At 69.6% G+C, this 56,134-nt stretch carries 51 protein-coding genes and 1 pseudogene (1 of these 52 cut by a window edge); 29 read left to right on the top strand and 23 right to left on the bottom strand.

Annotated elements, in window-relative coordinates; all coding sequences use genetic code 11:
• Positions 1-45, top strand: partial view of a sulfite oxidase gene (locus OZ671_RS23415; RefSeq protein WP_268862965.1) — the final stretch only. Its footprint begins 1,368 nt before the window's first position; 45 of the gene's 1,413 nt are visible here — the last part of the coding sequence; the start codon falls outside the window, past its left edge; it ends in the stop codon at positions 43-45.
• A 4-nt stretch (positions 46-49) separates the two neighbouring features.
• A complete protein-coding gene (locus tag OZ671_RS23410) occupies positions 50-421 on the top strand; it encodes a hypothetical protein (protein ID WP_268862964.1) in 372 nt (123 codons plus the stop codon).
• Between the two features lie 16 nt (positions 422-437).
• Here the strand turns inward: OZ671_RS23410 and OZ671_RS23405 are convergent, their stop codons facing one another.
• The 4 genes from OZ671_RS23405 to OZ671_RS23390 form a co-directional block, all read right to left on the bottom strand.
• The gene (locus OZ671_RS23405) at positions 438-1,007 is read right to left on the bottom strand and encodes a DsbE family thiol:disulfide interchange protein (protein ID WP_268862963.1); all 570 of its coding nucleotides are present in this window, start codon (positions 1,005-1,007) and stop codon (positions 438-440) included.
• Positions 1,004-1,213 carry a heme exporter protein CcmD gene (gene ccmD / locus OZ671_RS23400; RefSeq protein ID WP_038303505.1) on the bottom strand — a complete coding sequence of 70 codons (210 nt, stop codon included), beginning with the start codon at positions 1,211-1,213 and terminating at the stop codon, positions 1,004-1,006. Before ccmD ends, OZ671_RS23405 begins: the two co-directional genes overlap by 4 nt.
• Before the next feature lie 4 nt (positions 1,214-1,217).
• Entirely contained in the window at positions 1,218-1,982 is a 765-nt protein-coding gene (locus tag OZ671_RS23395; RefSeq protein WP_268862962.1) for a heme ABC transporter permease, read from the bottom strand.
• A 139-nt stretch (positions 1,983-2,121) separates the two neighbouring features.
• Positions 2,122-2,790 (bottom strand): outer membrane protein, encoded by a 669-nt coding sequence (locus OZ671_RS23390; protein WP_268862961.1) that lies wholly within the window; start codon positions 2,788-2,790, stop codon positions 2,122-2,124.
• 516 nt (positions 2,791-3,306) lie between these two features.
• Between OZ671_RS23390 and OZ671_RS23385 the strand changes: the two genes are divergently transcribed.
• Both OZ671_RS23385 and uvrC read left to right on the top strand, forming a co-directional pair.
• Positions 3,307-4,062, top strand: coding sequence for an SDR family oxidoreductase (locus OZ671_RS23385; protein ID WP_268862960.1), 756 nt, complete (start codon positions 3,307-3,309; stop codon positions 4,060-4,062).
• An 89-nt stretch (positions 4,063-4,151) separates the two neighbouring features.
• Entirely contained in the window at positions 4,152-6,155 is a 2,004-nt protein-coding gene (gene uvrC, locus OZ671_RS23380) for an excinuclease ABC subunit UvrC (RefSeq protein ID WP_268862959.1), read from the top strand.
• A 185-nt stretch (positions 6,156-6,340) separates the two neighbouring features.
• Here the strand turns inward: uvrC and OZ671_RS23375 are convergent, their stop codons facing one another.
• Positions 6,341-7,072 (bottom strand): lysophospholipid acyltransferase family protein, encoded by a 732-nt coding sequence (locus OZ671_RS23375; RefSeq protein WP_268862958.1) that lies wholly within the window; start codon positions 7,070-7,072, stop codon positions 6,341-6,343.
• 28 nt (positions 7,073-7,100) lie between these two features.
• On the bottom strand, positions 7,101-7,724 hold the full coding sequence (locus OZ671_RS23370) for a YdcF family protein (protein WP_268862957.1): 624 nt from the start codon (positions 7,722-7,724) through the stop codon (positions 7,101-7,103).
• A gap of 265 nt (positions 7,725-7,989) precedes the next feature.
• Here OZ671_RS23370 and OZ671_RS23365 point away from each other — a divergent pair, with 265 nt between their 5' ends.
• Positions 7,990-8,964, top strand: a complete 975-nt coding sequence (locus tag OZ671_RS23365) for an NADPH:quinone oxidoreductase family protein (RefSeq protein ID WP_268862956.1) — start codon at positions 7,990-7,992, stop codon at positions 8,962-8,964.
• Positions 8,965-9,000: 36 nt separating this feature from the next.
• Here the strand turns inward: OZ671_RS23365 and OZ671_RS23360 are convergent, their stop codons facing one another.
• The 3 genes from OZ671_RS23360 to ggt are packed head-to-tail and all read right to left on the bottom strand — an operon-like array spanning position 9,001 to position 11,640.
• Positions 9,001-9,501 (bottom strand): hypothetical protein, encoded by a 501-nt coding sequence (locus OZ671_RS23360; RefSeq protein ID WP_268862955.1) that lies wholly within the window; start codon positions 9,499-9,501, stop codon positions 9,001-9,003.
• The gene (locus OZ671_RS23355) at positions 9,477-9,866 is read right to left on the bottom strand and encodes a VOC family protein (protein WP_268862954.1); all 390 of its coding nucleotides are present in this window, start codon (positions 9,864-9,866) and stop codon (positions 9,477-9,479) included. The genes OZ671_RS23360 and OZ671_RS23355 overlap by 25 nt, the downstream gene beginning before the upstream one ends.
• Before the next feature lie 19 nt (positions 9,867-9,885).
• Entirely contained in the window at positions 9,886-11,640 is a 1,755-nt protein-coding gene (ggt, locus tag OZ671_RS23350) for a gamma-glutamyltransferase (protein ID WP_268862953.1), read from the bottom strand.
• A 141-nt stretch (positions 11,641-11,781) separates the two neighbouring features.
• Between ggt and OZ671_RS23345 the strand changes: the two genes are divergently transcribed.
• On the top strand, positions 11,782-12,345 hold the full coding sequence (locus OZ671_RS23345; RefSeq protein WP_268862952.1) for a carboxymuconolactone decarboxylase family protein: 564 nt from the start codon (positions 11,782-11,784) through the stop codon (positions 12,343-12,345).
• A 108-nt stretch (positions 12,346-12,453) separates the two neighbouring features.
• Complete coding sequence (locus OZ671_RS23340; RefSeq protein ID WP_268862951.1) at positions 12,454-13,842, top strand: MFS transporter; 1,389 nt, start codon at positions 12,454-12,456, stop codon at positions 13,840-13,842.
• Between the two features lie 21 nt (positions 13,843-13,863).
• Here the strand turns inward: OZ671_RS23340 and OZ671_RS23335 are convergent, their stop codons facing one another.
• From OZ671_RS23335 to OZ671_RS23320, 4 genes are all read right to left on the bottom strand, one after another.
• A complete protein-coding gene (locus OZ671_RS23335; RefSeq protein ID WP_268862950.1) occupies positions 13,864-14,886 on the bottom strand; it encodes an esterase in 1,023 nt (340 codons plus the stop codon).
• 132 nt (positions 14,887-15,018) lie between these two features.
• The gene (locus tag OZ671_RS23330; RefSeq protein ID WP_442957121.1) at positions 15,019-15,408 is read right to left on the bottom strand and encodes a heavy metal-binding domain-containing protein; all 390 of its coding nucleotides are present in this window, start codon (positions 15,406-15,408) and stop codon (positions 15,019-15,021) included.
• A 103-nt stretch (positions 15,409-15,511) separates the two neighbouring features.
• Entirely contained in the window at positions 15,512-17,116 is a 1,605-nt protein-coding gene (purH, locus tag OZ671_RS23325; protein WP_268862949.1) for a bifunctional phosphoribosylaminoimidazolecarboxamide formyltransferase/IMP cyclohydrolase, read from the bottom strand.
• Between the two features lie 105 nt (positions 17,117-17,221).
• Positions 17,222-18,922: a heparinase II/III family protein gene (locus OZ671_RS23320; protein ID WP_268862948.1), complete on the bottom strand. Its 1,701-nt coding sequence runs from the start codon at positions 18,920-18,922 to the stop codon at positions 17,222-17,224.
• A 201-nt stretch (positions 18,923-19,123) separates the two neighbouring features.
• Here OZ671_RS23320 and OZ671_RS23315 point away from each other — a divergent pair, with 201 nt between their 5' ends.
• The 6 genes and pseudogenes from OZ671_RS23315 to OZ671_RS23290 all read left to right on the top strand — a co-directional run.
• On the top strand, positions 19,124-19,936 hold the full coding sequence (locus tag OZ671_RS23315) for a DUF3108 domain-containing protein (protein ID WP_268862947.1): 813 nt from the start codon (positions 19,124-19,126) through the stop codon (positions 19,934-19,936).
• A 262-nt stretch (positions 19,937-20,198) separates the two neighbouring features.
• Positions 20,199-21,251 carry an ABC transporter substrate-binding protein gene (locus OZ671_RS23310; RefSeq protein WP_268862946.1) on the top strand — a complete coding sequence of 351 codons (1,053 nt, stop codon included), beginning with the start codon at positions 20,199-20,201 and terminating at the stop codon, positions 21,249-21,251.
• Between the two features lie 69 nt (positions 21,252-21,320).
• Positions 21,321-22,106 carry an ABC transporter ATP-binding protein gene (locus OZ671_RS23305; RefSeq protein WP_268862945.1) on the top strand — a complete coding sequence of 262 codons (786 nt, stop codon included), beginning with the start codon at positions 21,321-21,323 and terminating at the stop codon, positions 22,104-22,106.
• A 9-nt stretch (positions 22,107-22,115) separates the two neighbouring features.
• On the top strand, positions 22,116-22,997 hold the full coding sequence (locus OZ671_RS23300) for an ABC transporter permease (RefSeq protein ID WP_268862944.1): 882 nt from the start codon (positions 22,116-22,118) through the stop codon (positions 22,995-22,997).
• Positions 22,998-23,101: 104 nt separating this feature from the next.
• A complete protein-coding gene (locus tag OZ671_RS23295; RefSeq protein WP_038303551.1) occupies positions 23,102-23,392 on the top strand; it encodes a YggT family protein in 291 nt (96 codons plus the stop codon).
• Positions 23,393-23,397: 5 nt separating this feature from the next.
• Positions 23,398-23,694: pseudogene (locus tag OZ671_RS23290) on the top strand (DUF167 family protein); the annotation flags it as partial.
• Between the two features lie 354 nt (positions 23,695-24,048).
• Here the strand turns inward: OZ671_RS23290 and hisE are convergent.
• Complete coding sequence (gene hisE, locus OZ671_RS23285) at positions 24,049-24,408, bottom strand: phosphoribosyl-ATP diphosphatase (protein WP_268862943.1); 360 nt, start codon at positions 24,406-24,408, stop codon at positions 24,049-24,051.
• A 210-nt stretch (positions 24,409-24,618) separates the two neighbouring features.
• On the opposite strand from hisE, the gene OZ671_RS23280 reads away from it, so the two are divergent.
• On the top strand, positions 24,619-25,521 hold the full coding sequence (locus OZ671_RS23280; protein WP_268862942.1) for a DMT family transporter: 903 nt from the start codon (positions 24,619-24,621) through the stop codon (positions 25,519-25,521).
• A 37-nt stretch (positions 25,522-25,558) separates the two neighbouring features.
• On the opposite strand, the gene OZ671_RS23275 is transcribed toward OZ671_RS23280, so the two are convergent.
• Positions 25,559-25,777, bottom strand: a complete 219-nt coding sequence (locus OZ671_RS23275) for a hypothetical protein (protein ID WP_038303555.1) — start codon at positions 25,775-25,777, stop codon at positions 25,559-25,561.
• 218 nt (positions 25,778-25,995) lie between these two features.
• The gene (locus OZ671_RS23270) at positions 25,996-28,341 is read right to left on the bottom strand and encodes a penicillin acylase family protein (protein WP_268862941.1); all 2,346 of its coding nucleotides are present in this window, start codon (positions 28,339-28,341) and stop codon (positions 25,996-25,998) included.
• A gap of 192 nt (positions 28,342-28,533) precedes the next feature.
• Between OZ671_RS23270 and OZ671_RS23265 the strand changes: the two genes are divergently transcribed.
• The 12 genes from OZ671_RS23265 (at position 28,534) to OZ671_RS23210 (ending at position 41,749) form a co-directional block, all read left to right on the top strand.
• Positions 28,534-29,589 carry a BMP family lipoprotein gene (locus OZ671_RS23265; RefSeq protein ID WP_268862940.1) on the top strand — a complete coding sequence of 352 codons (1,056 nt, stop codon included), beginning with the start codon at positions 28,534-28,536 and terminating at the stop codon, positions 29,587-29,589.
• On the top strand, positions 29,586-30,326 hold the full coding sequence (locus tag OZ671_RS23260; RefSeq protein WP_268862939.1) for an MBL fold metallo-hydrolase: 741 nt from the start codon (positions 29,586-29,588) through the stop codon (positions 30,324-30,326). The genes OZ671_RS23265 and OZ671_RS23260 overlap by 4 nt, the downstream gene beginning before the upstream one ends.
• Positions 30,323-31,861, top strand: a complete 1,539-nt coding sequence (locus OZ671_RS23255; protein ID WP_268862938.1) for an ABC transporter ATP-binding protein — start codon at positions 30,323-30,325, stop codon at positions 31,859-31,861. The genes OZ671_RS23260 and OZ671_RS23255 overlap by 4 nt, the downstream gene beginning before the upstream one ends.
• Entirely contained in the window at positions 31,858-32,958 is a 1,101-nt protein-coding gene (locus OZ671_RS23250) for an ABC transporter permease (protein WP_268862937.1), read from the top strand. Before OZ671_RS23255 ends, OZ671_RS23250 begins: the two co-directional genes overlap by 4 nt.
• A 16-nt stretch (positions 32,959-32,974) precedes the next feature.
• Complete coding sequence (locus OZ671_RS23245) at positions 32,975-33,949, top strand: ABC transporter permease (RefSeq protein ID WP_268862936.1); 975 nt, start codon at positions 32,975-32,977, stop codon at positions 33,947-33,949.
• Entirely contained in the window at positions 33,946-34,347 is a 402-nt protein-coding gene (locus tag OZ671_RS23240) for a cytidine deaminase (RefSeq protein ID WP_268862935.1), read from the top strand. Before OZ671_RS23245 ends, OZ671_RS23240 begins: the two co-directional genes overlap by 4 nt.
• Complete coding sequence (locus OZ671_RS23235; RefSeq protein WP_268862934.1) at positions 34,344-35,141, top strand: purine-nucleoside phosphorylase; 798 nt, start codon at positions 34,344-34,346, stop codon at positions 35,139-35,141. The genes OZ671_RS23240 and OZ671_RS23235 overlap by 4 nt, the downstream gene beginning before the upstream one ends.
• On the top strand, positions 35,138-35,881 hold the full coding sequence (gene deoC / locus OZ671_RS23230; RefSeq protein WP_268862933.1) for a deoxyribose-phosphate aldolase: 744 nt from the start codon (positions 35,138-35,140) through the stop codon (positions 35,879-35,881). The genes OZ671_RS23235 and deoC overlap by 4 nt, the downstream gene beginning before the upstream one ends.
• A 25-nt stretch (positions 35,882-35,906) precedes the next feature.
• Positions 35,907-37,259, top strand: coding sequence for a thymidine phosphorylase (deoA, locus tag OZ671_RS23225; protein WP_268862932.1), 1,353 nt, complete (start codon positions 35,907-35,909; stop codon positions 37,257-37,259).
• 11 nt (positions 37,260-37,270) lie between these two features.
• Positions 37,271-38,464 carry a phosphopentomutase gene (locus OZ671_RS23220; protein WP_268862931.1) on the top strand — a complete coding sequence of 398 codons (1,194 nt, stop codon included), beginning with the start codon at positions 37,271-37,273 and terminating at the stop codon, positions 38,462-38,464.
• A 212-nt stretch (positions 38,465-38,676) separates the two neighbouring features.
• A complete protein-coding gene (locus OZ671_RS23215) occupies positions 38,677-39,765 on the top strand; it encodes a TRAP transporter substrate-binding protein (protein ID WP_038303577.1) in 1,089 nt (362 codons plus the stop codon).
• 202 nt (positions 39,766-39,967) lie between these two features.
• Positions 39,968-41,749 carry a glucan ABC transporter ATP-binding protein/ permease gene (locus tag OZ671_RS23210; RefSeq protein ID WP_268862930.1) on the top strand — a complete coding sequence of 594 codons (1,782 nt, stop codon included), beginning with the start codon at positions 39,968-39,970 and terminating at the stop codon, positions 41,747-41,749.
• Positions 41,750-41,756: 7 nt separating this feature from the next.
• Here OZ671_RS23210 and OZ671_RS23205 read toward each other — a convergent pair whose 3' ends face one another.
• From OZ671_RS23205 to OZ671_RS23190, 4 genes are all read right to left on the bottom strand, one after another.
• Positions 41,757-42,575 carry a 2-keto-4-pentenoate hydratase gene (locus OZ671_RS23205; protein ID WP_268862929.1) on the bottom strand — a complete coding sequence of 273 codons (819 nt, stop codon included), beginning with the start codon at positions 42,573-42,575 and terminating at the stop codon, positions 41,757-41,759.
• Positions 42,576-42,677: 102 nt separating this feature from the next.
• Positions 42,678-44,141: a S41 family peptidase gene (locus OZ671_RS23200; protein WP_268862928.1), complete on the bottom strand. Its 1,464-nt coding sequence runs from the start codon at positions 44,139-44,141 to the stop codon at positions 42,678-42,680.
• Complete coding sequence (locus tag OZ671_RS23195) at positions 44,138-45,454, bottom strand: murein hydrolase activator EnvC family protein (RefSeq protein ID WP_268862927.1); 1,317 nt, start codon at positions 45,452-45,454, stop codon at positions 44,138-44,140. The genes OZ671_RS23200 and OZ671_RS23195 overlap by 4 nt, the downstream gene beginning before the upstream one ends.
• 112 nt (positions 45,455-45,566) lie before the next feature.
• Positions 45,567-46,292 carry a protein phosphatase CheZ gene (locus OZ671_RS23190; protein ID WP_268862926.1) on the bottom strand — a complete coding sequence of 242 codons (726 nt, stop codon included), beginning with the start codon at positions 46,290-46,292 and terminating at the stop codon, positions 45,567-45,569.
• 368 nt (positions 46,293-46,660) lie between these two features.
• On the opposite strand from OZ671_RS23190, the gene OZ671_RS23185 reads away from it, so the two are divergent.
• Both OZ671_RS23185 and OZ671_RS23180 read left to right on the top strand, forming a co-directional pair.
• On the top strand, positions 46,661-47,506 hold the full coding sequence (locus tag OZ671_RS23185; RefSeq protein WP_268862925.1) for a L,D-transpeptidase: 846 nt from the start codon (positions 46,661-46,663) through the stop codon (positions 47,504-47,506).
• 154 nt (positions 47,507-47,660) lie between these two features.
• Positions 47,661-49,028: an aspartate aminotransferase family protein gene (locus OZ671_RS23180; RefSeq protein WP_103167995.1), complete on the top strand. Its 1,368-nt coding sequence runs from the start codon at positions 47,661-47,663 to the stop codon at positions 49,026-49,028.
• Positions 49,029-49,200: 172 nt separating this feature from the next.
• Here the strand turns inward: OZ671_RS23180 and OZ671_RS23175 are convergent, their stop codons facing one another.
• The 3 genes from OZ671_RS23175 to OZ671_RS23165 form a co-directional block, all read right to left on the bottom strand.
• Complete coding sequence (locus OZ671_RS23175; protein ID WP_268862924.1) at positions 49,201-52,692, bottom strand: AAA family ATPase; 3,492 nt, start codon at positions 52,690-52,692, stop codon at positions 49,201-49,203.
• A gap of 3 nt (positions 52,693-52,695) precedes the next feature.
• Positions 52,696-53,961 carry a metallophosphoesterase family protein gene (locus OZ671_RS23170; RefSeq protein WP_268862923.1) on the bottom strand — a complete coding sequence of 422 codons (1,266 nt, stop codon included), beginning with the start codon at positions 53,959-53,961 and terminating at the stop codon, positions 52,696-52,698.
• 138 nt (positions 53,962-54,099) lie between these two features.
• Complete coding sequence (locus OZ671_RS23165; RefSeq protein ID WP_268862922.1) at positions 54,100-55,134, bottom strand: L-idonate 5-dehydrogenase; 1,035 nt, start codon at positions 55,132-55,134, stop codon at positions 54,100-54,102.
• 99 nt (positions 55,135-55,233) lie between these two features.
• Between OZ671_RS23165 and OZ671_RS23160 the strand changes: the two genes are divergently transcribed.
• The gene (locus OZ671_RS23160; protein WP_268862921.1) at positions 55,234-55,998 is read left to right on the top strand and encodes a glucose 1-dehydrogenase; all 765 of its coding nucleotides are present in this window, start codon (positions 55,234-55,236) and stop codon (positions 55,996-55,998) included.
• Positions 55,999-56,134 lie beyond the last annotated feature (136 nt).

Raw genomic sequence — 56,134 nt, 5'->3', positions numbered from 1 at the left:
TATGGCGCCAATTCCTTCCACCGCATCGCCATGCTGATCGGGTGACGGGATGCGCCTGACGACAGTCCTGACCCTCGCGCTGGCGCTCGGCGCCGGCGCGGCGGCCATGCCGGCCCTCGGCCAGCAGCCGCCCGCCTTCCAGCCGCAGGCGGAGACGCCGGAGGCCTGGCCCGCCGGCGAGGGTCGCGAGGAGACCTTCTACACCTGCACCGCCTGCCACGCGACCGGGCTGATCACCCGGATCGGCCAGACCCGCGAGCAGTGGAACGGGGTCGTCGATCTCATGGTCGCCAAGCACGGCATGGCCGCGCCCGAACCCGCCGACCGCGCGATGATCGTGAACTATCTGGCGCGCGCCTTCCCGCCGCGGGCGCCGGCGCAGGGCGGCGGCTGGCGCAATCCGTTCCAGCCCCAGCAGTGACTCGTGCCGCCGCGCCTCAGCGCGCGGCGAGCGCCGCTTCGATCTGCGGCTTGATGCGGGCGGTCAGGATCTGCGGCGTGATCGGGCCGACATGCTTGTAAAGGATGCGCCCGTCGCGGCCGACGATGAAGGTCTCCGGCACGCCGTAGACGCCCCACTCGATCGCCGCCCGGCCGTTCGGATCGACACCGATCCGCTGATAGGGATTGCCGTTGCGCTCCAGGAACCGCCGGGCATTCTCCGGCTGATCCTTCTGATTGATGCCGGCCATGCGGATCCGGCTGTCCCGGGCGAGCTCGACCAGCTGGGGATGCTCCTCGTGGCAGGGAATGCACCAGGAGGCGAAGACGTTGACCACGGTGACCGCGCCGGAAAGGTCCGCCGTGGCGAGGCCGGGCCGGTCGATGCCCTCGAGGGCGCTGAGCGAAAAGTCCGGCACGGGCTTGCCGATCAGCGCCGAGGGCAGCTTCTGCGGATCGCCCTGCAGGCCGATGAGGAACAGCGCGGCCAGAGCGATGAACACGGCGAGCGGCACGAAGGCGAGCCAGCGCCGCCGGGGCGCGGCCGGAACCGCCAGGTTGCTCATGGTGCCCCCTCCTTCCGCGCCGGCTCGCGCGGGCCGGATGCCGACCGGCGGGACACGCCGCGCGCCGCAAGGTCGGCGAGCAGCGCCGTCTGACGCCGGTGATCGACGACGATCCAGGCGATGAGCCCGCCGACCGTCAGGAAACCGAGGCCATAGGCGGCGAGGATGAAGGCGGCGTGCGGTCCGAGCGCGCTGAACGCGGCCATGCTCTCAGCCCCCCGTCGCCAGCCCGGCGCCGGCCGGCAGGCCGTCGCGCTGCGCTTCGATCAGCCGCATGGCCCTGACGCGCCGGCGCAGCACCTCGTTGCGCATGGCGGCGAGATGCAGCGTCACGAACAGGACGGTGAAGGCGAGCGCCGAGACCATGAGCGGCACCAGGATGGAGCTGTGGATGGTCGGTCCGCCGGTCCGGAACACCGAGGCCGGCTGGTGCAGCGTGTTCCACCAGTCGACCGAAAACTTGATGATCGGGATGTTGACCGTGCCGACCAGGGTCAGGACCGCCACCGCCCGGCCGGCCCGGCCGGGATCGTCGACCGTCCGCCATAGCGCGATCAGGCCGAGATACATGAGCAGGAGCACGAGCTCGGAGGTGAGCCGGGCATCCCAGATCCACCAGGTGCCCCACATCGGCTTGCCCCAGAGCGAGCCGGTGACGAGGCACAGAAAGGTGAAGGCGGCGCCGATCGGCGCGGCCGCCTTGGCCGCGACGTCGGCCAGCGGATGGCGCCAGACCAGCGTGCCGAGCGCGGAGACCGCCATCATCGAATAGCAGGCCATCGACAGCCAGGCCGCCGGCACGTGAAGGAACATGATCTTCACCGTGCCGCCCTGCTGGTAGTCGTCGGGCGCGACGAACAGGACGAGGTAGGCAGCCACGGCGAACAGCAGCACCGTCGCGGCGCCAAGCCACGGCAGTGCCCGCGCCACGAGCACGAGAAAGCGGGTCGGATTGGCGAGATCGAGGAGCGCCATGATGGGGCTGGTTTAATCGCGCCCGCGTCCGGGCGCAATGCGACGGATCAACCGGGGCCTGCGGTTGTCCGCGGCGGATCGGCGCAAAACCAACGGCCCGGGCAGGGCCCGGGTCGCCAATGCCGGCCTGGAAGGCGCGTCAGAAGCGGAAATTCACGCCGGTGCGGATCTGGTGGCCGGTGAAGCCGACGCGTGGCTGCTCCAGCAGGTCGCCGTAATTGCCGTGGCCGAGGCTGATGTAGCGGTATTCCAGCATGGCGGTCCAGTTGCGGCTGAAGGCATATTCGCCGCCGACGCCCGCAGTCCAGCCCGACAGCATGCGCGTCTGCGTCATCGGGCGCAGGCTCGCATCGGTCATGCGGACATTGCCGAAGGCGTAGCCGCCCGTGGCGTAGACCATGAAATTGCTCTGCACGACGTAGCCGAAGCGCGCGCGCAGCGATCCGTTCCAGTTCATGCTGGCGCGAATGTCGGTCGGCAGCGTATCGTTGTAGGTGCGCTTCAGGCTGCTGTAGTTGATGTCGCCGGCCACGCCCAGCACGAACCGGTCCATCTGGAAATCGTAGCCGCCCTGCAGGCCGCCGGTGAAGCCGGACGCCCCGCCGAGCTCATACTTGGCGGTATTGCTGAAACGCGACGCGAAGTTCAGGCCGATATTGCCGCCGAGATAGAAGCCGGACCAGACGCCGGCCGGCACAGCCGGCATGAAGCCCGGCTCGGCATAGGGCCCGCGGCCCGAAAAGTCCGCGGCCAGCGCGGGACCGGCGAAAAGCGCCGAGGCCGCCGCAGCCCAGATGATCTTCTTCATGTCCCAACTCCTCTCCGACGGTCCCGCGGAACAAGCTCCGTCGCGGGTCGCGCCCGGATGCGAATGCGATGAACAAGCCATAACCGCATTCGCTCAAATTTTCTCGTTCTCAGTAGTATCATCGTGAATAGATTATTACCGTTCCTGTCTATGATAGCGCATCTCAGCAAATCGCGGCCTGCGATGCGAGGATATGCCCGCAGCGGAACACGCAATGTTCATGCAATAATCGGAAATATGAAATTACTATTCTGATATTTCCTGTGAAAATACGCAAAAAATTCAGTAAAGCGACAGCAAAAACGACAATGATCGTGTCAGAATGGTGACGAAGCAAGCGCTGCCGGATGTTCAAGCAAGACGAGCGCGGATCCATGCGCCCTTCCGTGCCGGCAGCGCCGGCGATATGCCGCGCGGCTGCGCGTGACGGTCCGCGAAACGACTGGAACCGGTGGCGGAAATGCACGCCGGCGCCTATGTCGACAGACTGATCTTCACGCAATGTGCCGGGACGTCATGGCCGAAGTCGAAACTGCATTGGTCACCGGCGGCGCGCGCCGGATCGGCGCGGCGATCACCGAGGCGCTGGCGCGCGCCGGCTTCGCCGTGGTCATTCACGCCCATCGCTCGGCCGAGGCGGCTCAGGCGCTGGCCGCGCGCATCGCCGATGCCGGCGGCCGGGCCGCCGTGGTATCGGCCGATCTCGCCGAGCCCGGCGATGTCGACGGCCTCATCGCGGCGGCCGCTCGGCCCTTCGGCCGCCTGAGCCTGCTCGTCAACAATGCCAGCGAATTCGAGGAGGACCATCTCGGCAACCTGACACGCGAGCGCTGGAACCGGCAGTTCCGCGTCAACCTGCAGACCCCGTCCTTCCTCGCCCAGGATTTTGCCGACCAGGCGCCGGACGGCGCGGCGATCGTCAACATCGTCGACCAGCGCGTCTTCAAACCGACGCCGCAATTCTACTCCTATACGCTGACCAAGATCGCGCTGGAGGCGGCGACCCGCACCATGGCGCAGGCGCTGGCGCCGAGGATCCGCGTCAATGCGGTGGCGCCGGGGCCGACCGCAGCCAATGTCCGGCAGGATCCCGCCGATTTCGGCCGTCAGGCCGAGGCGACGCTGCTCGGCGCGCCCGTCGCCCCGGAGGCGATCGCCGAGGCGGTCGTCCACCTCGCCCGTGCCCGCGCCACGACCGGGATCACCATGGCGGTCGACAGCGGCCAGCATCTGGCCTGGAAGACGGCTGATGTCTGGGGCATCAAGGAATAGAGAATAGACTTGCCGACGCGCCTGATTCCCGCGCCGGCGCCAACGGTCGCTCCGCCGGCCGACAGGACCGAACCGAACAGACATCCGCCATGACCGCCCGTCCCGGCCCCGCCAATCTCGAACCCGATCTGACCGACCTCGATCTGCCCGAAGCGGACGAGGCGGAGGACGTCGTTCTGGATCTCGCGACGGAAGAGGATGCGGCGCCGGCCGCCGGGCCGCTCGCAGCCGGCATCGACGTGATCAAGGCCGCCGTGCGCCACGCGCCGAAGGGGCCCGGCGTCTATCGCATGATCGATGCGGGCGGCGAGGTGCTTTATGTCGGCAAGGCGAAGTCGATCGCCAAGCGCATCGTGTCCTATACGCGCCCCGTCGGCCTCGTCACCCGCATCGCCCGCATGGTGGCGGCGACCGCCGCCATGGAATTCGTCTCGACCAAGACCGAGACCGAGGCGCTGCTGCTCGAAGCCAACCTGATCAAGCAGCTGCGCCCCCGCTTCAACGTGCTGCTCAGGGACGACAAGTCCTTCCCCTATATCCTCATTACCGCCGATCACGCCGCGCCGCGCATCGCCAAGCATCGCGGCGCCCGCTCGATCAAGGGCGACTATTTCGGCCCCTTCGCCTCGGCCCAGGCGGTCGGCCGCACCATCAATGCGCTCGAGCGCGCCTTCCTCATCCGCTCCTGCGCCGATCCGGTGTTCGAAAGCCGCACCCGGCCCTGCCTCCTGTTCCAGATCAAGCGCTGCGCCGGTCCCTGCACCGGCGAGATCGCCCAGGCGGACTACGATGCTCTCGTCGGCGAGGCCAAGCTGTTCCTCTCCGGCCGCAGCCAGGCGGTCAGGGAGGTGCTGGCGCGCCAGATGGAGCAGGCCTCCATCGACCTCGAATTCGAGCGTGCGGCCGTCTATCGCGACCGCCTCGCCGCGCTGTCGGCGGTCCAGGCGACCCAGGGCATCAATCCGCGCGGCGTCGAGGAGGCCGACGTCTTCGCCGTCACCCAGCAGGGCGGCCAGACCTGCATCCAGGTGTTCTTCTTCCGCACCGGCCAGAACTGGGGCAACCGCGCCTATTATCCGCGCGCCGACCGCTCGATCGAGCTGGCCGAGGTGCTCGGCTCGTTCGTCGCCCAGTTCTATGACGACAAGCCACCGCCCTCCCTGGTGCTCACCTCGCACGACGTCGAGGACCGCGAGCTGCTCGCCGAGGCGCTGTCGACGCGGGCCGGCCGCCGCGTCGAGGTGGCCGTGCCGAAGCGCGGCGAGAAGAAGGATCTCGTCGACCACGCGCTGCAGAATGCCCGCGAGGCGCTCGGCCGCAAGCTTGCCGAGAGCGCCTCGCAGATGAAGCTGCTGGAAGGTCTCGCCGCGGCCTTCGGGCTCGCCAAGGTGCCCCGCCGCATCGAGGTCTACGACAATTCGCACATCATGGGCACCAATGCGGTCGGCGCCATGATCGTCGCCGGCCCCGAGGGATTCCGCCGCAAGGACTATCGCACCTTCAACATCAAGTCCGACATCGCCCCGGGCGATGATTTCGGCATGATGCGCGAGGTGCTGGAGCGCCGGTTCAAGCGGCTCCTGAAGGACGCGGCCGAGCCCGCGGCGACGCCCAGGCCGGAGCCCGACGAGGACGGCTCGGCCTGGCCGGATCTGGTCGTCATCGACGGCGGTCCGGGCCAGCTCGCGGCAGCCCAGAAGATCCTGACCGAGCTCGGCATCGACACGGTGCCGCTGGTCGGCATCGCCAAGGGCCGCGACCGCGAGGCCGGCCGCGAGACCTTCCACATGGCCGGCCGCGAGCCGTTCCGGCTCGAACCGCGCGATCCCGTGCTCTATTTCGTCCAGCGGCTGCGCGACGAGGCGCACCGCTTCGCCATCGGCACCCATCGCGGCCGGCGCAAGAAGGACATCAAGGAAGCCGGGCTTGCGGAAATCGCCGGCGTCGGTCCCTCGCGCAAGCGCGCCCTGCTCAACCATTTCGGCACGCTGAAGGCGATCGAGCGGGCAAGGCTCGAAGACCTGCAGCGGGCCCCGGGCATCAATGCCGGCACCGCCAAGGCGGTCTACGACTATTTCCACCCCGCGGGGTGAGTGGATGGCGCGTAGCGAATGGCGAACAGGGAGTGATGCGGCCAGGGCGCGCAGACTATCATGGGGTAGCAAGGCCCTCGACGCGCTCCCTGCTGGTGCGCGCCCTCGCAGGCCCCTGTCACTCGATTACCGCGACTCACTCAAGGGGTGCACTCCACTACCCGCCACTCGCCATTCGCCGTCCACTATTCGCGCGCTTGCGCTCGCGCCTCGGCGACCAGCCGGTTGGTGGCGGTCTCGATCGTCGTCTTCAGGCGTTCGGCGAAGATCTCGGGCGGCAGGCCCGGCGGGATCGGGTCGAGGCATTCGACGATCACCGTGCCCGGCCGGCGGAGGAACGACCGGCGCGGCCAGAACAGGCCGGCATTGTGCGCGACCGGCTGGCAGGTGGCGCCCAGCGCCGAATAGAGGTGGGTCACGCCGTATTTGTAGTCCGGCGGTGCATCGACCGCCCGGCGCGTGCCTTCGGGAAAGATCATGACCTGCTGGTCGCGGCCGAGCGCGGCGCGCGCGCCCGCGGTGATCGAGGCCAGCGCCTCGCCCTTCTTGCCGCGATCGACCGGGATCTGATGCGCCCGCCAGATCGCCCAGCCGAACAGCGGGATGTAGCTGAGCTCGCGCTTGTAGATATAGGCCGGCCGCGGGAACGGCACGAAGAAGGCGAAGGTTTCCCAGGCCGACTGATGCTTGGCCGCGACCAGCACGGCGCCCAACGGCACCTTTTCCAGTCCCCGGTAGTCGACGGTCAGGTTGCAGATGGTGCGGAGCGCCCAGAGATTGCCATGGCACCAGACGCGGCCGATGAACAGGACGGGGTTGCCGAACGGCCAGATCATGGCCGGGATCAGCACGATCAAAAGGACGAAGGTCCAGAGATAGAAGAACAGGTTGAAGATGACCGAACGCAGCAACAGCATCAGGCGGGTCCCCCGCCCGAGGCGGTGCTCAGTAGGTCGCGGCGCGCACCGTACGCGGTTCCGCTGTCGGAATATCCAGCCTGAGCCGCACGGCAGCCATCAGATATTTTGCATACTCGAAGCCCAGAATCTTCAGGCTGGGCGGATCTTTCCACCAGACATTGCGCTTCATCGCCTCGGTCGAGACGGGATGGGCGATCAGCGTCACGTCGGGCAGGACGCGCTGCAGCTCCAGCATGGTGCGCGGCATATGGTAGCTGGATGTCACCACCAGCACCGAACGGAAGCCGTTCGAGCGCACCCATTTGCCGGTTTCCATGGCATTGCCGAGGGTGTTGAGGGCGCGGTGGTCGAGATCGATGCAGCATTGCATGAGCGCGGCCGAGCCCGGGATCAGCCGGGCGAGCTCGCGCTCGCCCACCATCGGGTTGACGCCACTGATGAGCAGACGCCGGCCCTGGCCGGTGCCGAGCAGGGAGACCGCGTCGGACAGGCGCGACGAGCCGCCGGTCATGGCGACGATGGCCTCGGCGCGAGGCCCATCCCTGTCCGCAACCTGCGTTGCCTGGAAAACGAAGGCGACGAAACCGCCGGCAAGGCCGATGGCGGCGGCAAGGCAAAGGGCCAGGATGGCCGGCGCCGGGCGAAGCAATAGCCACCCCCGTTCCCGTCTTACCGCGGCGGGGGGCACATCCGGCGCGCTCGTGAGCGCTGCCCATGTACGGCTTCGCGACATTGCCTGCACTATACCAGAGATTGCGGCGACCTGACGGCCCAGGTAAGGCGTAGCGCCACGGTCATCAACGATCCGTTAACCGCATCGGCGGCGGTTCCCGGCATGCCCCGCCCGTTCGGCCGAGGTTGACGTTAGCGGCAGCGGCTGGTGGTGTTGCCCGCATGCAAGGGAGACGAGATCCATGAAAGCGGTGATGTGCAAGACCTTCGGGCCGCCCGAAAGCCTGGTGATCGAGGATCTGCCGGATCCGAGCGCCGGCCCGGGCGAGGTGGTGGTCGCGGTCACCGCCGTCGGCCTCAATTTCTTCGACAACCTGATCATCAAGAACATGTATCAGGTGAAGCCGCCCATGCCCTTTTCGCCCGGTTCCGAATTCGCCGGACGGGTGCTGAGCCTTGGCGCGGGCGCGACCGGCTTCAAGGTCGGCGATCGCGTCGCCGGCAACGTGCCCTATGGCGCCGCGCGCGGCCAGATCGTCGTCAAGGCGAGCGCGCTCGCCCCGATTCCCGACGCCTTGACCGATGAGCAGGCCGCCGGCCTCGTCATCACTTACGGCACCACCATCCACGCCCTGAAGGACCGGGCCGAGCTGAAGCCCGGCGAGACGCTGGCGGTGCTCGGCGCGGCAGGCGGCGTCGGCCTTGCCGCCATCGAGCTCGGCAAGGCCATGGGCGCCCGCGTGATCGCCTGCGCCTCGACCGACGACAAGCTCGCCTTCTGCAAGGCGCACGGCGCCGACGAGGTGATCAACTATTCGACCGAGGACCTGAAGGAGCGCTTGCGGGCGCTGACCGACGGCAAGGGCCCCGACGTCATCTACGATCCCGTCGGCGACAAATATGCCGAGCCAGCCCTGCGCGCCATTGCCTGGCAGGGGCGTTTTCTGGTCATCGGTTTCGCCGGCGGCGAGATCCCGAAGATTCCGCTGAACCTGACGCTGCTGAAGAGCTGCGACATCCGGGGCGTGTTCTGGGGCGCCTTCGCCCAGCGCGATCCGAAGACCAACAGCGCCAATCTCGCGCAGGTGGCCCGCTGGACCGCGGAGAAGAAGCTGTCGCTGCACGTGCACGCGACCTATCCGCTGGAGCAGGTCGCCGATGCGCTGAACGAGATCGCGAGCCGCAAGGCCAAGGGCAAGGTCATCCTGAAGCCCTGAGCAAGCCTGCCGGCCGGGCTCCGACCCCCGCTGCGGCTAGTGGTTCCCCGCCTCCAGCATTTGCGCGCCCGGCCTGTGTCGTGGCCACGCGGAGGCCGCGGCCAGATCGCGGACGGTCGAAGCGAGATCCGCTTCGACCCGCGCCCGCTCGTCGTCGTTCTCGGCGATCAGATGAATATGCACCTCGCTCGCGCGCTTCATTTGAGCGAGCCGGGCGAGCGCCCGCTCCGACCCCGGCGCGCGGCCGGCCCAGACCGCCACGCGCGTGCCGTCGGCCTCGCGGCGGGCAAGCACCACAACCGCACCTTCGTAGGCCGGCGGCGCGCCGGCCGGATAGACGGTTGCCAGGTAGCGCCGGCCGGAAATGCCGCGCCAGGCATGAAACCGGCCGGCCAGGCCGACCGCCGCCAGGGCCTGCGGCGGCCCGGCATCGAATGCGTGGATGATTCGCCGTCTGCTCATGATTCGCCGTTCTCTTCGGCGGAACATAATGAGAACAAACGGAACCGGCGTCAATGCCCCGGAATGGTCGGGCACGGCGGCGCGGTGGCTCGGCGATGGCTGAGGATGTTGACGAGCTTGCCAAGCGGATCGCGCACATAGAAGCGGCGCACGCCCCAGGGCTCGTCGGCCGGACCGTATTCGACGGCAAAGCCCGCGGCACGCATTCCCTCGAGCGCCGCGTCGAGATCGTCGACCTCGATCGACAGATCCGGCACCGGCGTGCCGGAACCGCCTTCGGTTGCGACGCTCACCTGCACGCTCATCTGCGCCGGGGCGCCGTAGGTGGCGATCCAGCCATGATCCATGAGAATGTCGAGGCCGAGCACGTCGCCATAGAAGCGCCGCGCGGCGGCAATGTCGGCGGCCGCGATATTGGCGACGATGCGCGTGACCTTCATGAGCGGGAGTTCCCTGGTTTCACGGACCGGCGGCGAGCGTGCCGCGCTGGCGGCTGTCGGATGCGCCGGTCCAGCCTGCGGACGTTGCCAGGATGGCGTTGACGTTGCCGAAGGCGGGCCGGGGCTGGATGCGGTGGCCGAGCCCTGCGAGCAGGGCGAGCGTGTCGACCGAAATGCCCCGCTCGACGTCGATCGCGTCGGGCAGCCACTGGTGATGCACTCGCGGCGCGGCCACCGCCTCGGCAATGTTCATGCGATGATCGACGACGTTGAGGATGGTCTGCAGCGTGATGGTGATGATCCGGCTGCCGCCCGGCGAACCGGTCACCATCGCCACCTTGCCGTCGCGGAACAGGATGGTGGGAGCCATCGAGGACAATGGCCGCCGGCCGGGCGCCGGCAGATTGGCTGCGCCCTGCACCAGCCCGTAGGCGTTGCTGGCGCCCGCCTTGGCGGCAAAATCGTCCATCTCGTTGTTCAGCAGGATGCCGGTGCCCTCGGCGACCAGGCCCAGCCCATACGAGAAATTGAGCGTATAGGTGTTGGCCACGGCGTTGCCGGCACGGTCGACCACCGAGAAATGGGTGGTCTGGTCGCCTTCGTGCGGGACCGGATCGCCGGGGCGGATCTCGGCCGCGGGCCGGGCGCGCGCAGGATCGATCAACGGGCGCAGCCGGTCGGCATAGGCCCTGGAGACGAGCCCGCGCACCGGCACGCCGACGCTGTCGGGATCGCCGAGATGGCGCGCGCGGTCGGCATAGGCGAGCTTCATGGCCTCGACCATGACATGGATCGCCCGCGCGCTGTTGTGACCCATGCCGGCAAGGTCATAGGGCTCGAGCAGATTGAGAATCTGGATGAGATGCACCCCACCCGAGGACGGCGGCGGCATGGAGGCGATCTCGTAGCCGCGATAGCGCCCGCGCACGACCTCGCGGATGACCGGCCGATAGGCCTTGAGATCCCCTGGCGTCATGATCCCGCCATGGGCGCCGAGCGCCGCGACGATGCGTTCGGCAATCGTGCCTTCGTAGAAACCGGCCGGGCCGCGCTGCGCGATCGCCTCCAGCGAACGGGCGAGATCCGTCTGGACGAGCGTCTCGCCCCGCCGCAGCGCCGAGCCGTCCGGCCTCAGGAAGATGCGCGCCGAGGACGGAAAGCGGCCGAGCCGGCGGGCGGCGGCCGGCAGCGAATCGGCGAGATCCTCGTCGACCGGAATGCCGTCGCGGGCCAGGCGGATCGCCGGCGCGATCAGCTCGGCCAGGCTGAAGCGCCCGGAGCCGTAGCGGCGATGCGCCTCGGCAAGCCCGGCGACCGTGCCGGGGACCCCGGCGGCGAGGCCGGTGTCGCGCGACAGGCGCGCATCCGGCTCGCCGTTGCCGCCAAGGAACATGGTCGGCGTGGCGGCGGCCGGTGCCGTCTCCCGATAGTCGATGGCGACCGTCTCGTTGCGCGCGGCGAGATGCACCAGCATGAAGCCGCCGCCGCCGAGATTGCCCGCCCGTGGCAGCGTCACGGCGAGCGCGAAGCCGACCGCCACCGCCGCGTCCACCGCATTGCCGCCGCGCGACAGCACCTCGACCCCGATCCGGGTCGCCCGCGCCTCCTGGCTCGCCACCATGCCGTCGGGGGCGAGCGCCGGGTGAATGCGCGCGACGTCGGAAATGATCGGCCAGGCCGGAACGGCCGCGGCAGGCGCGGGCTGCGGCTGAGCCCGCGCGAATACCGGCGCTGCCGTGAGAAGAGCGGCCAATGCAAGAACTGTCCGACGCATGGAGGCCTCCGCGGAGGACGGCACTCTTGCCCGAAACGGCGCGCGCCGCCACTCGCCGGGACGGGGCCATGCAGGATGACGTCTTGGCCGCGCTTGCCGGCCGGCCGATCATGCCGGCGTCGCCCGCCACGTGAGAAAGCCATGGCCGCCCCTGACCGCCTGCCGCCCATCCCGCCGTCCGCCTATGACCAGGCCCAGGCCGAAGCCGCCGCCGAATTCCGCGCCCGGCGCGGTGCCGAGCCGTTCGGGCCCTACGCGCCGCTGCTGCGCTCGCCGGCGGTCATGCGGGACGTCGAGGCGCTCGGCGTGCGCATGCGCCACCATTCCTGCCTTTCGGAGGATCTGAAGGAGCTCGCCATCTGCCAGGTCGCGCGCGCCTATTCGCAGCAGTTCGAATGGTCCGTGCATGCGCGCGAGGCGGAAAAGGCCGGCGTTTCCAGGGCGGTGATCGCCGCGCTGGCCGAAGGGCGCAGGCCCGACGGCATGAGCGCCGACGAGGCCCTGATCCACGATGCGGTCGCCGAGCTGCTGTCGACGCGGCGCTGGTCCGACACCACCTACGAGCGCGTCGTCGCGCGCCACGGCGAACGCGGCGCGGTCGAGATTCCGACCCTGGTCGGCATCTACGCGCTGCTCGCGCTGGTGCTCAATGTCGCCCGCACGCCAGCCGACGGCGCCGAGGGCCTGGCGCGCTGGCCCGAATAGCCGGCGCGGGATGGCGCCCCCCGGGCCGGATCACTGGTGCCGGCGTGAATTGCTAACGATTGCACGCGATAATCGCCGCCGCCCAGGAACTGAGCCCGATCAGCCGTCATGCCGACCGCATCCCCCGCCGCCGTCCAGGCCCCAGCGAACCGCGCCGCCATTGCCGGCTGGGTGCTGTTCGACTGGGCGGCCCAGCCCTACTTCACGCTGATCAACACCTTCGTCTACGCGCCGTTCTTCGCCAGCGCGGTCGCTGCCAATCCCGTCGAAGGCCAGGCCATGTGGGGCTTTGCCAGCAGCGCCGCCGGCCTCGTCATCGCCTTCCTGTCGCCGGTCCTCGGCGCCATCGCCGACGCTTCCGGCCGGCGCAAGCCTTGGATCGCCGCCTTCGGCCTGCTGCTCGTCATCGGCTCGGCCCTGCTCTGGCTCGGCCGGCCCGGCATGCCGGAGACGGCGGCGATCGTGCTCGCCGCCTTCGTCATCGCCACGGTCGGCGCGGAGTTCGCCACCGTCTTCAACAATTCGATGATGCCGACCCTGGTGCCGCCCGACCGGATGGGCCGCCTGTCCGGCCTCGGCTGGGCCATCGGCTACGTCGGCGGCATGCTCTCGCTGATCTTCATGCTCGGCTTCCTGGTGGCGAGCCCCGATACCGGCCGCACCATCATCGGCCTCAACCCCTTGTTCGGCCTCGACGCGGCGGCGCGCGAGGGTGATCGAGCGGCCGGACCGCTGACCGCATTCTGGTTCATTCTCTTCGTCATCCCGATGTTCCTGTTCACGCCCGATGTCCCCGCCAAGATGGGGCTCGCCGCGGCGGCAAGGTCGGGGCTGAGGAGCATCGGCGCGACGCTGGCCGAAGTGCGCAAGCACCGCAACATCATGCTCTTCCTCATCGCCAACATGATCTACATGGACGGCTTGGTCGCCATCTTCGCGCTGGGCGGCATCTATGCGGCGGGCGTGTTCAGCTGGACGACCATCGAGATCGGCCTGTTCGGCATGCTGCTGACCGTGACCGGCACGTTCGGCGCACTGATCGGCGGCAGGCTCGACGATGCCATCGGCTCGAAGCCGGTGATCCTCGGCTCCATCCTGTTCCTGTGCACCGCCACGGCCGCCATCCTGCTGATCGGCCCCGGCCATGTCTTCTTCATTTTCGAGACGGCCAGGCCGATGCCCGGCGATGGCTTCTTCGCCACCGTCCCGGAGCGGATCTATCTCGTCCTCGGCGGCATCATGGGCGCCGCCGCCGGCCCGTTGCAGGCGGCCTCCAGGTCGCTGCTCGTGCGCCTCGCGCCACGCGACAAGATCGGCCAGTTCTTCGGCCTGTTCGCCCTGTCCGGCAAGGTGACGGCCTTTGTCGGACCGTTCCTGTCGAGCATGGTGACGCTGGCGCTCAACGACCAGCGCGCCGGCCTCGGCGTGCTGCTGATCATGTTCGCGGTCGGCGCCGCCATCCTGACCCGGGTCTCGACCCGGCCGGCGGCCGCATGAGCCCGCCCGTGGCGCCTCGCCCTACCGCAAGTCCGGCACGGTCCTGATCAGCCAATCCTGCACGCGCTGGGCGATCGCATCCGAATTGCGGTCCATCATGACCATGTGAGAATTGCCGCGGATGCCTTCCGCCGGCAGGTCGAGCCAGGTCGCTGCGCCGCCGGCTGCGGCGAGCGCCGTGGCATAGCGCCGGGGCGCCCGCACGAAGGTCTGCCAGGGCGGCGAATCCTCGAGGTGATCGCCGAACACGACGAGATGCGGCACGCCGCGGATCCGCGCGAGGTCGACGGTTGCCGGATCCGGTGCCCCCGAAGGCTCGATGGCGACCAGGGCCCGCACCTTGTCCGGCGCATTCAGCGCCGCGCGAAAACCGAAATTGCCGCCTTGGCTGTGGACGATGACGATGCAGGGGCAGACCTTCTGGATGAGCGCGTCATAGGCGGCCTGCGTCGCGGCATCGTTCGATGCCCAGCGCGGCACCTGCTGGCGCGCGAACTGGTCGAAGGCCTCGATCGGAAACTGCGTGTCGGAAAAGGCCTCGCGCCGTCCGCCGACCTCATAGGTGGGGCCGATCCGGAACAGCTCCCAGGCCTCCTTCTTCGGCCGGAAGAACGGCGCGCTCGGATAGATCTCGGGGTAGCGCGCCCAGGAGGCCCGGCCGCGCTCCACCGCGTCCGAGACATAGGTGTCGTAGCCCGCCGCCAGAAAGAACTGCTGCCAGCCGGGCTTGCCGTCCGGCTTGGTCTCCCAGGTGACGCCGCTGAGGCCGCCGCCATGCCAGAACAGGATCGGCAGGCGGCGCGGCTCGGCCAGCCTGACATACTGGACATACATCTGGCCGGCGATGAACTCGCCGTTCGGGTCGACCTTGATCGGCGCCATGCCCGCCGTGAAGCTGAGCTCCTGGATCGGCAAGCCCGACAGCACGACGTCGCGGCCGCCGATGTGGAAACTGCCGACCTCTCTGACCCGGTAGTCGGCGCCCGCCGGACTACCCATGCCGAGCAGCGCCGACATGACGGCAACGAGAATGCGCAGGCGCATGCCGGTCTCCTCCCCTTGGCATTCCTGGCGAGGAGTATTGCCGGCGCGCCCTGTCGTGCGAAGCCGCCGGATGACAGGTCTGCGCTGCAGATCGGGACCACGAGGATCCGGAGCCGTCGAGACGGGCCGGGCTCAGGCGCCGCGGCTGCCCCAAGGTGCCTGGCCGCCATAACCGCCCTGCGGCGGCACGGAGGGGCCGCCCAGCGCCATGTCGACCGTCACCGCGGTGCCGCTGACGCTCACCATCAGCATGGACTTGCCCGGCGTCTCGTAGTCGATGTCGATGCCGACGATGGCGTTGGCGCCAAGCCGCTGGGCCTCCTGCATCATCTCGCCGAAGGCCGTGTTGCGGCCGTCGCGCAGCACCGTCTCGTAGGAGCCGGCCCGGCCGCCGACGATGTCGCGGATGGAGGCGAAGAAGTCGCGGAAGAGATTGGCGCCGAGGATCGCCTCGCCCGTCACCACGCCGTGGTAGCGGATGATGCGGCCACCTTCGAAGGTCGGCGTCGTCGTCAGCAGCATGGAACAGCCTCCGGTCCGCGCGCGGCACGATGGTGCGCGCCCGCGTCATTTCGACAGCAAGCCGCGCGCGAAGGCAAGAAACCTGACGGCGCGGCGGCGTGTCTCAGTGCCGGAAATGCCGGATGCCGGTGAACACCATGGCGAGCCCGGCCTGGTCGGCGGCGTCGATCACCTCCTGGTCGCGCATCGAGCCACCGGGCTGGATCACTGCGGTGGCGCCCGCCTCGACCGCCGCCAGGAGCCCGTCGGCGAAGGGGAAGAAGGCGTCGGAGGCCACCACCGACCCCTTGGTCAGCGGCTCGCCGCCGCCGGCCGCGAGCGCCGCATCCTCGGCCTTGCGCGCCGCGATGCGGGCCGAATCGACCCGGCTCATCTGGCCGGCGCCGACCCCCACCGTCGCGCCGTCGCGGGCATAGACGATGGTGTTCGACTTGACGTGCTTGGCGACGCGGAAGGCGAAGCGCAGATCGGTCAGCTCGGCCGCGGTCGGCGCGCGTTTCGTCACCACCTTCAGGTCCATCGTGTCGACCACCGCATTGTCGCGCGACTGCACGAGGAGCCCACCGGCCACCGTCTTGACCATCAGGCCGGCCGCGCGCGGATCGGGCAGGCCGCCGGCGACCAGCAGACGCAGGTTCTTCTTGGCGGCGACGATCGCCTTGGCTTCGTCCGTCGCGTCGGGCGCGATGATCACCTCGGTGAAGATCTCGACGATCTTGCGCGCCGCCTCGGCGTCGAGCGTGCGGTTGAGCGCGACGATGCCGCCGAAGGCGGAGACCGGGTCGCAGGCGAGCGCCCGCTCATAGGCCTCGACCAGCGTCGACGCCTCGGCGACGCCGCAGGGGTTGGCGTGCTTGATGATCGCCACCGCGGCGGTGCGCGCCGGGTCGAACTCGCCGACCAGCTCATAGGCGGCGTCGGTGTCGTTGAGATTGTTGTAGGAGAGTTCCTTGCCCTGCAGCTGGCGGGCGGTGGCAACGCCCGGCCGGGCGATCGCGCCTTGCGGCGTCTTGTAGAAGGCCGCCCATTGATGCGGGTTCTCGCCGTAGCGCAGCGCCTGGGCGAGTTCGCCGCCGAAGGCGCGATAGGGCGTGGCGGTCTCCTCCAGCGCGTCGAACAGCCAGTTCGAAATGGCCGCGTCATAGCTCGCGGTGCGGGCATAGGCCTTGGCCGCCAGACGGCGCCGCAGGTCGCGGGTCGTCGCTCCGCCATGCGCCCTCATGGCGGCGACCACCGGTCCGTAGTCGGCGGCGTCGACCACCACGGTGACGGCGTCGTGGTTCTTCGAGGCCGCGCGGATCATGGCCGGGCCGCCGATGTCGATGTTCTCGATCGTATCGTCCCAGCTCGCGCCGCGGGCGATGGTCGCCTCGAACGGATAGAGATTCACCACCAGGAGATCGATCGGCAGGATGCCATGGGCCTTGGCCGCCGCCTCATGGTCGGCATGGCCGCGGATGGCGAGGAGGCCGCCATGCACCTTCGGATGCAGGGTCTTCACCCGGCCGTCCATCATCTCCGGAAAGCCGGTCAGCTCGGCCACCTCGGTGACATCGAGGCCGGCATCCTTCAGTGTCTTGTAGGTTCCCCCGGTCGACACGAGCGCGACGCCGAGTCCGGCGAGGTCGCGGGCGAATGCGACGATGCCGGTCTTGTCGGAGACCGAGATGAGAGCACGGGCGATGGGGCGTTCGGGGAAAGCGGACACGGGGGGCGGTCTCCGGGAGAGTTCGGCCGCGCCTTAGCACGGCAGCCCCGGCATCGGAACCTTTATCGGCGCGAAAAATGGCCTGGCCGTGCCGTCCTCTCGGCCTTAGAGCGGCAGCTCCGGCTCCGGATCGCGCGGCAGCGGCGGCTGCGGCCGGTCCAGCCTGCGCAGCGTCCAGCGCACGCTCGGCATCTCGCCCGAACGACCCTCGATGACGAGCTGGGCGGTGCGCCGCGGCCCTTCGGGCATGGCGAGCGCGATGCTCTCCTCGATCGCGACGCCGGCCTCGGTGGCAAACACCCAGGCCTCGCCCGTCGGCAGGAGCAGAAGCACCGAGCGCGCCTGCTCGGTCGGCACCGGCTGGACGCTCGGATGCAGGTGGAAGCGCAGCGTATAGGGCTGGTCCGCGCCCTCGAGCGTGTCTTCGCCGTCGAGCCTTTCACCTTCGGCGGAGAGGCTCAGGACCCGGTGCACGGTCACGCCGAGGCGCTGGCGATAGCCGTCATGGCTCGCGGCCAGCGTCAGATCGTGCCGTTCCGCGGCAACCCGGCCCGGCCCGGACATCACCGCGCCCTCGGCCGGGCCCCGGTCGACGAAGCGGGCCGACGAGCGGTCGGCGACCGTGACGGTCGAATGGGCCGCGGTCTTGCGCGCCTCGCGCCGCCAGCTCGCCCGGTTGACCGCCGGCATGCCGCAATTCATCACCAGCAGCTGCCGCCCGGTCGACAGTTCGAACGACAGCGTCCCGGCATGGGCGCCGGCGCTGTAGCGGGCCGGCGGCGGCGGGCCGACATCGGCGATGAGCACGCTGGCGCCGGCCTCCAGCCGCTCGAAGCCGCTATGCGGCGCCGAGCGCGGCACGCTGCCGCGGCTTTCGTCATAGACGAGCGCCGTCGTCACGAGGTCGATGCCCGTCGGGCCCATGCCGTTGAACCGGGCGATCGTGCCGTCCCCGAGCCGGAAGAACCGGATCATCGGCATCATCCGGTCGACGGCCGTCAGGATCGCCGCCGGCGGCGTGACATTGCGCGCCGGAAACAGCTGGCGCAGGGGCAGGAGATCGAGCACCAGGCCGACCAGCACGCCCGGATCGCGGCTGACATGGCCGCCATCCGGCAGGATCTGCCGCTCGAGCTCCTCGCCAAGCCGCTGCGAAGCCCATTTCAGCAGCTTGTCCTCGCCTTCCAGGCACAGGCCTGCCGTCACCAGCGCGATCAGGACGGACAGCCGGGCGGCGCCCGGCGCGAGCGTTGCATATTGCGCGTCCAGCACCCTGAGCTGCCACCACAGCGACCGGGCGAAGCGGCGGTAGAACATCTCGTCCGCGCCGGCGAGCAGCAGGCCGGACGCGGCGAGCCAGGCCCTCAGGCGCTCGGCGGTGACCAGCGGTTGCCAGCCCGAGCGGTGCTCCCGGCCCTGGGCGGCCAGCCAGGCTTCGACCAGGCCCCGGGCGGCCGCCGCGGCTTCCGGCGATCCGGCGGCGCGCAGGTGGCGCAGCCAGCCGAAGCCGGCGAGCGCCTCCTGCCAGTCCTCGGAGGGCGGCGTCGCGGCGAACGGATCGGCGGCCTGGATGGTGCGACCGGCGAAGACATGCAGGCCGGCGATGATCTCATCGGCCCGCACCGGGTCGGCGGTGCGCAGCTCCTGCGGCACGAGGAGGATCCGCGGCGTCTGGCTGCGGCCGCGCCAGATCCGCATCATGCCGGCGCCGACCGGCCAGCCGCGCGCACGCCGGTAATAGCCGACCGCCGCGAGCCGACCGGCAACGATCCGCTCAGCTATCCACCCCAGGGTTCTTGCGACCAACCCGTCCGCCCTCAAACAATCTGTGCCGGCCCCACGGCCCGCCGAATCGCCGCGCCAGTCATAGCCGGTTCGATCAACAACCGGTGCCCCATACAAGACACGGCTGCATTTCCAAGGTGTTAACCATTTTCGCGCTTTGATGCCGGCCATGCGGCCAAGGCGGCGAAAGCCCTTTCGACAGCTGGTGATGGAGTTTGTTGCGTGTCTCGATCGACCCTCCTGGCGGGTATCTCCGCCCTCGCCGTGATGGTCTCGCCCGCGGGCGCGGCCGAAGCCGTCTCCGGACGTTATGAAATCCTGATCGGCGGCCTGCAGGTGGGCGTCGCCGGCTTCGAAGGGCGCATCTCCAACGACGCCTACGAAACCTCGGTGTCGGTCCGGCTGTCGGGCGTATCCCGGCTCATCGCCTCCGGCCGCGGCTCGGCGACCGCCTCCGGCCGCATCGTCGGCGGCCGCGCCGTGCCGTCGAACTATGCGCTCACCCTGCAGACCACTCAGCAGAACGAGGCGGTCCGCATGGCCATGGCCGGCGGTGCCATCCGCAGCTTCAGCGCCGAGCCGGCCCGCCCCGAGGCGCCCGACCAGGTGCCGGTCACCCCCGGCCATCGCCAGGGCGTGCTCGACCCGCTCGCCGCCGCGCTGTTCGTCGTCGGCAGCGCCGGCCCCGCCGTCGGCGCGGAGGCCTGCAACCGCACCTTCCCGATCTTCGACGGCCGGCAGCGCTACGACCTGTCCTTCTCCTATGCCCGGACCGAGGAGCTGAAGGTCGCCGGCTATTCCGGCCAGGCCGTCGTCTGCAATGCCCGCTACCGGCCGATCGCCGGCCACCGGCCGTCGCAGACCCAGGCCATGGAGCAGAACCGCGACATGCAGGTCTGGCTCGCACCGGTCGCGGCGACCCGCACGCTGGTGCCGGTGCGCATCAAGATCCGCACGCCCGTCGGCATGGCCCAGATCGAGCCGACCCGCCTGGAGCTCGGCAGCCCCGCCGCGACCGCTTCCGTCGCGCCCTGAGGCAGGGCCGGAACGCCACGCCAGGAGACCGCCCCTGCGGCGTGTTGCCGCGTCCTGCGCCGGCAAAGGAGGCAAGGCGCGCCGAACTTGCGGGCGAGCTGCCGGAGATTTGGGCAAAGGCCGAATTTGTCACGAAAAACGGGTTGCCGTGCGGCACTCCATGGTCTTTGCTGGCTTTGACGTTCCACGGGACAAATCCCAGTCCGGGTCCGGGCCGCGGCAATGGTCCGGCGTTCACAAGAATATGCCGAAGGGCTCCGCCATGACCGATCTCCCGCGCTACCGTCCGACCCGTCGCGACAGCCTGAAGCTTGCCGCGGCCGCCGCCCTGACGGGGCTTGCCGCGCCCGCGGTCCATGCGCAGGCGACCACCAATGTCCGGTTCACGCTGGACTGGCGGTTCGAGGGCCCCGCCGGCCTGTTCCTGATGGCGCTGGAAAAGGGCCATTTCCGCGCCGAGGGGCTGAACGTCTCGGTCGACGCCGCATCAGGCTCGCGCGAGGGCGTCACGCGGGTGGCGTCCGGCACCTACGACATGGGCTTCGGCGACATCAATTCGATGATCCGCTTCCGCGACGAGAACCCGACCGTCGATCTCAAGGCGGTGATGATGGTCTACGACCGCCCGCCCTTCTCGATCGTCGGGCGCCGGTCGCGCGGCATCACCACCGACGTGAAGAGCCTCGAAGGCAAGAAGTTCGGCGCGCCGACGCCGGACGCCGCCTATGCGCAATGGCCGATCTTCCGCGCGGTGAACAATCTCAACGAATCGACCATGCGCTTCGAGAATGTCGGCTTTCCCGTGCGCGAGCCGATGCTCGCCTCCGGCGAGGTCGACGCCATCTTCGGCTTCGCCCATTCCTCCTACATCAACCTGAAGTCGCGCGGCGTGCCCGACAGCGACATCATCGTGCTGCACATGTACGACTATGGCGTCGAGCTTTACGGCAACGTGCTGATGCCGAGCCCAGGCTTCCTGCAGGCCAATCGCGCGGCGGTCGCCGGCTTCAACCGCGCCGTGGTCAAGGGTATCCGCGACTGCATCGCCGACCAGGCGGCCGCGGTGAAGCTGGTGCTCGCGCGCAACGACGTCGCGCGCCAGGAGACCGAGGCCGAGCGCCTCAAGATGACCGTCGACAACTACGTCTTCACGCCCTGGGTGAAAGCCAACGGCGTCGGCGGCATCGATCCCGCTCGCATGGCCAAGGCCATCGACCAGATCGGGCTGACCTTCACCTACAAGAACAAGCCGAAGGTCGAGGACGTGTTCCTTGCCGAGCTCCTGCCCGCCCCGACCGAGCGACGGCTCGCCTGAGCCCGCATCGACCGCCTGCGACCGGGTGGAACCGCCCTTCATGTCCCGCCTCCCGCCGGAAGCCCGTCCTTGCGCCCTTTCGTTGAACTGACCGATGTCAGCCATACCTACGCGACCGGCGCGACGCTGGCTGTCGACGGTCTCGACCTGAAGGTCGCGGAAGGCGAATTCGCCGCCGTGGTCGGCCCGTCCGGCTGCGGCAAGTCGACCCTGATGAAGCTGGCCACCGGCCTGCAGTTCCCCCAGAAGGGCGCGGTCATGGTCGACGGCCGCAGGGTCGCCGCACCGGTCAAGATCGCGGGCATGGCGTTCCAGGCACCGACCCTCCTGCCCTGGCGCACGACGCTCGACAACCTGATGCTACCGCTGGAGATCGTCGAGCCGCACCGCTCGCGGCTGCGCCGCCACCGGGCCGAATATGTCGGCAAGGCCCTCGCGCTGCTCGAATCGGTCGGGCTGAAGGATGCCGGCGACAAGTTTCCCTGGCAGCTCTCCGGCGGCATGCAGCAGCGTGCCTCGCTCTGCCGCGCGCTGATCCACGAACCCAAGCTGCTGATGCTGGACGAGCCTTTCGGCGCGCTCGACGCCTTCACCCGCGAGGAATTGTGGTGCGTCATCCGCGACCTGCATGCGCGCGGGAATTTCACCGTCATCCTGGTCACCCACGACCTGCGCGAGGCTGCCTTCCTCGCCGACCGGATCTTCTGCATGTCGTCGCGGCCCGGCCGGATCATCGCCGAGCGCGCTGTCGAATTCCCGCGCCCGCGCGATCTGGAGCTGACCTACACGCCGGAATTCTCCGACATCGTCCACGACCTGCGCGCCCGCATCGCGGAAGCGCGCGCGACCGCTTGAGGGCCGGCCATGGAGGCACTGTTCGACGCCCTCTTGTCCTGGTGGCCGGTCGCCCTGGTCGCCGCCACCGTCGGCTATGTCGTGCTGCTGCTCGCGCGCGTCGCCACGGAACCGGCGCTCGACAGGTCCAAACTGTCGCTGCAGCTCGCGCCGCTCGTCTGCACCGCCGGCACCTTCCTCGTCTGGGAACTGTTCTGCCGGCTTTTCGGCATTTCAACCTTCATCCTGCCGGCGCCGAGCCATATCGTGCTCGCCTTGTGGGAGTTCCGTCGCCAGATCGGCGTGCATTCCTTTCACACGGCCTGGATGACGCTGGCCGGTTTCGGCCTGGCGGTCGCCTTCGGCATCCTGCTCGGCCTGCTGCTCGGCGCGAGCCGGTTCTTCTACGCCGGCTTCTATCCCCTGCTCGTCGGCTTCAATTCGGTGCCGAAGGTCGCGGTCGTGCCGATCCTGGTGATCTGGTTCGGCGTCGGCTGGCTGCCGGCCGTGCTCACCGCCTTCATGATCTCGTTCTTTCCGATCGTGGTGAACGTCGCAACCGGCCTTGCCACCATCGAGCCGGAGGTCGAGGATGTGCTGAAAGCGCTCGGCGCCTCCAAGATGCAGATCATGACCAAGGTCGGCATCCCGCGCTCGCTGCCCTATTTTTTCGGCTCGCTGAAGGTTGCCATCACCCTCGCCTATGTCGGCTCGGTGATCGCCGAATACAACGCCTCGCGCTTCGGCATCGGCAATCTGATGGCCCGCGCCTCGGCCGATTTCAACGTGCCGCTGCTGTTCGCCGCCCTGATCGCCCTCGCGGTGCTCGGCGTCGCCATGTACATGGCGACCGTCTGGCTGGAGAACCGGATGACCGGCTGGGCCCAGCGTTCGTCCTTCGCCGCCACCTGATCCCGGCACGGCGTGGCAAGCTGGCGCTTGCCCCTTGAGGCCGGGCGCTTCATAAATCGTGCCTCGCGGGGCGCAGCCCGCGGCTTGTCCGACAATGGGGCCCCATGAAAGCGATCTTCGACGTCATCATCATCGCCCTCAACATCTACTGGTGGGTGATCATCGCCTCCGCGGTCCTGTCCTGGCTCGTCGCCTTCAATGTCGTGAACTACCGCAACGCCATCGTTGCCCAGATCGACCAGACGCTGCGGGCGCTGACCGAGCCGGTGCTCGGGCCGATCCGCGCGCGCATGCCCAATACCGGCGCGGTCGACCTGTCGCCGATCGTCGTGCTGCTGGGCATCATCCTGATCCAGCAGATCATCTACCGCTACGGCTATCCTTACGTGTTCTGAGGCCGATGATGACGGCCGCCCCCTATCGCCTCGCCGACCACGCCCTGCTCATCGATGTGCGCCTGACGCCGCGCGGCGGCCGTGACGCGCTGGAAACGATCGACCGGCTCGCCGATGGCCGCACCGTGGTGAAGGCGCGCGTCCGCGCGGCACCCGAGGACGGCAAGGCCAATGCCGCCCTCGAGGACCTCGTCGCCGCCCGATTCGGCGTGCCGAGGTCCAAGGTCAACGTCGTGCAGGGCAAGACGGCCCGCCTGAAGACGGTGGCGGTCGAAGGCGACCCGGCCGGCCTCGCCGCGCGCGCCGGACAGCTTTTCGCCGGCGCGGCGGCCGTGTTTGTCCTGGCCGGCACCCTGCTGGCGGGCACGGCCGCTCCGGCCGCGGCCCAGTTCATCGCCCGCGGCGACATCTGCACCAGCAACAACGAGTTCCTGCGCACGCGGGCCATCGTCGAGCGCGCCGGGCTCGCAGGCCCGGACAAGAGCCGGCTGGTCCGGACCTTGCGCGCAGCTCAGACCCTGGCCGAAGAAGGTTGTCCCAACCGCGACGGCTGGCTGATCCGTCGCGCCGTCGGCATGCTGAACTCGGTCAACCGGGAGGTGCGCAACCCGCCTGTGGACCTGCCGCTGTTCCTGAGAGACTGAGCCGGCGCCGGCCTATTCGTTGCCGGTGCGCCTGAGCGCGCCGTCGACGAGCGCCGCCGGCCCCTTGTGCAGCTTCTCGGCGATGCCGTAGAGCTGCTCGCGCCTGGTCATCTCGGCCCAGACATCGCCGGGATCGATGCCCATGTCGACCCAGAGCACGGTCAGGTTGTAGAGGAGATCGGCACTCTCGCGCACCACCGCCTCGCGGTCGCCGCAGACAGCGTCGATGGTCACCTCGGCGGCTTCCTCGACCAGCTTCTTGGCCATCTTGGACCGCCCGCCCTGAATCAGCCGGGCCGTGCGCGACTGACCCGGATCGGTCTGCCGCGCCTTCAGCACCGCCTTGTGCAACCGCTCCACGACATCGGACATGGCTTGACGATCTTTCCTGGAAATCCCCGCGAATCAGCGCGAACAATCGCCACGACGGGCAAAACCTGACACACAACCAAGGCGAGTCAATGATCGCCGCTGCGGCACTTCGCCGGGCCGGAGCCGACCGTCAGACCGCCGCGCTGGAGAATGGGGCGCCGCGACCGCTAGGATCGGCGGCAATGACGATTCGGCGGAGAAGCAGACATCATGTCCGCGCGCGACTGGGCCCTGCTGCTGACGCTTTCGGTGCTGTGGGGCGGCTCGTTCTTCTTCGTCAAGGTGGCGCTCACCGATCTGCCGCCGCTGACCATCGTGCTCGCCCGCGTCGGCATCGCGGCGGCCACGCTCACCGTCGTGATCAAGGCGATGGGCGAGGCGCTGCCGCGCGGCGCGAAGGCCTGGCTGACGCTTGCGGTCATGGCGCTGCTCAACAATCTCATTCCCTTTTCGCTGATCTTCTCCGGCCAGCAGGCGCTGCCCTCGGGCCTTGCCGCCATTCTCAACGCCACGACGCCGCTCTTCACCGTCGTCGTCATGCATCTCTTCACATCCGACGAAAAGGCGACGCCGCCGAAAATCGCGGGGCTCGTCCTCGGCTTCGCCGGTGTCGTGGTGCTGCTCGGACCGGCCATCGCGGGCGCCCGCGACACGCCGCTATGGGCGCTGCTCGCCTGCCTCGCCGCGGCCTTGTCCTATGCCTTTTCCGGGCTCTGGGGCCGGCGCATCAGGCCGCTCGGCATCGCCCCGACCGTCACCGCCTGGGGCCAGGTGACGCTGACCACCGCCATGATGCTGCCGGTCGTGCTGGTGGCCGACCGGCCGTGGACGCTGGCGAGCCCCGGCACCGCCACCCTTCTCGCGCTGATCGGCCTCGGCGTGCTGTCGACGGCCCTCGCCTATGTGATCTTTTTCCGAATCCTGGAGAGCGCAGGCCCCACCAACCTGATGCTGGTGACCTTCCTCATCCCGGTCTCGGCGATCCTGCTCGGCAGCCTGGTCCTCGGCGAGCGCCTAGCCTGGACCCATGCCGCCGGCATGGCTCTGATCGGCCTCGGTCTTGCCGCCATCGACGGCCGGCTCTGGAAACGCCTGTTCGGCCGCGCGGCATGACGCGCGGCCCAGACGGCGGCTCCGGCGCGGCCCGGCATCAGAAGCCGGCAATCTCCACCGGGCGAATGGCCTGTCCGCAGGCGCCGGGCGGCGGCTGCATCGGCTCGAGGCCGTTCCGGTTGACCCGTTCCGCTGAACGGCGCGCCTCGCGGGCGAGCGCCGAGACGCGCGCCGCATCGAGCTTGCCGTTGCGCAGGATGACATCGATGGCGACCAGGGCCTGATTGAGTTCGTCGAGCGCGTCGTGATCGGTCATGGCACTTCCCCAACATCTGCGACCGTCGCCAATGTTGGCGATGCAGATTTCAGCGGAGCGCCATCCATCGTAACAAATGTTGCATCTCTCGAAATATGGCGCGTCGGAACGAGACAGCCCGACCCGCCGCGGCTCGCCGCGGATCCGTGGTCAGGCGCAGCGGCCGCGGCGCTTCGGCACCGGGCCGCCGCGCTTGGGCGGAGGTCAGGAACCAGGACTCAACCGGGCTCGCAGCGTGTCCTCTTGCGCACCGCCGCGTCCACCGCCCCCTGGCTATAGGGCAGCGCGGCATAGTCGCCGGTCGCCCAGCGCTCGAACAGGTCGCGATAATGGGACGAGGACGGGTCACCGGACTGGCCCGGCGTGTTGATCGCCACCGACCGGTCGAGATCGGCGAGATCGACCACCATGCGGAAGGACGAGCCCATCATGGTCCGGAAGTCGCCCGGCCGGTAGCCCGTATGCATCGGAGTCGCGCTCGATCCCGCATGGGGAATCGGTCCGACCGATCGCGCCTTGGCCTCCTCGGGCGTCATCAATGCGCTCAATGGATGGTCGAACTGGGCGTGATGCAGCTTGCCCCAGGCCCAGGCCGCCGGATCCTCGCCGAGCATGGCCTTCACGTCGCGCACCGCGGCGGCGAGCGAGGCGGCGAGCAGCTTGTCGCGCCCGCCGCGCGGATCGGAGCCGAACCGTTCGTCGGGCGCTTCCAGCGCGGCCAGCGTTCCCTCGACGTCTCCCGGCACCATCAGGCGGTGCAGGTCGCGCGGCACGATGGCGTTCCACAGCGCCGGCTTCAGGTGACGGCTCCACCAGACCTCGAACAGCGCCGCCGGCGCGGAGGTCGCGGTCAGGGCATGATCCCAGCCGGCAAAAAGCCTCAAGGCCAAAGCCACGTCGGCATCACCGGCCGGCAGCTCCCGCGCGATCCGCGTCAGGCGCCGCGCCGGCACGGAGACGACATCGGTCTGCAGCGCCCGCGAGGTCGCCATGCGGTGCGGCGTCTCCGCTGCCAGAACCTCCTCGATCCGGGTCGCGCGCGCCCGCTCGACCCATTCGAAACCGATCGGATGCGCCTTATGGTCCCAGTCGGCGGGCAGGTTCATCTCGTTGGCCGAGAAGACGAAGCCGCGCGCGGGATTTTCGTCGAGCGGCATCTTCGTGCTGTCGCGGAAGCCGGCCCATTCGTAGCGGCCGTCGCCCGGCACCGGCATCAGCCCGTCCCAGTTCGGCCGTGTCGGATTGATGCCGGCCGGCATCCAGGCGACCGTACCGGCCTTGTCGGCATAGACGAAGTTGACCGAAGGCGTGCCCCAGCGCTCCGTACCGGCGCGGAATTCGGCGAGATTGCGGGCGCGCATCAGCCGGTGGGTGCCGAGATAAGGCGCGGTGCCCGGCTCGAACCAGACCGAGCGCACCGCATAGGCGCGCCGCTTGTCCCTGTCCTCGTGGACCACGGGCCCGTGCCGGGTGAACTTCAGGCGCAGCACCTGGTCGGGGCAGCCCTTCACCTTGACGGTCTCCTCGACCGTCCGCATCCGCTCCCAGCCGTCCTTGTAGCGATAGCGGTCGGGATCGGCCGGGTCGGTCTCGTAGACGTAGAGATCCTCCTGGTCGATGTAGAAGATGGTCAGCGCCCAGGCCATGGTGCCGTTATGGCCGATATGGACGCCGGGAATGCAGGGCTCGCCGGCGCCGATCACGTCGAGCCCCGGCGCCGTCAGGTGGACGAGGAAGCGCAGCGAGGGCAGGCCGTGCAGCCTGTGCGGATCCGACGCCAGGATCGGCTTGCCGGTATCGGTCCGGCTGCCATGTACGGCCCAGTTGTTCGAGCCGGTATGCTGGGCATCGAGCACGACCTCGAGAAGATCGGTGACGCCGCGCCATTTCGGCGCGTCCTCGAGCTTGGCTTCGAGCCGCTCCTTCGAAAAGGTCGCATTGGCCGCGGCAAGCTTGACCATGTCGAGCACGGCCATCGGAATGCTCGCCGGGTCGAGCCCCTCCGGCACGACCGGCGTCACCGCCGGCTCCAGCCAGCGGCGCAGGAGGTCGGTGCGGTGATCGGCCTTGGCCTGCACCTGGCAGCGCAGCACCTCGGACAGCACGTTGCGGCTCAGCGAATGGGTGCGGATGCGCGAGACATCGGCCGGGGCCCAGCGCGCCGGACGCGTGCCGGTGACGCCGAATTCGAACGGCAGGAGGCTCGGATCGGCCTCGGTCATCGCCACGAAGGCATTGATGCCTTCGGCAAAGGCCGTGAAGGTCGCCTCGGCCTCCGGGCCGTAGGCGGCAAATTCCGCGTCCTGGTCGCCGCGATAGAGGAACAGCCGCGCGGCGCGATCCTGCTCGAGATAGCCAGGGCCGAAATCCGCCGCCAGGAGGCCGAGACCCCGCTTGCGCCACAGATCGATCTGGAACAGGCGTTCGCGGGCGGCGTGGAACCCCTGCAGGAAGAACAGGTCGTGTTCGTTCTCCGCGCGGATATGCGCGATGCCGTTCTCGTCGAGGCCGATGGAGCCGGGCGCGGTCAGGCCGGCAATCTTGAGCGTTTCTGTGTCTGTCATGTTCTGATGTCTTCGCCTTGGACGCCCCGACTGTGCCACCGCGTCGCCGCCCCGGCCAGACTTGACCGGGCGCTGATGGCCCCGCGCCGCGCGCATGCCTCGCGGCGCGATTTGGACCGGCCGGCAGGCCGTGCAAAACTCGCCGCCTGGCCGAAGCCGGACCAATGCCGGCGGCCGACCGAGGGGATATCCATGACGCGTCCTGCCGCACGTGATCGATCGGTCCGGCACCGCCTTTTTGGTCTTCTGGCCGGCCTTGTCCTGGCCTTCGCCACGCCGTGCCCGCCGCTGCGCGCCCAGGCGCAGACGGCCCCGCCCTTCGCGCCGGCCATCGTCTACGACCTCGGCGGGCGCTTCGACAAATCCTTCAACGAGGCGGGCTATGCCGGCGCCGAGCGGTTCAAGCGCGAGACCGGCATCGCCTATCGCGACTTCGAGATCCGTAACGACACCCAGCGCGAACAGGCCTTGCGCAATTTCGCCCAGCGCGGCCAGAACCCGATCGTCTCCGTCGGTTTCTCGTTCCGCGCGGCGGTCGAAAAGGTCGCTGCCGAGTTTCCCAACACGCGCTTCGTGATCATCGACAACACGGTCGCCCTGCCGAACGTCCAGAGCGTGCTGTTCAAGGAACACGAGGGCTCCTACCTCGTCGGCGTCCTCGCCGCGCTCCGCTCGCAAACCAACACGATCGGCTTCGTCGGCGGCATGGACATCCCGCTGATCCGCAAGTTCGCCTGCGGTTACGTGCAGGGCGCCCGCGCGGCGCGGCCGGGCATCGCCATCATCCAGAACATGACCGGCACGACCGGCCAGGCCTTCAGCGATCCGGTGCGCGGCGCGGAGCTCGCCCGCGGCCAGATCGCCCAAGGGGCCGATGTCGTCTACCACGCCGCCGGCTCCACCGGCATCGGCGTGCTGCAGGCTGTGGCCGATGCCGGCAAGCTCGGCATCGGCGTCGATTCCAACCAGAACGGCCTGCACCCGGGCCGCGTGCTCACCTCGATGACCAAGCAGGTCGATGTCGCCGTCTACGGCGCCTTCATGGCGGCGCGCGCCGGCACCTGGCGCCCGGGCGTTTCGGTGCTCGGCCTTGCCGAGGGCGGCGTCGACTGGGCCGACGACGCCAACAATGCCGCGCTGATCACGCCCGAGATGCGCGCGGCCGTGACCCGCGCCGCCGAGGCGATTAGGATGGGCCGGCTGCAGGTCCATGACTACATGGCAACCAACAGCTGCCCGGTCCAATGAACATCACCATTCTCGGTTCAGGCGACGCTTTCGGCTCCGGCGGGCGGTTCTCCACGTGCCTGCATCTCGCGGCGAGCGACGGCACCACCATGCTCGTCGACTGCGCCGCGACGTCCATGCCCGCGCTGAACCGCGCCGGCATCGACCGCAACGCCATCTCCGCGATCCTGTTCACCCATTTCCACGGCGACCATTTCGGCGGCCTGCCGTTCTTCGTCCTCGATGCCCAGTTCGTCACGCGCCGGCGCACGCCGCTCGTCGTCGCCGGGCCGCCCGGCGTCGCGCAGCGCGCCCATGCCGCGCTGGAAGCCGCCTTTCCGGGCTCGGCGACCGCCAGGCGCGCCTTCGAGATCGACTATGTCGAGATCGCCCCGGACGGCCCGGCGGAGGTCGCCGGCGCCGACATCGAAGCCTTCGCCATGGTCCACGACGATCGCGCCGGCCCGTGCCTCGGCTATCGCATCGCCCGCGACGGCAAGGTCTTCGCCTATTCCGGCGACACGGCCTGGACCGACACGCTGGTGCCGCTCGCCCGCGACGCCGATGCCCTGCTGATCGAATGCTACACGGTCGACCGCAAGCTGCCGAACCACCTCGACTACGAAACGCTCGAGCAGCACCTCCGCGAACTGACGGCACGGCGCATCATCCTCACCCATATGAGCAGCGCCATGCTCGACCATGCGGGGGCGCTCGCCTGCGAGCGGGCCTATGACGGCATGGCCATCGCCCTATGACGGCGGCCGCCGCCAGTGCCGTGGCGATGACCGGCATCGACAAGCGTTTCGGTCCGGTCCATGCGGTCAGGACCGTCGACTTCGCCGTGCCGCGCGGCACGGTGCGCGGCCTGATCGGCGAGAACGGCGCCGGCAAATCGACCCTGATGTCGATCCTCTACGGCTTCTACCAGGCTGACGCGGGCCGCATCGCCGTCGACGGCAAGCCGGTGCACATCCGCGCGCCGGCCGATGCCATCGCCGCCGGCATCGGCATGGTGCACCAGCATTTCATGCTGATCGACAGCTTCACCGTCATCGAGAATCTGATGCTGGGCGCCGAGGGCGGCCCGCTGGTCGCGCGCGGCGAGCGGGCGATGCGGGCAAGGCTGGCCGAGCTTGCCCGCGACTATGGCCTCGCGGTCGACCCCGATGCGCGGGTCGGCGATCTCCCGGTCGGCGTGCTGCAGCGCGTCGAGATCCTCAAGGCGCTGGTGCGCGGCGCCGACATCCTGATCCTCGACGAGCCGACCGCGGTGCTGACGCCGGCGGAAGCCGGCGGCCTCTTCGCCTTGATGCGGCGGCTCGCCGGCGAGGGCAAGACCGTCATCATCGTCACCCACAAGCTGAAGGAGATCATGGCGGTCACCGACACGGTCTCGGTGATGCGCCGCGGCGTGATGCTGGCGACGGTGAGCACTGCCGACACGTCGCCCGACGCGCTCGCCGAGCTGATGGTCGGCCGGCGCGTCGGCCTTCCGCCGGCCGCCGCCCTGCGGCCGGCCGGGCCCCCGGTGCTGGAGGTCGAAGGCCTTTCCCTCACCGATGCACGCGGGGTGGCGCAGCTCGAGGCGATCGACCTGACGGTTGCGGCCGGCGAGATCGTCGGCATTGCCGGGGTCGCCGGCAACGGCCAGAGCGAGCTTCTGGAGATCCTCGCCGGCATGCGCCGGCCGAGCGCCGGGACCATCAGGCTGTCCGGCCGGCCGGTCGATTGCGGCGGCCGCGACGATCCGCAGCGGCTGCGCGCGCGCGGCGTGCGCCATGTGCCGGAGGACCGCTTGCGGTGCGGCCTCGTCAAGGCTTTCGCGGCGGCCGAGAGCGCGCTTCTCGGTTATGTCGACGAGCCCGGCTTCGGCCGCGGGCCGTTCCTCGATCGCCGGGCCGTGGTGGCCGACTGCGCGGCCAAGATGGCCGCCTTCGACGTGCGGCCGGCCGATCCCGGCCTCGCCACGGCGCTGTTCTCCGGCGGCAACCAGCAGAAGATCGTGCTCGCGCGCGAGATCGAACGCGCGCCGGTGCTCCTGCTGGTGGGCCAGCCGACCCGTGGCGTCGATATCGGCGCCATCGAGCAGATCCATCGCCGGCTCGCCGCCCTGCGCGCCGAGGGCAAGGCCATCCTGGTGGTTTCGACCGAGCTCGACGAGCTCCTGAGCCTTGCCGACCGCGTCCTGGTGATGAGCGGCGGCCGGATCATCGGCGAGCGCCGGGCGGCGGCCGCCGATGAGGGCGAGATCGGCCTGATGATGGCCGGCATCGGCGAGGACGATCCGTGAACAGGCACCATCTGCCGCTCTGGCTCACCGCCGTCGCCATTCCGCTGGCCACCGTCGCCGCCGCCTTTCTCGCCGCGGGCCTGGTCGTCCTGACCATCGGCGAAAGCCCGATCGAGGCGCTCGGCATCCTGCTCGGCGGCGCGCTCGGCTCGGACTACGGCATCGGCTACACGCTGTTCTACACGACGAGCTACATCTTCACCGGCCTCGCCGTCGCGGTCGCCTTCCATGCCGGTCATTTCAACATCGGCGGCGAAGGCCAGGCCCTGGTCGGCGGCCTCGGCGCGGCCCTGGTGGCGCTCGGCCTGCCCGGCCTGCCGGCCCCGATCCTGCTGCCCCTGGCCATCCTCGGCGCCGCGTTCGGCGGCGCCGCCTGGGCCTTCGTGCCGGCCTGGCTGCAGGCCCGGCGCGGCAGCCACATCGTCATCACCACCATCATGTTCAACCTCCTGGCCGGCACGCTCACCGTCTATCTGCTCGCCGGCCCGCTGCGCATGCCCGGCTCGATGGCCCTGGAGACGGCGCGCTTCAGCGACGCGGCGATCCTGCCCTCCTTCGCCGCCATCGCCGCCTGGTTCGGCTGGACGGCGGCGCGCTCGCCGCTCAACCTGTCGCTCGTGCTGGCGCTCGCCGCGGCCGTCGCCGTCTGGCTGCTGATCTGGCACAGCCGCCTCGGCTACCGGATCCGCACCGTCGGCGCCAATCCCGAGGCCGCCGTCTATGCCGGCATTGCGCCGGCCCGCATCACCCTCGTCGCGCTCATGCTGTCGGGCGGCCTCGCCGGCCTGATGGCGACCAACGAGATTCTCGGCACCCAGGGCCGCCTGATCAACGAATTCGTCGCCGGCGCCGGCTTCGTCGGCATCGCCACAGCCCTGATGGGCCGGGCGCACCCCTACGGCGTCGTGCTCGCCAGCCTGCTGTTCGGCGTGCTTGCCCAGGGCGGCGCCGAGCTCGCCCTCGAAAAGCCGAGGATCCCGCGCGAGATGATCGTCGTGATCCAGGGCTTCGTCATCCTGTTCGCCGGCGCCCTGGAGAATCTCTTCGCCGACCGGCTGGCCATGCTCTACCGGCGCCTGGCGCGCGACAGCGACTGACGAGGCAGCGACCGACATGGCGACCTGGACCCTGGTTCTCTCCGTGCTCGACAGCGCCGTCCGGCTGTCGGTGCCGCTGATCTTCGCCTGCCTCGCCGGCCTCTATTCCGAACGCGCCGGGGTGGTCGATATCGGCCTCGAAGGCAAGCTGCTGGCCGGCGCCTTCGCCGCCGGGGCCGCCGCCGCCGTCATTCCCGACCCCTGGATCGGCCTCGCCGCGGCGATCGGCGCGTCGGTCGGCTTTGCCCTGGTGCACGGCTTCGCCGCGATCAGCCAGCGCGGCAACCAGATCGTCTCGGGCGTCGCCCTCAACGTGCTCGCCTCCGGGCTCACCGCCGTGCTCGGCAATGCCTGGTTCGAACAGGGCGGCCGTACGCCGCAGCTCGGCGCGGCCGCCCGGTTCGGCGAGATCACCCTGCCCTTCGCCGAGGCGGCGGCCGCGGTGCCGGTCATCGGCACCTTCTATGCGGAGGTCGTTTCCGGCCATTCCGTGCTCGTCTATCTCGCCGTTCTGGCAGTGCCGCTCACCGCCTTCCTGCTCTACCGCACGCGCTGGGGGCTGCGGCTGAGGGCCGTCGGAGAAAACCCCGCGGCCGTCGAAACGGCGGGCATTGCGGTGGCCCGCCTGCGCTATCAGGCGGTCCTGGTCGCCGGCCTTCTCTGCGGCCTCGGCGGCGCCTATCTCGCCATCGCCCAGTCGGCCGGCTTCGTCAACGACATGACTGCGGGCAAGGGGTTCATCGCGCTCGCCGCGCTGATCTTCGCCAAATGGCGGCCCTGGGCGGCGCTCGGCACCTGTCTCCTGTTCGGCCTCCTGGATGCGACGGCGCTGCGCATCCAGGGCACCGTCCTGCCCGGCATCGGTCAGGTTCCTGTTCAGGCGATCCAGGCTTTGCCATATATCCTCACGCTGGTGCTGCTGGCCGGCTTCATCGGCCGGGCGGTCCCGCCCAGGGCCTCCGGCATCCCCTATGTGAAGGATCGGTCGTGACAACCGAACTGACAGCCCTGTTCGAAGCGGCCAAGGCGGCGCAGGCCCGTGCCTATGCCCCCTATTCGCGTTTCCAGGTCGGCGCTGCCCTGCGCACGGCGTCCGGGGCCGTCCATGCCGGCTGCAATGTCGAGAACGCCGCCTATCCGGTCGGCGCCTGCGCCGAGGCCGGCGCGCTCTCGGCCATGGTGCTGGCGGGCGACCGGGCGGTGGTCGAGGTGCTGGTCATCGGCGACGGGCCGGAACTGTGCACGCCCTGCGGCGCCTGCCGCCAGCGCCTGCGCGAATTCGGCGCGAGCGACATGCTCATCCACGTCGCCGGCCCGGAAGGCGTCAGGAGGAGCTTTGCGCTCGGCGAGCTGCTGCCCCATTCGTTCGGCCCGGACAATCTGTCATGAGCGCGGCGGACCTCATTCGCGCCAGGATCGGCCCGGCGCCGATCGACTGCGCCATCGTGCTCGGCACCGGGCTCGGCCCGCTCGCCGACGCGGTCGACGAGGCGATCGCCCTCGCCTATGCCGAGCTGCCGGGTTTCCCCCGCGCCGGGGTATCGGGCCATGCCGGCCGGCTCGTGGTCGGCCGCCTGGAAGGCCGGCGGGTCGCCATGATGCAGGGCCGCGCCCATGTCTACGAAACGGGCGATGCCCGCGTGATGCAGCCGGCCATCGCGGCCCTCGCCGGGCTCGGCGCCCGGGCGCTGCTGCTGACCAACGCCGCCGGCTCGCTGAGGGAGGACATGCCGCCGGGATCGGTCATGGCGATAGCGGACCATATCGGACTGTTCGGCCCGAACCCGCTGATCGGCGCCACCGGCGACGAGCGCTTCGTGTCGATGAACGATGCCTATGATCCCGCGCTGAGGGCGGCGCTCGGCCGGGGCGCCGCGGCGGCCGGCGTCACGCTGCGGTCCGGCATCTATGCCTGGGTCACCGGACCGAGCTTCGAAACCCCGGCGGAGATCCGCGCGCTGCAGCGGCTCGGCGCCGACGCCGTCGGCATGTCCACCGTGCCGGAGGTGATTCTCGCCCGCCACGCCGGGCTGCGGGTCGCGGCGCTCTCGATGATCACCAATTTCGGTGCCGGCATGGCCGCCGAGGCGCCGTCCCATACCGAAACCAAGACGGTCGCCTTGGCCTGCGCGCAGGCCCTCGGCGCGGTCGTCCGCGGCTTCCTCAGGGAGATCGCGGCATGAGCGAAGGATTTGCCGCCGAGGCCATCGCGCTGCTCGACCTGACCGATCTTTCCGAGACCGCCGACGAAGCGGGACTCGCACATCTCTGCGAGCGCGCCTCGACGCCGCTCGGCCCCGTCGCCGCCGTCTGCATCTGGCCGCGCTTCGTCGCCGCTGCCCGGCAGCGGCTTGCCGGCACGCTCATCAAGGTCGCGACCGTCGTCAACTTTCCGGCCGGGACCGCGGATGTCGCAGCGGCATCGGCGGAAACCGCGAGGGCCATCGCCGACGGAGCCGACGAGATCGACCTCGTCCTGCCCTACCAGGCGGTCATGGCGGGCGACGATGACACGGCAGCGGCGCTGGTCGGGGCCGTACGCGCGCGCGTTCCACCCGGGCGCCTGCTCAAGGTGATCCTGGAAACCGGCGCGCTCGGCACGCCCGAACGCATTGCCCGCGCGGCCCGGATCGCCATCGGGGCCGGCGCCGACTTCATCAAGACCTCGACCGGCAAGACCCGCGTCTCGGCGACGCCCGAGGCCGCGCGCGTGATGCTGGAGGTGATCCGCGCCGCGCCGCGCCCCGTCGGCTTCAAGGCCTCGGGCGGCATCCGCACGCGTGAGGATGCCCGCGCCTATCTCGCGCTCGCCGAGGCGGTGATGGGCAGGGGCTGGCCGCGGCCGGACACCTTCCGGTTCGGCGCGTCGGGCCTGCTCGACGCATTGCTCGCCGGCGCCGCCGCGCCGGACAGTGCCTATTGAAATCCCGGCCCACAGGACCTTTCGCATGACGCTCCTTCCGCAAGAGATCATCCGCGACAAGCGTGACGGCCGCGCCCTGAGCGACGAGGCGATCGAGGCTTTCGTCGCCGGCATCGCCGACAACAGGGTGACCGAGGCGCAGGTCGCGGCGCTGGCCATGGCCATCTTCTTCCAGGGCATGACCATGGCCGAGCGCATCGCCCTCACCCGCGCCATGACCCGTTCGGGCGAGACGCTCGCCTGGCAGGACCTCGACCTGCCCGGCCCGGTGCTCGACAAGCACTCGACCGGCGGCGTCGGCGACACGGTCTCGCTCATGCTGGCCCCGATGGTGGCGGCGGCTGGCGGCTTCGTGCCGATGATATCGGGACGCGGCCTCGGCCATACCGGCGGCACGCTCGACAAGCTCGAATCGATTCCCGGCTATGACGCAACGCCGTCGCTGGACCGGCTGCGCCGCACCGTGCGCCAGGTCGGCTGCGCGATCATCGGCCAGACCGCCAATCTCGCGCCGGCCGACAAGGTGATCTACGGCGTGCGCGACGTGACCGCGACGGTCGAATCGATCCCGCTGCTGACCTCGTCGATCCTGTCGAAGAAGCTCGCCGCCGGCCTCGACGGTCTGGTGATGGACGTGAAGACCGGGTCGGGCGCCTTCATGCCGGACTTTCTGCGATCGAAGGAGCTCGCCGATTCGATCGCAACCGTCGCCGCCGGCGCCGGCCTGCCGACGGTGGCGCTGGTCACCCCGATGGACCAGCCGCTCGCCAATGCCGCCGGCAATGCGGTGGAGGTGCGCTGGGCGATCGACTATCTCACTGGCCAGCATCGCGAATCGCGCCTGCACGGCGTCACCATGGCGCTGGCGGCCGAGCTTCTGGTGCTCGGCAAGCTCGCCCCCGATCTCGACCGGGCGCTGGGCAAGCTTGAGCGCGTGCTCGGCAACGGCCGGGCGGCCGAGGTGTTCGAGCGCATGGTGACGGCGCTCGGCGGGCCCGGCGATCTCCTGGAGAGCCCGGACAAGCACCTGCCGCGCGCGCCCGAGGTCCGGCCGGTCCTCGCCGCGACCGGCGGCACGGTCACCGCCATCGACACCCGCAAGGTCGGCATGAGCGTGGTCGCGCTCGGCGGCGGCCGCACCCGCTCCGCCGACCCGGTCGATCATGCGGTCGGCCTCACCGACCTCGTCATGCTGGGCGAGCAGGTGGAAAAGGGCCAGCCGCTCGCCATGGTGCATTCGCGTGACGAGGCCGGCTTCGCGGCGGCTGCCGCCATGCTGGCCGAGGCGATCACCGTCGACCATGGCGGTGCCCTGATCGGCGCCCTCGTCCAGGCCCGCATCCAGGCGGACGCCGCCCCCGCCGCCCGCTCCAGCTGAACGGAGAGCCCATGCCGCGCAGCGTCATCCTGGTCCTCGATTCCCTGGGCATCGGCGCCGCCGCCGACGCCGCGGACTACGGCGATGCCGGCGCCGATACGCTCGGCCATATCGCCGACTGGTTCGCCGCGCGCGGGCCCGGCCTGCATCTGCCCAACCTGATGACGCTGGGCCTTGCCAAGGCCGCCGAGGCCGCCTCCGGCCGGATGCCGCCCGGCCTTGCCGCCACCGCCCGCATTGCCGGCCGCTACGGCTACGGGGTCGAGACCTCGCGCGGCAAGGATACGCCCTCCGGCCATTGGGAGATCGCCGGCGTGCCCGTCACCACCGACTGGGGCTACTTTCCGGATACGAGACCCTGCTTCCCCGCCGATCTCGTCGCGACGCTGGTCGACCGCTGCGGCCTGCCCGGCATTCTCGGCGACTGCCACGCCTCCGGCACGGCCATCATCGCCGAGCTCGGCGAGGAGCATGTCCGGACCGGCCGGCCGATCCTCTACAGCTCGGCCGATTCGGTGCTGCAGATCGCCGCCCACGAGGAGGCTTTCGGCCTCGATCGGCTTTACCAGGTCTGCCAGGTGGCGCGCGAGCTTTGCGATGCGCTGCGGATCGGCCGGGTCATCGCCCGGCCCTTCGCCGGCTCCTCGGCCGCCGATTTCCAGCGGACCGCCAACCGCCGCGACTATGCGGTGCCGCCGCCGGCGCCGACGCTTCTCGAGCTCGCGACGCGCGCCGGCCGCGACGTCGTGACCGTCGGCAAGATCGGCGACATCTTCGCCCATGTCGGCACCGGAACGGTCATGAAGGCGGCCGGCAACATGGCCCTGTTCGACCGCACGCTCGAAGGCCTCGACCGCCTCGCGGAGGGCGGCCTGCTGATGGCCAATTTCATCGATTTCGATTCGCTCTACGGCCATCGCCGCGATCCCAAGGGCTATGGCCAGGCGCTCCGGCAGTTCGATCGCCGCCTGCCCGAGCTCGATGCCCGCCTGCGGCCCGGCGATCTCGTCGTCATCACCGCCGACCACGGCTGCGATCCGACCTTCGCGGGATCCGACCACACGCGCGAATATGTGCCGATTCTCGCCTACGGGCCGGGCCAGCCGACCGGCCCGATCGGCCGGCGGGAGACCTTTGCCGACATTGCCGCGACACTTGCCCGCCACCTCGCCCTGCCCGCGCCGGGCGCCGGCACGCCGTTCTGATCCCGACCCGCCGCGCCGGATCCGGGCGCGGGTTGCAGTCCGGCTGCCGGCGCCAGGAATCCGAGCATTGCAAGCCGCCGCCCCGCATCCCATGCTGGCCCGGCTGGGGTGAAGGCTGGATCAACCGGCTCATCCGACCCGTTGCAGGCGCCGCCCGGCGCCGGGCCGGCGGGATCGGTCCCCGCGGAAACGAGCCAAGGGGAAGATCCAAGATGAAACGTCGCCATTTCGTCGGCAGCGCCGGTGCGCTGGTCGCCGCCGGCGCGGTCGCAGCGCCAGCGGTCGCGCAGTCCATGCCCGAAATCCGCTGGCGCCTGACCTCCAGCTTTCCGAAATCGCTGGATACGCTCTATGGCCTGACCGAAGTCTTCGTGAAGCGGGTCGCCGAGATCACCGACAACCGCTTCCTGATCCAGCCCTTTGCCGCCGGCGAGATCGTGCCCGGATTGCAGGCGCTCGATGCGGTGTCCAGCGGTGCGGTCGAATGCTGCCACACCGCATCCTATTATTATGTCGGGAAGGACCCGACCTTCACCTTCGGCTCGACCCTGCCTTTCGGCATGAACGCGCGCCAGCAGAACGCCTGGTTCTTCGACGGCGGCCTCGATCTGCTGAACGAATTCTACAAGGACTATGGCGTCGTCTCGATCGCCTGCGGCAATACCGGCACGCAGATGGGTGGCTGGTTTCGCAAGGAGATCCGGACGCTCGCCGATTTCAAGGGCCTGAAATTCCGCATTGCCGGGCTTGCCGGCGCGATTCTCGCGCGCATCGGCGTCGTGCCGCAGCAGATTGCCGGCGGCGACCTCTATCCAGCGCTCGAGAAGGGCACCATCGATGCCGCCGAATGGGTCGGCCCCTATGACGACCTCAAGCTCGGCCTCTATAAGGTCGCGCCCTATTATTATTATCCCGGCTGGTGGGAAGGCGGGGCGCAGCTCGCCGCCATGACCAACATCGCCAAATGGGACAGCTTGCCGAAACACTACAAGGCCGCGTTTCAGGCGGCCTCCTATGAGGCGGGGACCTGGATCCAGGCGCGCTATGACGCCCAGAACCCCGCGGCGCTCCGTTCGCTCGTGGCCCAGGGCGCGCAACTGCGCCCCTTCCCGCAGGACATGATGGAGGCCGCCTACAAGGAAGCGAATGCCTATTACGCCGAAATCGCGGCAGGCAATCCCCGGTTCAAGAAGGTGCTCGACCACTATATCGCCTTCCGCAACGAGGAATATCTCTGGTTCCAGGTGGCCGAATATACGTTCGACAGCTTCATGATCCGCATGCGCGCCCGGCCGAACTGATCCGGGCGAGGCCGGATCGGTCGTGCCGGCCTTCGGCGCAATGGCTTCTTGCGCCGAAGGTCACGCCTTGCGGTGCGCCGCGCCCCGTGTTTCACAGTTGCCCGTGTCCCTTCGAACCGGACATTCGCTCCGCGCTCCCCATGGGCACGAGGCGAATGTCCGGTCGGAGGCACGAGGGCGAGATTCCCATCGAGGACGGCGCATGGCACTTCTCAAGGTCTACTGGCGGGTCCTGATGCAGCTCGGGCCGGAGCGTCGGCTCGGCATCATCCTGCTCACCTGCAACATCATTCTCGCCTGCATCATGTTCGCCGAACCGATCCTGTTCGGCCGCATCATCGACGCCCTCACCCGCGCCCAGGCGCAGAACCGCATCATCACCTGGAGCGAGCTGCTGCCGCTGGTCGGCGCCTGGGTGTCGTTCGGCCTGTTCACCATCGTCGCCGGCGTCCTGGTGGCCCTGCATGCCGACCGCATGTCGCACCGCCGGCGGCTCGCCTTCATGCAGCACTTCTTCGAGCACGTGCTGAACCTGCCGCTCAGCTACCATTCCGGCACCCATTCCGGCCGCCTGCTCAAGCAGATGCTGGAAGGCTCCAACGCCATGGCCTGGCTGCTGCTGTCGTTCCTGCGCGAGCATTGCGCCTCGATGATCGCCCTCGTCATCCTGGTGCCGGTCTCGCTCTGGGTGAACTGGCGGCTCGGCATCCTGCTGGTCGTCATGGTGTTCTTCTTCTTCTTCCTGACGAGCTATGTGCTGCGCCGCACCGAGACGCTGCAGGGCCACGTCCAGGAGTTCCACAACGCGCTCGCCGAACGGGCGACCGACGCGCTCGGCAACGTGCCGGTGATCCAGTCGTTCACCCGCATCGACGCGGAGGTGCGCGCCATGCGCGCCACCGTCGACGCCCTGCTCGCCGCCCAGATCCCGGTCCTTTCCTGGTGGGCGATCGCGGCGGTCGCCTCGCGCGCCTCGGCGACCCTGACCGTGCTGGCGGTGTTCCTCACCGGCACGTGGCTGCATATCCACGGCCTCGCCAGCATCGGCGAGATCGTCACCTTCATGGGCTTTGCGACCATGCTGATCGCCAAGCTCGAGGCGCTCGTCGGCTTCATCAACGCGGTGTTCCTGGAAGGTCCGAAGATCCGCGACTTCTTCGATGTCATCGATACGACGCCCCAGGTGCGCGACCGGCCGAACGCGGTCGATATCGGCAAGGTCACGGGCACGGTCGTGTTCGAGAACGTGTCATTCTCCTATGACGGCAAGCGCGCGGCGGTCGCCGATCTCTCCTTCGTGGCGGCGCCCGGCGACACCATCGCCCTGGTCGGCTCCACCGGCTCAGGCAAGTCCACCACGCTGTCGCTGCTGCACCGGGTCTTCGATCCGCAATCCGGCCGCATCACCATCGACGGCCAGGACATCCGCGACGTCACCCTGAGCTCGCTCCGACGCAATATCGGCGTCGTGTTCCAGGAGCCCATGCTGTTCGCCCGCACCATCAAGGAGAACCTGCAGGTCGGCCGGCCGGACGCCAGCGACGCGGAGATCTGGGAGGCCTGCGAGCGCGCCCAGGCGGTCGAATTCCTCAAGCGCCAGCCCGACGGGCTGGACACCGAGATCGCCGAGCGCGGCCGGTCGCTGTCGGGCGGCGAGCGCCAGCGCCTGTCGATCGCGCGCGCGCTCCTGAAGGACCCGCCGGTCCTGATCCTGGACGAGGCGACCTCGGCCCTCGATGCCGCGACCGAGCAGAAGCTGCAGGCCGCCCTCGTCGAGGTGATGAAGGGCCGCACCACCTTCGTCATCGCGCACCGGCTCGCCACCATCCGCCACGCGACGCGCATCCTTGTGTTCGACCAGGGCCGCGTGGTCGAGACCGGATCGTTCGAGGCGCTGGTCGCCCAGGGCGGCATCTTCGCTGGGCTCGCCAGGGCGCAGTTCATGGCCGGCGACGCCGAAAAGGCGGCGGCCGCCGCGACCTGAGGCGGCATCAGACGAAACGCAGCGACATCGGGGCGAGCGCAAGGCCCTCGACCACCGTTGACCAGGTCTCGCCCGGCGCGACCGGAAAGGCGCGGGTCACCGTTCCCGTGGTGATGATCTCGCCCGCCGCGATCGGCCGGGCTTGCGCGTCGGCGGCGAGAACACCGGCCAGGTGCCTGACCGCTGAAAGCGGCCCGTCGAGCACGTTGGAGAGCACGCCGCAGTCGACCACGACGCCGTCCTTCGACAGGGCGATGGTGGCCGTCGCCAGCCGTTCCAGCCAGGGCTCGGCCGGGCCCGTCACCGGCACGGCCGGTCCGCAATGGAGCGCGCCGTGCAGGCCGAAGGCGGCGGTGCAGTCGGCGCCCTGGAACTGCCAGCCCGGAAACAGCGACTGGACGATCTCGAACCCGTGCGCGATCCAGTCGATCGACGCCAGAATGGCGCGCTCGTCCATGTCCGGCGTCACCCCGGCCTTGAAGCCGAAGACGATTTCCGGTTCGATCCGCGGCTCGACGAGATGGCTGAGCGACGCCTCGGCCGGGCCGGCCACGGCCCTGTAGGTCGTCTCGTAGACAGGTCCCCAGATCGGGGCATAGACGCCGTATTCGTCCCAGATGGTCCGGTTGGTGAAGCCGATCTTGCGCCCAATCACCCGCTCGCCGCGGGCGACGCGCAGCCGCGTGACCTCGTGGGCGACCTTCTGGGCGTCCTCGGTCGAAAAGGTCGGCTCGATGCTCGTCAGCGGGCTGATCTGCCGGCAGGCGTCATAGGCGGCCAGCACTTCGCCCGCGTACAGGCGCGTCTGCGAGGAACAGAGCGACATGGCGTTCATTCCAGGAACCGGAAATGGCAACGCCTCCGGTGTGAGCCGGAGGCGCGACCTGGTGACCGAGAATGACCTGCCCGCAGCGGGCCGGCAATGGCCTTATTGCGGCGTCGCAGGTGCCGGCTGCGCAGGAGCCGGCGCCGGGCTCGGCGCGGGCGCCGGGTTTGCCGGAGCAGGCGTCGCCGGGGCCGGAGCAGGCTGGGCCGGCTGGGCCGGAGCCGCGGCGCTGCGGGTCGACGGCGGGAATTTCGGATCGGTCCTCACCCCGCGCAGCAGATCCAGCGCGTGGTTGAGCTGGATGTCGTCCTTCTGCTCGCGCGGAACATAGCCCGAGGACGCCGAACGTTCCTCGTTGTTCTCCTGATTCGGATTGCGCAGATGGCCGCGCAGTCCGGCTTCGCCCCGATTCTGCTGGGCGGCTTCGGCGATGCGCGCCCGCAGTTCCTCCGGCAGCGGCTGCTCGACCGAAATGTCCGGATCGATGCCGCGCGCCTGGATCGACCGGCCCGACGGCGTGTAGTAGCGCGCCGTGGTCAGCCGCAGCGCCCCCTGGCTGCCGAGCGGAATGATGGTCTGCACCGATCCCTTGCCGAACGAGCGGGTGCCGAGCACGGTCGCCCGCTTGTGGTCCTGCAGCGCGCCGGCGACGATCTCGGAGGCCGAGGCCGAACCGCCATTGATCAGCACGATCACCGGCTTGCCACCGGTCAGGTCGCCCGAGCGGGCGTTCCAGCGCTGGGTTTCCTCGGCGTTGCGGCCGCGGGTGGAGACGATCTCGCCGCGCTCCAGGAACGCATCGGAGACCGAGATCGACTGGTCGAGCAGGCCGCCCGGATTGTTCCTGAGGTCGACGACATAGCCGCGCAGCTTGTCGGCCGGCACCTTGTTGCGGATGTCCTCCAGCGCCCGGCGCAAACTGTCCGTGGTCTGCTCGTTGAACTGGGTGATGCGGATATAGCCGACATCGTCGCCGATCACCTGGTGGCGCACGGCGCGGATGACGATCCGGTCGCGGGTGATCGGAATGTCGCGCGCGGCGGCGCCGGTCCGGGTGACGCGAATCGTGATCTGCGAGCCGACCGGGCCGCGCATCTTTTCCACCGCCTGCTGCAGCGTGAGGCCCTGGATAGGCTCGTTGTCGATATGGGTGATGATGTCGTTGGCGAGGATCCCCGCCTTGGACGCCGGCGTGTCGTCGATCGGCGCGACCACCTTGATCGCACCGTCCTCCTGGGTGACCTCGATGCCGAGGCCGCCGAACTCGCCGCGCGTCTGCACCTGCATGTCACGGAAATTGCGCGCGTCCATGTAGCTCGAATGCGGGTCGAGCGAGGACAGCATGCCGTTGATCGCCGCTTCGATCAGCTTGGCGTCGTCGGGCTTTTCGACATAGTCGGAACGGACCCGCTCGAAAATGTCACCGAACAGATTGATCTGCCGGTAGGTGTCGGATCCTGCGGCATTGGCGCTCATGCCGAGGATCGCCCGCGGCTGCGACAGCGCGACGGTCGCGAGCGCACCCATGGCGGCACCGGCAAGGAGGAGCGAAGCTTTGCGCATCATCCGCGAACCCTTTCATTGGTCTGCGCGCCCGGGCCCCGCGGGGCCCACCAAGGCGCCGGATCGATGTTCGATCCATCCTTGCGGAACTCGACATAGAGGACGGGCTGGGAGGAGCCCGTTGTCACCGCCGCAGCCGGCGGGGGCGCATCCCCCATAACGCCCACCGGCTCGCCGGCCAAGACGAATTGGCCAAGATCGACCGTGATCCTGTCCATTCCGGCGAGGACGAGATGATACCCGCCCCCGGCATTGAGGATCAAGAGTTGTCCATAGGTCCGGAACGGGCCGGAATAGACCACCCAGCCATCCGCCGGCGCCGTGACGGAAGCGCCCGGGCGGGTGGAGAAAGACTGTCCGCGCTCGGTTCCGCCAAGGCCGTCCTGCGCGCCGAATTCGCGCAGGCGGGTGCCCAGAACCGGCATCGGCAGGCTTCCGCGCGTCTGCGCGAAGGGAATTGCCGGGTTCATCCGCCCGGCATTCTGCAGGGCGGCCATCTGCGCGCGCCGGTCGGTCGCGGCCGGGCCGCGCGCCACCACCGAGGTGCGCGCCGCCTCGGCAGCGCGCCGCGCGGCGGCAATTTCAGTCTCCATGCGGCCGATCAAAAGTTCGAGATTGTCGGCCTGACGCGACAATCCGCTGGCCCTCTGACGCTCGGCATCCAGCGTCTGCTCGCTCGTCGCCAGCTGTTTCTGCCGCGCCTCGGCCAGCGCCTCCACCCGGATCCGCTCGTTGTCGAGCGAGACCATGTCGCGCTTCAGCGTGTCGCGCTCGGCCACGATCGACCGGCGCACATTGGAAAGGTCGTCGAGATCGCGCGCCAGCACGCGCACGGCATCGCGCATTTCCGGCACCAGCGTGCCGAGCAGCATGGCGGTCCTGACCGTTTTCAGGACATCGTCGGCGCCCACCAGCATGGCCGGCGGCGGCCGGCGGCCCATGCGCTGGAGCGAGGCCAGGACTTGGGCGATCAGGTCGCGCCGCTCGTCGAGTGAGGCACGCAGCTCCGCCTCGCGGCCATCGAGCCCGGCAAGGCGCGCCTCGCTCTCGATCACCTTGCCTTCCAGCTCCCGGACCCGCGCGGCCGCCTCGATGCCGGACCGCACCAGCGCGGCGCGGTCGGCACGCATCGTGCCGATTTCCGTCTCGATCCGCGTGCGTTCGGCATTGGCGCGCGCAAGATCGTTCTTGATCGCATCGAGCTCGCGCTGCCGCTCGCGACGCTCCGCCTCCGCCCGCTCCGCCGGCGACGGCGCCTGAGCGGTCGCCGGCACGGTGACGACGAAGGGAACGAGAAAGGCGGGACTGAGACGCATCAGGGCCCGAATCGGCAGGGCGAACGACAAGGGACTTACACTCTATGCCCGCCGGGGCGGAATCAGGGCAAGCGGGTGTTGCTTTGGCGGCACAGTGTTGCCGCCGTGCCGCTCAGTTGAACAGCGCGTCGATCTCGTCCTGGCTGGCATGGCCCGCCTCGCCCTGGAGCTTCGGGCCGTTGACGAGGCCGGCATCGCCGGTCGCCTCGGCCATGGCCTCCACCGAGACGTCGCGGAACGAATCGATGCCGCCCCAGATGTCCATCATCCTGACGATGCGCTCCTCGATGAATTTCAGCGTGTTGACCACCTTGGTGATGCGCTGGCCGGTCAGGTCCTGGAAATTGCAGTGCTCGAAGATGGTGATAATCTTCTGCTGGATGTCGTCGACGGCGCCGCGGTCCTGCTGGCTCTTGAGCTTGGCCGCGAGCTGGCCGGCGATCTGGTCGATGGTCTCGGCCGCGCTCAGAATGCCCTCCGTCGCCTCCTCGGTGCCCGAGACGATGGCGTCGAGCTCGTGGGTCACGCGGGTCATCTGCTTGCCCTGGAACCCGGAGACATGCAGCGTCGCGATCTCGTGCTTGGTCTGGTTGATCGCCGAATAGATGCTGTCGAGCTCGGCCTTGAGCTTCAGCGCCTCCTGCATCTCGCTGCGATAGGCCTCGATCATCTGCCGCGACACCTCTTCGGCCGGCTGGATCAGCGCGCGCAGCGACTTCAGTTCCGCCATGATCTCCAGATGGCCGGCGCCGGCGGGCGTTCCGTCGGCCATCGGCCAGGCAATGTCCGCCGGCTGCGAGAACGATTCGATGCGGAAGGCTTTTTTCGAGGCGCGCATGGACGATCCGGATGTCGGGCGACCGGTGCGTTTCTGCCCGGTCCTTGGCCGAAATCTTGAACGGTGGCCTGGTTAAGAGCGCGTTCCGGCCGGTCGGAGAAAGATGCTGTTGCCGGGTAAAACGACGTTAACCTTGCCGCCGCGCTAACGGCGTCGGCGGCAAGGCCGCGACGGCCGCCCCGAGCCCGTCGGGCACCGCCCGCAACCGCGGCCCTTCATCCCCCGTTAAGCCAGGATGAGGCTTGTCTTCTCCCCAGGCGCCCGCAGCCGCGGCGGCGCAACGGTCGATCCGTTCGCGCAGCACTTCGGGCGTAACCAAAGCCAAGGGGCCGCGCCCGCCGGCCGGCTCCGCCAATACGGGTTCGCCGATGACCAGGATCGCGCTTGCAGCAACCCTCGCCGGCCTCATTGCGGCCGGCCCGGCCTTCGCCCAGGGCTGGTACGAGCCCGACGGCTATGGCTATGACGGCCCGGCGCGCGCCGGCCGCGTCCGGCCGGCGCCGGAAAGCCATCCGCGCACGGCCTATCCCGAGACCGACTATTACGGCCGGCCCTTGCCCGGCCGCCGCGGCGCGGTCGGCGGCGGCTTCATCGAATATCTCTATGAGGGCGGCGAGCCGCCCCCGCCGCCGCGCGGCACGCGCATCGTGCCGCGCGGGGCGCCGTCCCCCTATGCCGATATCGAGAGCCGGGTCGTGCCGCTGCGGCGGACGAGCCGCATGCCGGATTTCAACGACATGCCGGTGGAACCGGGCGCGCCGCGCGGCATGCATCCGCGCTTCCTGCCACAGGTCGTGCGCTACCAGACGAGCCAGCGTCCCGGCACGATCGTCATCGATACCCGCGAGCGCTTCCTCTATCTGGTCGAGCCCGGCGGCATGGCGCGCCGCTACGGCGTCGGCGTCGGCCGTCCCGGCTTCGGCTGGACCGGCAGCAAGGTGATCACCCGCAAGGCGGAATGGCCGGACTGGCGCCCGCCGGCCGACATGCTGCGGCGCCGGCCCGACCTGCCGCGCTTCATGGCCGGCGGGCCCGACAATCCGCTCGGCGCCCGCGCTCTCTATCTCGGCTCCTCGCTCTACCGCATCCACGGCTCCAACGAGCCGCATACGATCGGCACCTATGTCTCATCCGGCTGCTTCCGCATGCGCAACGAGGACGTGGTCGACCTCTATCAGCGCGTCAGGGTCGGCACGCGGGTGGTGGTGATGTGAGCCGCCGCCTGGCGGCGGGCGGGTTGCCGCACGCCAGGGCCCATGCCGGCTCGGGGCGAATGCGAGGGATGCGGGCGCGCCGGTTGTGCGCGCCAGCCGCGCTGATATCGTCCTTATCGAATTTTTACGGCCGCCCGTGCCTTCGGAGACCATCATGTCCAAAGCCTCCGCGCTGCGTCTTGTCGATTCCGATCCGGTCGGCACCTCCACGGTGCCGAACGATCTCGAAGCCTTCTGGATGCCGTTCACCTCGAACCGCGCCTTCAAGGCCCGCCCGCGCCTGATCGCCCGCGCCAAGGACGTGCACTACTACACGCCCGAGGGCCGGCCGGTGATGGACGGCACGGCGGGCCTGTGGTGCTCCAATGCCGGCCATAGCCGCGACCCGATCGTCCAGGCGATCCAGAAGCAGGCGGCCGAGCTCGACTATGCGCCCTCGTTCCAGTACGGCCACCCCAAGGCCTTCGAGCTGGCCAGTCGTATCGCGGCGCTCGCGCCCGGCGATCTCGACCATGTCTTCTTCTGCAATTCCGGCTCGGAAGCCGCCGACACCGCGCTGAAGATCGCGCTCGCCTATTGGAACGTCCGAGGCAAGGGCTCGAAGACCCGGCTGATCGGCCGCGAGCGCGGCTATCACGGCGTCGGCTTCGGCGGCATCACGGTCGGCGGCATCGTGCCGAACCGCAAGTTCTTCGGCTCGCTGCTGGCAGGCGCAGACCACCTGCCCCACACCTACAATCGCGAGGAGCAGCGCTTCTCGGTCGGCGAGCCGGAATGGGGCGCCCATCTCGCCGACGAACTGGAGCGGATCGTCGCGCTGCACGATGCTTCGACCATCGCCGCCGTCATCGTCGAGCCGATGGCCGGCTCGACCGGCGTGCTGCCGGCGCCCAAGGGCTACCTGAAGCGCCTGCGCGAACTCTGCACCAAGCACGACATCCTGCTGATCTTCGACGAGGTCATCACCGGATTCGGCCGGCTCGGCCATGCCTTCGCCTCCGAGCGCTACGGCGTCACGCCGGACCTGCTGACCTTCGCCAAGGGCGTCACCAACGCGGCCGCTCCGATGGGCGGCGTCATTGCCCGCAAGGGCATCTACGACACCTTCATGACCGGGCCGGAACATGTGGTGGAGCTGTTCCACGGCTATACCTATTCGGCTCATCCGCTCGCCTGCGCGGCCGGCCTCGCCACCCTCGACATCTATCGCGACGAAGGGCTGTTCGAGCGCGCCAAGACGCTGGAGCCGCTCTGGGCCGAAGCCGTGATGACGCTCAAGTCGAAGCCGGGCGTGCTCGACATCCGCCAGGTCGGCCTCACCGCCGCGATCGATTTCGAGGGCTACAAGGACGCGCCCGGCAAGCGCGGCTTTGCCGCCATCGAGCATTCCTTCCACGAGGAGGGCCTGATGATCCGCACCGCCGGCGACGGCATCGTGCTGACGCCGCCGCTGATCGTCAGCGAAAGCCAGATCGCGGAGCTGGTCGAGAAGGCCGGCCGGGTGATCGAGGCGACGGCCTGACGCCGCGATCGCGGTCCCACCCGACAATGACCCCGGCCCTGCGGCCGGGGTTTTTGTTTGCAGGGAAGCGACTGAAGCGTCTCGACGCGCAGCGGGCATCGGCTCGCCTGAAGAAATCGCCTCAGGACAGCCGCTTGGAGGCTTTCCGCGCTCCCAAGAGACGGCAAAGGCGCTATGGCGCCGCGCCCGCGCCGTCGAGCCGATGCAGCCGCACCGCCGGGCACACCTTCCGGGCAATGTCGCAGAGATGCTGGTGATGGGTGAGGTAGATCACCTGGCCGGCCCGCGCCATGCCCGCGAACAGCCGGAAGGCCTCCTCGGCACGGAAATCGTCGAAAGTCTCCATGATGTCGTCGGCGATGAACGGCATCGCGCTGCGCGCCGCCGCGAACTCGTGATAGCCCGCGACGCGCAGGGCGAGATAGAGCTGGAAGCGCGTGCCTTTCGAGAGCTCGCTCGCGACCTTCGAGCCGCCGCCGCGCGCAAGCGCGACGAGCGTCTCGCCATCCTTGCCCGGCTGGGCGGCGAGGCCGGCATAGGCGCCGCGGCTCATGGTGCGGAACGCTTCCGAGGCGCGGGCCATCATCGCGCTGCGATGCCGCTCGCGATAGCTGGCGAGCGCCCGCTCCGTCGCCGCGACGCCGGCGCGCAGCGCGAGATAGCGCAGCGCGCCGTCCTCGATCTCCAGCAGGGTGGTGCGTCGCTTCTCCTCGATCGCCGCGACCGCCTCGTCGGCACCGATCGCCGCGACCCGGTCGATCGCGCCGGACCGCTCCGCGAACAGCTCCTGGCAGCGCCGGTCCTGATCCTCGAAGCGGCTTTGCAAGGCGCTCAGCTCGGCTTCCAGCGCCGCGCGATCAGCGCTGTCGAGAACGCGCTCGGCACTGGCAAGATCGACGGCGCGCAACGCCTCGACGATCTCGGCCTCGGCCGTCGCGGCAGCCTGGCGCAGCTCGGCCCGCAGCACGTTGCCGGACAGCTTTTCGGCAATTTCGGCCAGCGACGAGACGGCGAACAGCGTCATCATCGGCTGCTTCTGCGCCGCGAGAATGGCCGAGGCCTCGGCAAGCTCGCGCTGCCTCGCCTCCGCTTCCTCCAGCCGGGCACGCAGGGCCGCGCGCCGGGCCGCCGCGGCAGCGGCCTGCCGGACCGCATCGCCGATCCGTTGCGCCAGCTCCAATGCCGGCGCCGCGTCCGCCAGCTCCAGCGATGCGGCAAGCGCTTCCACCTCGGCGCGGAAGGCCGCCTGATCCGCCTCCATCTTGGCGATGCGATCGAGGAGGCCGGCACGCTTCTCGAGCGCCGGCGCGAGATCGGCGATCGCCGCGAGAACCTCGCGCACGGCCGCCACATCGGGCGCGATCGCATCCTCGCCGAGCCAGCAGCCCCGGCACGTCGTCTCCCATGCCTCGGTCCAATCGCGCAGCGCGGCCGCGGCCTCTTCCGCCGTGCGCTCACGGACGCCGAGATGGCGCTGCCGCTCGTCCCGCTCGGCACGCAGGCGGCGCAGCTCGGCTTCGCCGTCGAGCCCGGCCTGCGCCACGGACAGGGCCGCGTCGAAACCTGCATCAGGCGCGATCGCAAGGCCGGCCCGGCCGAGGGCGGCGCATAGCCTGTCCGTCTCCGCCGCCGCATCGGCGACGACGGCCCGCAGGTCGCGCTCGGCGCCGCGAAGCGTCTCGCGCGCCTCCAGGGCGCTCCTTCGGCGGGAGAGCCAATCCTCGAGCACCGGCAGGGCGGGCGCCGGAGCGAAACAGGGCGACATTGCCCGGGCCGCATCGGCAACCGCGGTGTCGAGAGCGTGCAGAGCGCCGGCGGCGCGATCCGCAAGCTCGGTCACGCGCGCGAGCTCCGCTTCGGCCATGGCCAGGGCATGCCGGTTCTGGTGCAGTTTCGCCAGCTCGGTCATGTGCGTGAAACGGGCCGTGCCGACGAGGTCGTCCTGGCGCAGCGCCAGTTCGAAATGATCGGCCGACGATGCGTCGAGCGTCCGACGGTGGGCCGCCCAGGCCTGCTCGCGCCGCGCCCGGATCGCCGCGGCTTCCTGATCGGTGACGACGCCCGTCAGGGAGGCGAGGCTCGTGTGCTCGGCCTCGAGCTGGCCGATCCGGGTCGTCAATCGTTCGACCTCGGCGCGATGTCCGGCCTGCGCGACCTCCAATGCGCTGCGCTCCGACTTCCAGCGCTGCAGCATGTCGGGGGTTGGACAGGCCATGCCGACGAGCTCATCCGCTTCGCCCCGCCAGGGCCGCAGTGCGGCCAGGCGATCGGCGAGCGCCTCGCGCGCTTCGGCGCGGATACGCTCGGCATGGCGGCGGCGGGCCTGGTGGTCGGCGGACCGCAGCGCGGCGACCGTGGCGGCCAGCGCCGCCATGGCATCGTCGCGCCCGCGCGCCTCGGATGCCGCGAGCCCCGCGTCCGGCAGCCGGGCGACGACCTCCGCGAGGCGATCCCTGGCTTCGCCAAGCTCCTTGGCGGCATTGCGGACCGCCGCATCGACGCCCGAACGCGCTTCGATCAGCGCGCGCAGCCGACCGACCGTCGCTGCTTTCAGCAGCAGGCGCTGCGGCTCGGGCTCGCCGGCCCGCCCGAGACGCCCGAGGATCCCCGCGATCGAAAGATCGAGCTCGCGCAGTTCCAGCCGCTTGTTCGGAATATCCATCTCGGCCGTCACATGGCGCGCCCGCTGGTCGCCGTGGCGCTCCACCCGGTCGGCCAGCCCCAGCGCCGCTTCGTCCACGACGACCGCGCCGAGCTCCTCGGCCAGCCGCGCGATCTCCTCGGCATTGGCCTCGACCTGCACGCCGAGGGCGATCTCTTCCCGCTGCAGGGCGGGAAGCTGGCTCACCCAGTGCCGCGGTGCCTCGGGCATGGCGGCGAGCGGCGCAAGGCGCGCGCGTAGCTCACGCAGCGCCGCGAGGCGGGGCAGTGCCGCGAGGTGGCGCCTGATCTCGTCGAGGCGCGTCTGGACCAGCGCGCGCTCGGCGATCGCCTGGTCATAAAGTGATGCCGCCCGATCGCGCGCCTCGACGAGACGGGCATGATCCGAAGCCAGCGTGTCCAGGCGCTCGCGCTCGGACTTCAGCGCCGCGAGCCGGGCCTTGAGATCGACGAGCGCGCCGCTGCGCGCGCGATACCGGTAGAAGCCGTCCGCCTCGCTCCTGAGATCGATCAGCTTCTGGCTGAGATGGGCAAGGCCGGTGCTGGCGGAGAACAGGAGCCGGCCCAGATCGCCCTTGCTCGCCAGAATGCTCTCGCCGCCCTTTTCGAGCGTTTCGTCGTCGAGCGAGAACATGGTGCGATAGGCATCGCGCTCGATACCGCCGAGCCCGGCGCGGATCGCGCTTTCCGCCAACGGACGATCCTCGCCGTCGAGCAGGCTGTTCTGGGCGCGCTTGATGCGCCGGAAATTGCGCGTCTCGCCATCGATGTCGAGCGCTCCGCCGACACGCATGGTCGAATAGGGATGGAGGAAGTCGAACGGGCTCTGCGGGCCGATGCCGAACAAGAGGTCGAGAAAGGCGGCGAGCGCCGTCGATTTGCCGGCTTCGTTCGGACCGTAGACGATGTGCAGATCAGGCTCGCCCGGCGCGCATGCGCCGAAGTCGATGCTGTGATCGGTGAACTTGCCGTAGCGGGTCAGGTCGAGGCGGCGGAGGCGCATGGGTCAGGCGTTTCCATCCGCGGCCTCGAGCCGCGCGACGACGCTCTCGGCGCCCTCCCCGGCGAGACGCGCCAGCGTGTTCCGGAATGCGGCCTCGTCGAGGCCGAGGACGTCCCGGCATTCGGCCGGAAGCTGGGCCCTGAGCTCTTCGGCCATGGCGGCCAGCTCGGCCTGAAACGAGTCCGAGGCCAGGATCTCATCGGTCATCAGGCGATGCAGCTCGGCGAGCGGGTCGGCCGACGACTGTGCTGTTCGGGCCGGCGGCTCGCAGGCGGCATCCAGCTTTTCGACCCAGCAGGCACCCACCGCCGCGGCGCGCTGGTCGGCTTCCGTCTTCAGCAGATCAATGTCGCGCCGGATGCGCCATGCGAGCGGCGTCGTTCCCGCCAGCGTCAGGCGCGTGACGAGCTGTTCCGAGCGCGCGGCCTGCCGTTCCTGGTCCAGCCTGCGCGTGATCGCACCGACGAGATCGCGCCAATCGTCGAGCCCGGTGACGTCGACCACGACACGCTCGAACTGGGCGATGCTGGTCGGCCGCTCCTCGATATGGACCGAGCGGTTGTCGTCGATGGCGACGAGGGTCACCGACTTGGCGCCGGCCTCGTTGATGTCGCGGCCCTGCGGCATGCCCGGCATCACGACCGCTCCTCCGGCCTCGGCGACCGCGCGCCTGTGCACGTGGCCGAGCGCCCAGTAGTCGAAACCCGTGGCCTGGAGGTCGGCGAGGCTGCATGGCGCATAGCGGTCATGGCCGGGCGCGCCGCCGAGGCTGGTGTGGAGCAGGCCGATATTGATCGCTCCGTCGACGGCCGGCCGATATCGGCCGACGAGGCTTTCCGGCGCATGCGGCTGCGCAAAGCTCAGGCCGTGAACAGCCACCGGGCGACGGCCGGCGGCCCGGTCGAGCACGACCATTTCGGCGCGCGCGCCGAACACCTTCACCGAATCGGGGAAGACCAGCTCCCGGGTGATCCGCGAGACGGCGTCGTGATTGCCCCGGATGATGAAGGATCGGATGCCCGCGGCATCAAGGCGATGGAGCTGGTCGGCGAGGAAGCGCGCCGTCTTCATCGACGTCTGGTCACCGTCATAGAGATCGCCCGCGATCAGCAGGGCATCGACCTGTTCCTCCAGGCAGAGATCGATCGTCCGCACGAAGGCGCGGCGGGTGGCATTGCCGATCAGCTCGGCGAGATCGGGATCGCGCAGGGCCAGCGAGCGAAGCGGCGAATCGAGATGGACATCGGCCGTGTGAATGAAACGGAACATGCTCAGCTGCCCTGAATCCCAAATTCGCCCGAAACCGGCGGCGAGCGCGGCGCGGCAGCGCGCGGCGATCGTGCCCGGCCGGTTGCAGCCGGCAATATCGCCAGGACGGCCGAACCGCAAATCGTCGCCGGAGCCGGCTCATCCGAAGGCAAGCTGAACCTTCATGGCCCGCGCACGGTCGGAAGCGAGCTCGAACGCCTCGACCGCCCGGTCGAGCGGCAGCGTCGCCGAGATCAGCGGCCGCACGTCGATGCGGCGCTCGCCGAGCATGGCGACGGCATCGGCGAATTCGCCGTGGAAGCGGAAGGTGCCGCGCAATTCCAGCTCCTTGGCGACCACGACGCTGATCGGGATGATGAAGTCGCCGCCGGTACCGACCTGGACGACGATGCCGCCGGGACGAAGCGCGGCCAGCGCGCCGGCCAGGGCCTGGCTGTTGCCGGAGGCTTCGAACAGCACGTCGAAAGTCCCCTTCTCCGCTTCGTAGCCCTTCAGCCCGTCCGGCTCGGCTGCGGTATTGATCGCCCGGTCGAGACCAAGCCGGCGCGCCATGGCGATGGGCGCCTCGGCAATGTCGGTCGCCACCACCTCCGCCGCGCCGCCGGCGCGGGCGGCGAGCGCGGCAAGAGCGCCGATCGGGCCGCAGCCGGTGACCAGAACCCGCCGGCCGGCGACACCGCCTGCCCGGTTCACGGCATGGAGACAGACGGCGAGCGGCTCGGCGCAGGCCGCTTCGCCCAGGCTGACATGATCGGCGACGCGGTGTGCCTGGACGGCATCGCAGACCAGCACCTCGCGGAAAGCGCCCTGGACATGGGGAAAGGGCATGGCCGAGCCGTAGAAGCGCATGTTGAGGCAATGGTTGAACATGGCCTCGCGACAATAGCGGCAGCCGCCGCAGGGCCGGCTCGGGCTGACCGCCACCCGGTCGCCCGGCTTCAGGCTGCCGACGGCCGTGCCGACCGCCTCGACGACCCCGGCGATCTCGTGCCCGAGGATCATCGGCTCCTTCAGCCGCACCGCGCCGAAGCCGCCCTGGTGGTAATAGTGCAGGTCCGAGCCGCAAATGCCGCCGGCGGCGATCCTGACCGCAACCTCGTGCGGCCCCGGGGACGCGACCGGCTGTTCCTCGATCCTGAGGTCGTGCGGCGCATGGATCACCAGTGCCTTCATGGGGCTCCTCGCGGCATGGCGGCTAGCCGGGGCGGCCGGCCTTCGCCATGCTAGCGTGACGCGCGCGGCCGGCGCAAAGGCGTAACGGAGACCCCGGACATGAGCTCGCATTTCGACATTTCTGGACGCGTCGCGCTGGTCACCGGATCGAGCGCCGGCATCGGCTTCGCGCTGGCGCGCGGTCTTGCCCGCGCGGGCGCGCGCGTCGTGCTCAACGGCCGCGATGCCAGCCGGCTCCAGCAGGCCGGCGTCGCTCTGTCGGCAGAGGGCCTCGCCGTCGAAAGCCTTGCCTTCGACGTGACCGACCCGGCGGCGGTGAGCGCGGCGGTCGCGCGCATCGAGGCCGATATCGGCCCCATCGACATTCTCGTCAACAATGCCGGCATTCAGCGCCGGATGCCGCTCGACAGCTTTCCCGAGGCCACCTGGCGCGAGCTGATGGCGACCAATCTCGACAGCGTCTTCTATGTCGCGAAGGCGGTGGCCGGCGCCATGATCGCGCGCCGCTCCGGCGCCATCGTCAATATCTGCTCGGTGCAGAGCGAGCTCGGCCGGCCGTCCATCGCGCCCTATGCCGCCTCCAAGGGGGCGGTGAAGATGCTGACCAAGGGCATGGCCATCGACTGGGGCAAGCACGGCATCCGCGTCAACGGCCTCGGGCCGGGCTATTTCAAGACCGAGCTCAACCAGGCTCTCGTCGACGATCCCGCCTTTTCCGCCTGGCTGACGGCGCGCACGCCACTCGGCCGCTGGGGCGATGTCGAGGAGCTGGTCGGCGCCTGCCTGTTCCTGGTGTCGCCGGCGGCGAGCTTCGTCACCGGCCATGTGCTCTATGTCGACGGCGGCGTCACCGCCCAGCTCTAGGATCCTGTCTTGACGCGTTTCGTCACGCGAAGCGGCTCCCGCTTCGCTTGAAAACGCTATGACGAGGCGCCTCGGCCGAGCGCGCCCATCCACACCGCCACGGCAGCCGCGCCGGCATCCGGCGTGCCGAGCGCGC

The sequence above is a fragment of the Phreatobacter sp. AB_2022a genome, assembly GCF_026847585.1.
Classification (GTDB): Bacteria; Pseudomonadota; Alphaproteobacteria; order Rhizobiales; family Phreatobacteraceae; genus Phreatobacter.
This window is presented reverse-complemented; position numbering and strand designations above follow the sequence as displayed.

What these genes read in the sequence shown, in the direction of transcription:
- OZ671_RS23410 (WP_268862964.1), top strand. Translation starts at nt 50, where the DNA reads ATGCGCCTGACGACAGTCCTGACCCTCGCGCTGGCGCTCGGCGCCGGC.
- OZ671_RS23405 (WP_268862963.1), bottom strand. Translation starts at nt 1,007, where the DNA reads ATGAGCAACCTGGCGGTTCCGGCCGCGCCCCGGCGGCGCTGGCTCGCC.
- ccmD (WP_038303505.1), bottom strand. Translation starts at nt 1,213, where the DNA reads ATGGCCGCGTTCAGCGCGCTCGGACCGCACGCCGCCTTCATCCTCGCC.
- OZ671_RS23395 (WP_268862962.1), bottom strand. Translation starts at nt 1,982, where the DNA reads ATGGCGCTCCTCGATCTCGCCAATCCGACCCGCTTTCTCGTGCTCGTG.
- OZ671_RS23390 (WP_268862961.1), bottom strand. Translation starts at nt 2,790, where the DNA reads ATGAAGAAGATCATCTGGGCTGCGGCGGCCTCGGCGCTTTTCGCCGGT.
- OZ671_RS23385 (WP_268862960.1), top strand. Translation starts at nt 3,307, where the DNA reads ATGGCCGAAGTCGAAACTGCATTGGTCACCGGCGGCGCGCGCCGGATC.
- uvrC (WP_268862959.1), top strand. Translation starts at nt 4,152, where the DNA reads ATGACCGCCCGTCCCGGCCCCGCCAATCTCGAACCCGATCTGACCGAC.
- OZ671_RS23375 (WP_268862958.1), bottom strand. Translation starts at nt 7,072, where the DNA reads ATGCTGTTGCTGCGTTCGGTCATCTTCAACCTGTTCTTCTATCTCTGG.
- OZ671_RS23365 (WP_268862956.1), top strand. Translation starts at nt 7,990, where the DNA reads ATGAAAGCGGTGATGTGCAAGACCTTCGGGCCGCCCGAAAGCCTGGTG.
- OZ671_RS23355 (WP_268862954.1), bottom strand. Translation starts at nt 9,866, where the DNA reads ATGAAGGTCACGCGCATCGTCGCCAATATCGCGGCCGCCGACATTGCC.
- ggt (WP_268862953.1), bottom strand. Translation starts at nt 11,640, where the DNA reads ATGCGTCGGACAGTTCTTGCATTGGCCGCTCTTCTCACGGCAGCGCCG.
- OZ671_RS23345 (WP_268862952.1), top strand. Translation starts at nt 11,782, where the DNA reads ATGGCCGCCCCTGACCGCCTGCCGCCCATCCCGCCGTCCGCCTATGAC.
- OZ671_RS23340 (WP_268862951.1), top strand. Translation starts at nt 12,454, where the DNA reads ATGCCGACCGCATCCCCCGCCGCCGTCCAGGCCCCAGCGAACCGCGCC.
- OZ671_RS23335 (WP_268862950.1), bottom strand. Translation starts at nt 14,886, where the DNA reads ATGCGCCTGCGCATTCTCGTTGCCGTCATGTCGGCGCTGCTCGGCATG.
- OZ671_RS23330 (WP_442957121.1), bottom strand. Translation starts at nt 15,408, where the DNA reads ATGCTGCTGACGACGACGCCGACCTTCGAAGGTGGCCGCATCATCCGC.
- OZ671_RS23310 (WP_268862946.1), top strand. Translation starts at nt 20,199, where the DNA reads ATGACCGATCTCCCGCGCTACCGTCCGACCCGTCGCGACAGCCTGAAG.
- OZ671_RS23300 (WP_268862944.1), top strand. Translation starts at nt 22,116, where the DNA reads ATGGAGGCACTGTTCGACGCCCTCTTGTCCTGGTGGCCGGTCGCCCTG.
- OZ671_RS23295 (WP_038303551.1), top strand. Translation starts at nt 23,102, where the DNA reads ATGAAAGCGATCTTCGACGTCATCATCATCGCCCTCAACATCTACTGG.
- hisE (WP_268862943.1), bottom strand. Translation starts at nt 24,408, where the DNA reads ATGTCCGATGTCGTGGAGCGGTTGCACAAGGCGGTGCTGAAGGCGCGG.
- OZ671_RS23280 (WP_268862942.1), top strand. Translation starts at nt 24,619, where the DNA reads ATGTCCGCGCGCGACTGGGCCCTGCTGCTGACGCTTTCGGTGCTGTGG.
- OZ671_RS23275 (WP_038303555.1), bottom strand. Translation starts at nt 25,777, where the DNA reads ATGACCGATCACGACGCGCTCGACGAACTCAATCAGGCCCTGGTCGCC.
- OZ671_RS23270 (WP_268862941.1), bottom strand. Translation starts at nt 28,341, where the DNA reads ATGACAGACACAGAAACGCTCAAGATTGCCGGCCTGACCGCGCCCGGC.
- OZ671_RS23265 (WP_268862940.1), top strand. Translation starts at nt 28,534, where the DNA reads ATGACGCGTCCTGCCGCACGTGATCGATCGGTCCGGCACCGCCTTTTT.
- OZ671_RS23260 (WP_268862939.1), top strand. Translation starts at nt 29,586, where the DNA reads ATGAACATCACCATTCTCGGTTCAGGCGACGCTTTCGGCTCCGGCGGG.
- OZ671_RS23255 (WP_268862938.1), top strand. Translation starts at nt 30,323, where the DNA reads ATGACGGCGGCCGCCGCCAGTGCCGTGGCGATGACCGGCATCGACAAG.
- OZ671_RS23245 (WP_268862936.1), top strand. Translation starts at nt 32,975, where the DNA reads ATGGCGACCTGGACCCTGGTTCTCTCCGTGCTCGACAGCGCCGTCCGG.
- OZ671_RS23235 (WP_268862934.1), top strand. Translation starts at nt 34,344, where the DNA reads ATGAGCGCGGCGGACCTCATTCGCGCCAGGATCGGCCCGGCGCCGATC.
- deoC (WP_268862933.1), top strand. Translation starts at nt 35,138, where the DNA reads ATGAGCGAAGGATTTGCCGCCGAGGCCATCGCGCTGCTCGACCTGACC.
- deoA (WP_268862932.1), top strand. Translation starts at nt 35,907, where the DNA reads ATGACGCTCCTTCCGCAAGAGATCATCCGCGACAAGCGTGACGGCCGC.
- OZ671_RS23220 (WP_268862931.1), top strand. Translation starts at nt 37,271, where the DNA reads ATGCCGCGCAGCGTCATCCTGGTCCTCGATTCCCTGGGCATCGGCGCC.
- OZ671_RS23215 (WP_038303577.1), top strand. Translation starts at nt 38,677, where the DNA reads ATGAAACGTCGCCATTTCGTCGGCAGCGCCGGTGCGCTGGTCGCCGCC.
- OZ671_RS23210 (WP_268862930.1), top strand. Translation starts at nt 39,968, where the DNA reads ATGGCACTTCTCAAGGTCTACTGGCGGGTCCTGATGCAGCTCGGGCCG.
- OZ671_RS23205 (WP_268862929.1), bottom strand. Translation starts at nt 42,575, where the DNA reads ATGTCGCTCTGTTCCTCGCAGACGCGCCTGTACGCGGGCGAAGTGCTG.
- OZ671_RS23200 (WP_268862928.1), bottom strand. Translation starts at nt 44,141, where the DNA reads ATGATGCGCAAAGCTTCGCTCCTCCTTGCCGGTGCCGCCATGGGTGCG.
- OZ671_RS23195 (WP_268862927.1), bottom strand. Translation starts at nt 45,454, where the DNA reads ATGCGTCTCAGTCCCGCCTTTCTCGTTCCCTTCGTCGTCACCGTGCCG.
- OZ671_RS23190 (WP_268862926.1), bottom strand. Translation starts at nt 46,292, where the DNA reads ATGCGCGCCTCGAAAAAAGCCTTCCGCATCGAATCGTTCTCGCAGCCG.
- OZ671_RS23185 (WP_268862925.1), top strand. Translation starts at nt 46,661, where the DNA reads ATGACCAGGATCGCGCTTGCAGCAACCCTCGCCGGCCTCATTGCGGCC.
- OZ671_RS23180 (WP_103167995.1), top strand. Translation starts at nt 47,661, where the DNA reads ATGTCCAAAGCCTCCGCGCTGCGTCTTGTCGATTCCGATCCGGTCGGC.
- OZ671_RS23175 (WP_268862924.1), bottom strand. Translation starts at nt 52,692, where the DNA reads ATGCGCCTCCGCCGCCTCGACCTGACCCGCTACGGCAAGTTCACCGAT.
- OZ671_RS23170 (WP_268862923.1), bottom strand. Translation starts at nt 53,961, where the DNA reads ATGTTCCGTTTCATTCACACGGCCGATGTCCATCTCGATTCGCCGCTT.
- OZ671_RS23165 (WP_268862922.1), bottom strand. Translation starts at nt 55,134, where the DNA reads ATGAAGGCACTGGTGATCCATGCGCCGCACGACCTCAGGATCGAGGAA.
- OZ671_RS23160 (WP_268862921.1), top strand. Translation starts at nt 55,234, where the DNA reads ATGAGCTCGCATTTCGACATTTCTGGACGCGTCGCGCTGGTCACCGGA.